Source organism: Peribacillus sp. SIMBA_075, from assembly GCF_046534585.1.
In genome coordinates this window covers 1-54,287 of record NZ_JAWRYN010000037.1, presented here as the reverse complement: position 1 = coordinate 54,287, position 54,287 = coordinate 1, and the positions used below count along the sequence as shown (strand labels likewise).

Sequence of the window (54,287 nt, the reverse complement as noted above, 5' to 3'; positions counted from 1 at the left end):
TAGTTGGGGGTTTCCCCCTGTGAGAGTAGGACGCCGCCAAGCCATTTAAAAGATCAGCCATCCGGCTGGTCTTTTTTGTTGAATGAAAAGAAAGATCATTAGATATAAAGGGTTTATCAATTATGGAAACTTTTATAAAGACATACACGTATTGAAAAACTTCATCATACATTGTTAAAAGCATCCCCGGTTCTCTTAAACTATTTAAATTAATGTATGTGAACAATGGTTTTTGGGGAGAATGCAGGTATGGAGGTGGAGATGTTGGGGACAACAACAACCAAAACAACGGCAGGGGAATCGTGCGTGGTTTGTGAACAAATAAAAGGGATGGGAATACATCTATATACGACTTTTATTTGTGAGGAATGTGAAAGGGATATGATCGGGACGGATACGAACGATCCAAAGTACAAATATTACTTAAAGCAATTAAGAAAAATCAATAATCCTGAAATATTTTCATGAATAAGCAGTTTGTGAAAAGTTAAAGAGTCAGAGAATGAAGAAATGGATTGTTTCTTTATTCTCTGACTCTTTTTTTGGTACTTTAGAAGAATGCTTGGTAACAAGCTGCGTTTCTGTATCTAAACAGAGTGTTCGAAGATACATAATTGCCTTTCTGTCGAGCAATAAGAGATAAATATGAACTTATTTGATAAAATGAAAAAATACTATGATTTGAGGGAAGAGAAAAATGAATCAATCACAGACACCATTGTTCGATGCAATGAGTGCCCTTTATAAAAAAAGACCAATATCCCTGCATGTGCCAGGACATAAAAATGGATGGGTCTTTAGTAAAAAGGGCGAAGCAATATATAACCCCCTGCTTGGCATAGATGCCACGGAGATAAGCGGTTTAGATGACCTTCATGCTCCAGAGGGCGCCATTTTAAAGTCCCAGCAACTGCTCGCTGATTTATATGGGATAAAGAAAAGTTACTTTCTGGTTAATGGGTCAACCGTAGGCAACATTGCGATGATTCTTGCTACCTGCCGTGAAGGTGATAAAGTGCTTGTCCAAAGAAATTGCCATAAATCAATTTTGCATGGGTTGATGTTAGCGAATGTACAGCCGATTTTTTTACAGCCGGATTTTTATGAGGAATGGGGCATTGCTGGTGGTGTAGGATCAAAATTAATTGAAGAAGCTTTGAGTGCCAATCCAGATGTTAAAGCCATCGTTGTAACCTACCCGAATTATTATGGTCTTGGTGAAGACTTGACGGAATTGGTGAGACTTGCACATCAAAAGGGAATCCCGGTGCTGGTGGACGAAGCACATGGCGCTCACTTTCAGTTAGGAAGTCCGTTTCCTAAATCAGCTATTTTCGCAGGGGCAGATGCCGTTGTCCATTCAGCACATAAAACACTGCCGGCTATGACGATGGGGTCATATCTTCATGTCAATTCATCCTTAGTTGATGTGGGGCAAGTATCATTCTATTTACAAATGCTTCAGTCTAGCAGCCCGTCTTACCCAATTATGGGATCGCTCGACTTAGCCAGAGCATACTTAGCCGCTTTTACATCAGAAGATAAAAAATCCCTTATTAAAAAGATATCAGATTTCAGACGGGAATTGGGCGCCCTACAAACAGTAAGGGTGTTAGAGGCGCCACCAGGTACTTCAGCAGACCCGTTGAAAGTAGTCATTCAATCAACAAATGGCTTAAGCGGGTTTGAGTTACAGCAGCTATGTGAAGCCGAAGGCATTTTTACAGAATTAGCTGATCCTAATAATTTATTAATGATTTTACCTTTATTAAAAACGAGTATCGATTTTCCCTTTCAAGAAATCGTTCAAAATATAAAAAGTGCGACTAAAGACAGAACTGGAAGCGCCGAAGCGAATCAAGTGGGTAGCTGGTTTGCTGGAAGTTCGATTACGGCTCTGGAAATTACTTACTCCGTCATGAAGCATAGTAAATCGAGACCGGTTGTATTGAGAGAAGCCGTAGGAGAGGTATCTGCCGAGATGGTCATCCCTTATCCGCCAGGAATTCCATTAATTATGTCCGGGGAAATGATTACGGCAGATCATATTACCAATTTGAAGAGACTGCTTGAACTGGGATCAAGGTTTCATGGAGGTTCCTCCCTTTCAAACGGAGAGTTGATCGTTTATGAAAGCGGGCATGCTGGTTAAAATGATATACTACAAACAAAGAACCTTGGAGGTACATCGATGAAACGTGGTATTTTTATTACAATGGAAGGGCCCGAGGGTGCCGGGAAAACAACAATTACCCAAATGCTTGGCAAGGCTCTGCAACAAGAAGGCTACAAAGTCCTATTAACGCGTGAGCCAGGGGGAGTCCCCATTTCGGAGCAGATTAGGGAAGTGATCCTTAATAAGGATAATACAGCTATGGACTCGAGAACAGAGGCCTTATTATATGCAGCGGCTAGACGTCAGCATTTAGTGGAAGTGGTCATGCCGGAGTTGGAACGAGGGGGAATTGTTCTCTGTGACCGATTTATAGATAGCTCGTTAGCCTACCAAGGCCATGCAAGGGGTTTGGATATTGAAGAGGTTTACAGTATCAATAAATTCGCAATTGGAGATATGATGCCCGATGCCACTTTCTTTTTTGATATAGATCCAGAAGAAGGATTGAGACGTATCCAGGCCAATGGGGAACGGGAAGTGAACCGGCTGGATCTTGAAGCCCTGGACTTTCATAAAAAAGTTTGTGAGGGGTATCAGTCCATTATAAATAGATGGGAAGACCGTTTTATTATCATTGATGCAGGACGGACAGTTGATGAAGTTTTTGAAGAAGCGAAAGCCAGTTTGTTTAATTATCTGGAGAAAAAAGGGAATTAAATATTAGGTTTCCATATTATTCAACCCGAATACTATTCCAAGCAAAGACTAGTTGCTATAATGGAGTTAGGAAAAATTCAGAGTAACCGGAGGATGATGAGAATGAAAATGATCATTGCTGTCGTTCAAGACAAGGATAGTCATCGCCTGCTAAATGAATTAGTTGAAAATAATTTCGGAACAACCAAGCTAGCCAGCACTGGCGGGTTTTTAAAATCAGGTAATACGACTTTTATGATTGGCACAGAGGATGAACGTGTTGACCAAGCCATCCAGATCATCAAACAGAATTGCCAGTCACGATCCCAGTTAGTATCACCGGTTTCTCCGATGGGCGGGAATGCCGAGTCCTATGTACCTTACCCAGTGGAGATTCAAGTAGGCGGTGCGACCATTTTTGTTCTGCCGGTTGAAAACTTTTTACAATTCTAACGGTTAGCCGCAGGGAGGTTCATTATGAAAATCAACCATGATACTCCTATTAAGCTGGATAAATCGCGCCAGGATGCCAAACAGTTTCAAATCGGGAATGGAAGATTTCGACAAATGGTCCAGACACAGGATCAAAAAATGCAAATCCAAACATTAAACCGTTTGATAGGCGATATAGAAGGGGCGGGACAGCGTTTAGTAAGGTCACGTACTTTTAGGGAACTGGCAAAATATAAAGCATTAGTGAAACGGTTTGTTAAAGAAGCGGTTGAATATGGACTGGAACTGAAGCAATCCACTAGCTGGAACCAATATGGACAGAGCCGGCCGTTGAAAACCGTGGAAACGATAGATGCAAGATTAGTGGAGTTAAGCGAGGAAATTCTTAATAAAGAGAAAAGCTCGCTTGAAATATTGGAAATGATAGGTGAAATTAAAGGTCTTCTGATTAATTTATATACTTAAGTGAGTTGATGGTTTTGGATAAAACATGGCAGGACATGAATCAAATTCAGCCGCAGGTAATGATGATGCTGCAAAATAGCATAATGAAGAACAGGGTGGCTCATGCGTATTTATTTGAAGGGGAAAAAGGGACGGGTAAGCAAGATATAAGCAAAAACTTTGCCAAAAGCTTATTATGTGAAGCACCAAAAGCGGGTTATAAGCCATGCGAACTTTGCCGAAATTGCAAACGGATTTCCAGTGGGAACCATCCTGATGTCCATTTAATAGAAAGAGATGGTCTTTCAATAAAGAAAGAACAAATTAAGGGGCTCCAAGAAGAATTTTCGAAAAAAAGCGTAGAGGCGGATCGAAAGGTTTATATGATTGCCGATGCGGACAAAATGTCAGTGGGGGCAGCCAACAGTCTATTGAAATTTTTAGAAGAACCTTCGGCCGATACCGTAGCAATATTGATGACCGAACAGCTTCAAAGGATTCTGCCGACAATTTTATCAAGATGCCAAGTGATTTCGTTCAAGCCATTATCCCCGGAGAATGTGAAACGGAAGCTGATAGAACAGGATTTAGAACCGCAGCTCGCCTCGGTTATCGCACATATAACACAGAATGTGGAAGCTGGAATCGAGCTTAGCAATGATGAATGGTTTGTACAAGCTCAAAAAATAGTGGTAAAATTATATGAAGTGTTAAAACTTAATTCCTTGAAGGCATTGTTGTACCTGCAGACGGATTGGTTTTCACACTTTAAAGAAAGAGAACAGGTTGACAGAGGTCTTGATTTGTTACTTCTTATATATAAGGATTTATTATACATTCAGTTGGACAAAAAGGACTTCGTTGTATTCCAAAATAAACTGAAGGAATTTGAAACTCACGCTCTTCATCTTTCCCCAAGACGCCTTGCTGAAAATATGGGTTGTATTTTGGAAGCAAAACGGAAGCTGATGTCCAACACGAATCCACAGCTGTTGATGGAACAGCTTGTGCTGAATTTGCAGGAGGGATCATGATTTGTATGATGTTGTAGGTGTCCGTTTTAAAAAGGCGGGCAAAATATACTACTTTGATCCGGGTGAATTCGCTATTCCTAAGGACGATTTTGTAATAGTGGAGACTGTCCGCGGTGTTGAATTCGGTAAAGTTGTTACAGCCCGTAAACAAGTAGATGAAAACGATGTTGTCCTGCCGTTAAAAAAAGTACTTCGGGTCGCTGATGCAAAAGATAAGCTGATTGTTGATGAGAACAAGGCGGCTGCAGAAGAGGCCTACTCTATATGTTGCCAAAAGGTTGTTGAGCATAAGCTGGATATGAAGCTGGTTGATGTGTCATATACTTTCGACAGAAATAAGGTCGTGTTTTATTTTACAGCGGATGGTCGCGTGGATTTCCGTGATTTAGTCAAAGATTTAGCTGCCATATTCAGAACTCGGATAGAACTGCGCCAAATTGGGGTAAGGGATGAGGCCAAGATGCTTGGTGGCATTGGACCTTGTGGCAGAATGCTTTGTTGCTCCACATTTCTTGGAGATTTTGAACCGGTTTCCATCAAAATGGCGAAGGATCAGAATTTATCATTGAACCCTACAAAAATCTCAGGATTATGCGGTCGATTGATGTGCTGTCTGAAATATGAAAATGACGAGTATGAAAGTGCGAAGGAAATGCTTCCTGATTTAGGTGAAATGATTAATACGCCTGGTGGCAAAGGCAAGGTAGTGGGGCTTAATATTCTAGAACGCGTACTTCAGATTGAACTAATCGAGCAGGAAAGAGTATTAGAGTATACTCTTGATGAGATTCTAAAAGAGGGAGCCGTTTCTATTCAAGCCACAGATTATTAAGGTGGTGGGAGAGCGTGGATAAGAAAGATATTTTTGAGTCGGTGACCAATATGGAAACCCAGATAGGCCAATTATATAAGCAGCTTGGAGAATTGAAGCAGAACTTAGCTGAAATCCTTGAGGAAAATCAGTCGCTCAAGCTGGAGAACGAACACTTGCGTCATCGGTTAGGCCTTGTGGAAGTCGAAAGTGCGCCTGCTGCAGTGAAGGTTAAACAAAAAGTGAAAAACCGTACTGCTAGTACGGACAAGGTTATGGATATCGGGGAAGGCTATGATAATCTAGCCCGTATCTATCAAGAAGGCTTCCATATTTGCAATCTGCATTTTGGCAGTTTACGAAAAGAAGGAGATTGCCTGTTCTGTTTATCTTTTTTAAACAAAAAGTGATAATGGAATAATATAAAAGATGTTCCATCTCTTTTACGTGATAGATAGACCGTTTACAATATATAGTGATTCGGGGTCTGACGCATACTATGAGTCAGATCCCTTTTTTTACGATACGAATGTCGAAGCATGGACCCTAAACATGCGTTTTCCATACATAATTAGGAGGGTAACAGCAATGGTAGAACTTAAAGGAGATGAACGCCTGGATTATCTATTGGCTGAGAATTTAAGGATCATCCAGAGCCCATCAGTATTCTCTTTTTCATTAGATGCCGTTTTATTATCAAGGTTCGTAAATGTCCCGATCCAAAAAGGGAAAATCGTAGATCTTTGCTCAGGGAATGGGGTCATCCCCTTGCTGCTGAGTACAAGAACGAAAGGGACCATTACGGGTGTTGAGATTCAAGAGCGGTTATATGACATGGCCAAGAGGAGCATGGACTATAATGGCGTATCCTCCCGGATTGAAATGATTCATGGGGATATAAAAGAGATTCCGAAGCAGATAGGATACAGCAAGTATGACGTGGTTACTTGCAATCCACCCTATTTCCCGACGCCATCAATTGAGGAAATGAATAAAAATGAGCATTTTGCAATTGCCCGTCATGAAATAATGTGTAATCTTGAGGACGTCATGCGTATTTCAAGCCAGTTGCTGCGTCAAGGTGGAAAAGCGGCATTCGTTCATAGGCCGGGCCGTCTGATGGATATCCTGCGATTAATGAGGATGTACAGGATTGAACCGAAGCGATTGCAATTCGTTTATCCAAAAAGTTCGAAAGAAGCAAATACGATTCTAATTGAAGGGATAAAGGACGGCAACCCTGATTTGAAGATTTTACCTCCTCTTGTTGTGTATAACGACCAAAATGATTATAATCCGGAAATAAAAAGGATTTTATATGGAGAGGAATAAGCACTATTTTTATGTTTTAAAATGCAAGGACGGCAGCTATTATGCTGGGTATACAAATGACTTGGATCGTAGGATTGATGCTCATAATCAAGGCAGGGGGGCAAAGTATACCCGAGGACGGACCCCGGTTGAACTGATTCATCATGAAATATTTGAAACACAGACATTGGCCATGCGGGCTGAATATAAGTTTAAGCAATTAACAAGAAAACAAAAGCAAAAGTGGATGGCAAAGGAGGATGCATGATATGTGGCAACAAAAGAGTTTTGAAAAAGAAGGATTGGAGCCAGCTCTATATCTCGTTCCTACACCGATAGGAAACCTTGAAGATATGAGCTTTCGGGCTTTAAGAATCTTAAAGGAAGCGGATGTCATTGCAGCTGAGGACACACGAAATACGAAGAAATTATGCAACTACTTTGAAATTTCGACACCTATCGTCAGTTACCATGAACATAATAAAGAATATAGCGGGAAACAGATGCTCGAGCGGCTTCGATCAGGAGAGGTCATCGCATTGGTAAGTGATGCGGGCTTGCCAACGATATCCGATCCGGGATATGAACTGGTCAAAGATGCCATTGCTGAACAGTTTAAAGTCATTCCGTTGCCAGGTGCCAATGCTGCATTAACTGCATTGATTGCATCTGGGCTCATTCCACAGCCTTTTTACTTTTATGGCTTTTTACAACGGGGAGCAAAAGAAAAAAAGCAGGAGCTGGAAAAGTTAAAAAAAATGGAATCCACATGGATCGTTTATGAATCGCCACATCGATTAAAAGAAACATTGAAACATATGCATGAAATTTTAGGTGACCGTCGAATAGTATTATGTCGCGAATTAACTAAGAAATTTGAAGAGTTCATTCGAGGGACGGTAAGTGAAGCATTGACGTGGGCGATGGAATCCGAGATTCGCGGTGAGTTCTGTTTAATAATAGAAGGTGGACAATTGACTGAGGATGAATCTGAGGAAGCTTGGTGGGCGGCACTTGATTTAGTCGGTCATGTTAATCATTATATAGAAAACAAGCAGCTCAATTCAAAGGACGCAATCAAGCAGGTCGCAAAAGATCGCAATATACAAAAACGCGATGTATATCAAGCGTATCACATTGATATACAATAATAATTATAACGATAAATAAGCATAAAAAAACTTCCGGAGATCGGAAGTTTTTTTATTTATATCATTTATTTAGAAGCAGTGAAGTTTTGTTGAATTTCTTGGATAAGTAATTCAGCACCTTCACGACTAAGAATCAATTTACCATTAGCAAGTGTAAGGTTATTATCGGAAACTTCACCTGTAACTTGGCAAGTCATGTTTGGTTTGTATTTTTTCAAGATGATGCGTTCGTCATCAACATAGATCTCAAGAGCGTCTTTCTCAGCGATACCCAATGTACGACGAAGTTCGATTGGAATAACCACCCGGCCTAACTCATCAACTTTACGAACAATACCTGTAGATTTCATTTTAAAATTCTCCTCTCAGTTACAATCTAGTACCCTATTTCTATTTTTTTCGCCAATATTCGACAAATTTTTTTATAAATTTATAATACCAGCCATTCCCAAATCCGTCAATGATTTATTTTCATTTTTTTGTAAAAAAGAAAGCGGCTGCATTCCGATGAAAAAAAGACTTTTAAAGAGAAAAGAATGTTTATGTCTTTATAATTCAAGAAATAAATAGGCTGCAAATAATTACTCAATTCACCACAATTCGACAAAGTGTGCATGTATCTCTCCATCTTTATTATATGATTAAATGCAATTTAGTTTCAAAACAAAAGTTCTGAATTAAGGATAATTTTCCAGGAATATTTTCAAATTTGTGAGTTGTTGCACAAAAAAAGAATTTTAGGTATATTTTGTTGAGGTAAGAGGTAATGCTGACATAAGGGAAGCTCACATCGTGAACCCTTATTTTTAAAATGACATTTACTTATATTATTTTTTATTCTATTAACATGTTGATTAGTGATTATTGTCGCGTAGAATCGTATATAGCGTTAAAATAGAGATAATAGCTTAAATATATAGTCTTATGGCTTTGGGCAGTCCTAAAGCGGTTTTGCAAAAGATGAGGAGGGAACGAAGTGCAAGAAAAATTAAAAACATTCTATATCACGACACCCATATATTATCCGAGTGGTAATTTACATATAGGGCACGCATATACGACAGTGGCAGGTGATGCCATGGCTCGTTATAAAAGGATGCGTGGTTTTGATGTCATGTATTTAACAGGCACTGATGAACATGGTCAAAAAATCCAGCGTAAAGCAGCTGAAGAAGGAATCACTCCACAGCAATATGTAGATAATATCGTATCAGGGATTAAAGAGCTCTGGGAAAAACTTGATATTTCTTATGATGATTTCATTAGGACGACAGAAGATCGCCATAAAGAGGTTGTAGCCAAGATCTTTAAAAGGCTATTGGACCAGGGTGATATATACTTGGATCAATATGAAGGATGGTATTGTACACCTTGTGAATCTTTCTTCACGGATCGTCAGGTGGAAGAAAGCAATGGAAACTGTCCAGATTGCGGCAGACCTGTTGAAAAGGTGAAAGAAGAGTCTTATTTCTTTAAGATGAGTAAATATGCGGATCGATTACTGAAGTTTTATGAGGAAAATCCGGATTTCATTCAACCGGAATCCCGCAAAAACGAAATGATCAATAACTTCATCAAACCTGGATTGGAAGATTTGGCCGTTTCACGTACTACTTTCGATTGGGGCATCAAGGTGCCAGGAGATTCAAAGCACGTTATTTATGTATGGATTGATGCATTGACTAATTATATAACGGCATTAGGGTATGGAACGGATAATGACTCTAAATACCTGAATTATTGGCCTGCGGATGTACATCTTGTCGGAAAGGAAATTGTCCGTTTCCATACAATTTATTGGCCGATTATGTTAATGGCTCTTGACGTACCGCTTCCTAAGAAAGTCTTTGCACATGGCTGGCTTCTCATGAAAGATGGTAAAATGTCCAAATCAAAAGGGAATGTAGTGGATCCCGTTACATTGATTGATCGTTATGGTTTGGATTCTTTACGGTATTACTTATTGCGTGAAGTCCCATTTGGTTCTGATGGAGTATTTACACCGGAAGGGTTTGTAGAACGGATCAATTTTGACCTTGCAAATGATTTAGGGAATTTATTAAATAGAACAGTGGCAATGGTCAATAAGTACTTTGATGGTGTTATTCCAAGTTACGAAGGATCAAATGGCGAATTCGAAAAAGCTTTGGTTGAAATGAACCAAAGCACGGTAGGCAAGTATGAGGAAGCCATGGAAAACATGGAATTTTCAGTTGCACTCACATCCATTTGGCAACTCGTGAGCAGAACTAATAAATTCATTGATGAAACCCAACCATGGACTCTTGCTAAAGATGAATCAAGGAAAGAAGACCTTGCCAGTGTCATGGTTCATTTGGCGGAGTCATTACGCAGGACGGCCATTCTCTTAAAGCCTTTCTTGACGCAAACACCGGAAAAAATCTTTGCTCAGCTTAGCATCAAAGATAATGCTTTAAAATCATGGGATAGCTTAGCTGAGTTCGGTCAAATTCCTGCTGAAACAAAAGTTTTGAAGGGTGAGCCGATCTTCCCCCGTTTGGATATGGAAGAGGAAGTTTTATATATTAAAGAACAAATGCAGGGTGGAGCCCCTGAGGCCGAGGAAAAAGTGGAAGAGACGATTCCAGAGGTTGATGAAATCACTATTGATGACTTTACAAAAGTAGAGCTTCGTGTTGCTCAGGTCATGGAAGTGGAGCCGGTAAAGAAAGCGGATAAGCTTCTTAAACTGCAGCTTGATTTAGGTTATGAGAAACGGCAAGTCGTATCAGGCATTGCTCAGCACTATAAACCTGAAGATTTAGTAGGCAAAAAAGTGATATGCGTAACGAATTTGAAACCTGTTAAACTTCGTGGAGAGCTCTCTCAAGGGATGATATTGGCGGGCAGCAAGGATGGTGTGCTCTCAGTCGCTACAATAGATTCATCGATTCCAAATGGTTCAAAGGTGAAATAAACCCACGAAAACATAAAGGTGTTTCATATGAAACATTTTTATGTTTTTTTCTTTATGTTTTTGGAGAAAGTAAATTATACAGGTTTTGATTATTAGGTCTATTTTTACTTGTTGGGCATATAGGCTCCTTTGTAATCTTTTTGTTACCTAAATGTGAAACATAAAACTTTTATTTTTTTATAAAATAGTGCTAGAAAGGAAGAAAAATAATGTTATTTGACACACATGTACATGTTAATGCAGAACAATTCAACGAGGATCTCGATGATGTCATAGAACGAGCTAAGGAAGCAGGAGTGAATAATATGGTAGTCGTTGGTTTTGACCAGCCTACCATTATAAGGGCAATGGAATTAATAGAAACTTATGATTTCATGTATGCCGCAATCGGATGGCATCCAGTGGACGCTATAGATATGACCGAGAAGGACTTACAATGGATCGAGGAGTTATCCAATCATCCAAAGGTTGTAGCTATTGGTGAAATGGGTCTTGATTATCATTGGGATAAATCACCTAAAGATGTTCAAATGGAGGTATTCAGGAAGCAAATCCGATTGGCGAAAAAAGTGGGGCTGCCCATCATCATCCATAATCGGGAAGCGACCGCGGATATCGTGAACATATTAAAGGAGGAAGCGGCATCAGAGGTGGGAGGCATCATGCATTGCTTTAGCGGAAGTGCAGAAACAGCTTTGGAATGCATCAATATGAATTTTTATATTTCATTGGGTGGCCCTGTGACCTTCAAGAATGCAAAAAAGCCAAAGGAGGTAGCGGCGGCCGTACCTTTAGAGCGTTTACTGATTGAAACCGATTGTCCATACTTGGCTCCACATCCATATAGAGGAAAGCGAAATGAACCTTCCTATGTGAAGCTTGTTGCTGAACAAATCGCAGAAATAAAACAACTCACGATAGAGGAAGTTTCCCAGGCAACAACCGAAAATGCCAAGAAATTATTCGGCATTAACTGACAGCTTTTTTTACAATATCCCCCGGGATTCGCTAGCCAAAATCGCATTTTTTTAGATTTCTACAAATCTTACACCTATTTTAGGCTTATTATGTCGAGAATTTGCCCTTTCCTTTTCACCATAAGATATGCATAATAGGTAGTAATTTCCTAAATGAGAAGTGAATGGGTTGACAGCTTGATAACTATGTCTATATAATCACCGGGAGGAAGGAGGAGTTTTTCATTCTATTAAAAACTATGAAAAACCTTATTCCCAAACCTTTTGGGAAGAAGAGAATGGCAATTGCCATATGCAGTGCGATTCTTGTTTCTACAGCATTGGGAATACTTATCTATCAAGGAACAAAGCATACAGTCACAATAATGCTAGACGGAAAAAAAGAGGTAGTGCGGACACACGCTGCTACTGTAAATGATATGTTGAAAGATTTAGAGATTACCGTTAAAGCGGCAGACTATGTCCACCCATCAAGAGACACGGCGGTTGATGATGATTTAGAGGTGGTTTGGAAGCCTGCACAAAAAATTGTCTTGGTACAAGATGGTAAGGCGGAGAAAGTTTGGTCCACTGCCGATACGGTAGACGAACTTTTAAAAGAACAAGATCTGAGTGTGAAGGAACAGGATAAGATTACGCCTTCAAAAAATACGAAGCTGAATGCCAATATGGAAGTTTCCATAGACAAAGCCTTTTCACTGAAATTAGTGGTAGCTGGAGACGAAAAGAAGGTATGGTCAACTTCGACTACTGTCGCTGACTTTTTAAAGCAACAAGGAGTAAAACTCAATGATTTGGATAGGGTTGAGCCAGAATTAGCCAAAAAAGTTGAAGCTGAGAATACGGTAAACGTAATTCGAATTGAAAAAGTCACCGATGTAGTGGAAGAACCAGTTGACTTTGCTGTCATAACTAAAAAAGATGACTCCTTATCAAAAGGGAAAGAGAAAATTGTTAAAGAAGGAAAAGACGGACTCATTTCTAAGGAATATAAAGTTATTAAAGAGAATGGCAAAGAGGTCAAAAGAGAATTACTTTCAGAAAAAGTTGTTAATAAAAAGCAGGATAAAGTTGTAACGGTCGGAACTAAAACAACGGTTGCCCAGGCTTCCCGCGGAGTAACTAACGTTAGTTCTACTAGTGGAAAAGAAATATACGTATCATCAACGGCTTATACTGCCAGTTGTAAGGGCTGTTCCGGTGTCACGTCAACAGGCGTAGATCTAAAGAGTAGTCCGGGTGCGAAAATCATTGCTGTCGATCCAAGCGTAATCCCTATGGGGTCGAAAGTATATGTAGAGGGCTATGGCTATGCAGTAGCTGCTGACAAAGGCGGGGCAATAAAGGGAAATAGAATTGACGTCTTCTTTTCCTCAAAAAGTGATGCCTATCGCTGGGGTGCAAAGAAAGTTAAGATTCGGGTATTGGATTAATAAGGTTTCTCTCGCAGGAGATGAATTCGTCTCCTGCTTTTTGACGTTTTATTTTTCCACTTCTTGAAAAAGCCCATGTAAAACTGTTTTAATAAGATAGACGACTTAATATTCCATAAGATTTCATTATAAGCGTTTAAACTTTCATAAAGATGTTGACCTGGATTCACTCCTATCCTGGAAATTAAAAAGAAAAGGGTGGGTGTCCAACGCGTTTATCAAGAGCTAAGCAAAGCGCTTGCGCTTTTCTGTATGGAGGAAAACATGAAAAAGATTAAAGAAATTATTGTTGTAGAGGGTAAAGACGATACGGTAGCGATTAAAAGGGCAGTAAATGCTGATACAATCGAAACGAACGGTTCCGCTGTGAATGATTCCTGTATTGAGCAGGTGAGGCTGGCACAAAAGACACGTGGAGCCATCATTTTCACAGACCCTGATTTTCCTGGTCAAAAAATCAGGAATATAATTTCAGAACAAGTAAAAGGCTGTAAACACGCCTTTTTAACGAAGAAGGAAGCCCTTCCTAAGTCAGGGAAAGGGATAGGTGTGGAACATGCTTCTCCTGAGGCAATTCGTAATGCTTTAAAGGAAGCTCAATTAATGGATGAAGAGGCTTCGGAAGAGATTTCACAGCAGGATTTAATAGATGCAGGTTTAATTGGAGGATCCGGTGCCAAGGAGCGAAGGGAAAAACTTGGATTTATTTTGAAAATCGGGTTTACCAATGGTAAACAGTTATATAAAAGGCTAAAAATGTTCCAAATATCAACTGAGGCTTTTGCTGAAGCGATGGTACAGATAAACCAGGAGGAAAAAAATGAATAAGGATATTGCAACCCCTGTCAGAACGAAAGATATATTGAAGAAGTACGGATTCTCCTTTAAAAAGAGCTTAGGTCAGAACTTTTTAATCGATACGAATATCCTGAAACGTATTGTCGAACATGCAAATTTAACAGAGGAAAGCGGCGCCATCGAAATTGGGCCGGGGATCGGCGCCTTGACTGAACAACTAGCAAAAAGCAGTAAAAAGGTTACGGCCTTTGAGATTGATCAGCGTTTATTGCCTATCCTATCGGATACACTGTCTCCTTATAACAATGTTAACATCATTCACGGGGATGTACTAAAAGCTGATGTTAAGAAGGTCATCGAAGAAGAATTTGCTGGCTTCTCGGACCTAATGGTGGTTGCAAATCTGCCTTACTATGTCACGACGCCCATCATTTTAAAGCTATTGTCTGAGGACCTGCCCATTAGAGGCATCGTATGCATGCTGCAAAAAGAAGTGGCCGATCGAATTGCCGCTAAACCTGGGACAAAGGAATACGGTTCATTATCCATCGCCATTCAATATTATACTGAAGCGGAAACAGTGATGATTGTACCCAAAACGGTATTCATGCCTCAACCTAATGTTGATTCAGCTGTAATACGCCTTACTAGGCGGGTTAAGCCGATCGTCGAGGTCCTTGATGAGGATTTCTTCTTCATTGTGACCCGGGCGAGCTTTGCACAGCGTCGGAAAACGATTTTAAACAACTTAACCAGTCAGCTTCCAGATGGTAAATCGAAAAAAGAACTAATACTTGCCGCTCTCGAAGCCTCGGAAGTGGATCCGTCAAGACGGGGAGAAACACTGAGCATCAAAGAGTTTGGACGCTTGAGTGATGCGTTATTGCCAAATTTCAAATAAATCAAATGTAAAAATTCAAGTCGGAAATGGGATCACTCCCAGCTTCCGGCTTTTTTCTTTTGAAATTGGCCTAACATGAATGGAACGTACCCAAAAATGTAGTCAATCCCCATCTTTCACCATTCAAGAATGGTTCGCATAACTTAAGAATGAAAATAAACTAGGGCGGGCTGAAAATAAGTCTTCTCATGGGGTGGGGCCATGAATATTCAAATAAACGATATTGTTGGTCGGGTTTCTTATAAATGCGACGTGTTGTTCCGGGTAATCGATATCCGCGATATTAATGGAAGACGTGAAGCAATTCTTTATGGGGAAGATATCCGGCTGATTGCAGATGCACCTTTTCAAGATTTAATGATCATAAATGATAATGAAAGAAATGATAGGCAAAGGTCGAATGAGGTACTTCAAGAACAATCAGACCGCTTATTAACACAAGATCTGGAGCTGCAACAACAAAAAAACGGCTATCAATCCAGTAATGGCTATCGTTATAGCGGTGAATATTTTCAGATACCAGGTAGGGTCCTCCATGTTGATGGGGATGCATCTTACTTAAGGAAATGCATGGATCTATATCAGAAATTCGGTATTCCGGTCAACGGCATCTATTGCAATGAAAAGGAAATGCCCCAAAGAATCGGGGGTTTACTGGACCATTATCGGCCGGATATCCTTGTTGTCACCGGTCATGATGCTTATTCAAAATCAAAAGGACCAATGTCCGATATCAATGCCTACCGTCACTCTAAGGACTTTGTACTGACAGTTAGAGAAGCGAGAAGGAAGGTTTCACATTTAGATCAACTTATTATCTTTGCCGGGGCATGTCAATCTCACTTTGAATCGCTGATCCAAGCTGGGGCAAATTTTGCAAGTTCCCCTTCCCGTGTAAATATTCATGCTCTCGATCCAGTATATATAGTCGGAAAGATAAGCTTTACGCCTTTTTCTGAGCATCTTCATGTATGGGATGTCCTTCGGAATACATTAACGGGAGAGAAGGGCTTAGGGGGAGTTGAGACAAAAGGGGTGTTGCGGACAGGGTTGCCTTTCAAGCCATTTCAGGAAGAATGAACGGGCTGCATTTTGAAAGAATGCAGCTTGCTTTTATCGTGTCAGAATTCGGATATTTTCAACAAAAACCAGGGTTTTTGTTGAGTGATGCAACTAGGTGAGGATTAAATTACGAAAATTCGGCTTAATAAATAATGAAATAGTTCGTTTACATAATTTTTCATTTCCCAGGATATAATAAAATTGTTCGCGATTTTGCCGGATTTCAGATAAAAATATATTGACTACATTTTTAAGTGCTGATATAATTTATTATTTTGTTTGCGTATATTTGTAATTTGTGATATACTTAACTTAGTGAGGTGGACCGAAAATGCCAAAAACTCTAGCTGATATTAAAACTGCACTTGATTCAAACCTAGGTAAAAGATTGCTCTTAAAAGCAAACGGTGGAAGAAGAAAGACTGTAGAACGTTTTGGAACTTTGGCGGAAACTTATCCGGCTGTTTTTGTAATTGAGCTCGACCAAGACGAAAATGCGTTTGAAAGAGTATCTTACAGCTATGCGGATGTTTTAACGGAAACCGTAGAACTAACATTTTTAAACAAACAACAAGAGATTTAACTTAGACGAGGCAGCGAACAATTTTTGTTTGCTGCTTTTTGTTTTTTTAAAATATCCTGTGAGCTCCAATAAAGGCTTAAAAAGGATGTAATGAAATAGCGTATGATGCAAACACTAGGCATGTGACAGCATGTGAAAGGGGTTGTTTCGCTTGGGCAGGAAAAAAGGGATTATGTCAAACGATCTTAAAGAGGAATTGGCAAAAGAACTTGGATTTTACGATGTTGTCCAGAAAGAAGGCTGGGGAGGAATCCGGGCCAAGGACGCAGGAAACATGGTGAAACTTGCAATCGAAAAAGCGCAACGTCAATTGGTGAACAAAGAGTAAGATAAACACTTAATTGTATCATGCTGTCATACTGAAAGAAGCCAGACTCTTTATACAATGTATAGCCCTATTCATTTTTGCTTACATTGTAGATAAGGAGTCTGGTTTTTTTATGTATCGGTAAATGCTATATATGGATATGTAGCAAGTCTTTTGGGAAGCAGGAATGAGTTGATCTCCCATGTACCTACATGTGTCTATTCTCCTCTAAAGGTCATCTTAGCCTCATTACATTGAAATTACGGTGAAAAAACCTTTAGAATATAAACAAATATGATAGAATAGGACAAGAACTTTTAAGAACGTTAAAGTAGGTGGACATATTGAAGCTTATGGAAAAAGCCCCGGCTAAAATCAATTTGGCTTTGGATGTGCTTTTCAAACGGCCTGATGGGTATCATGAGGTGGAAATGATCATGACGACAGTCGACCTTGCCGATAGAATTGAACTAAAGGAAATTAAGGGAAATCATATTCAAATTCTATCCCATAATCGATTTGTTCCGGATGATCACCGGAATTTAGCTTATCAAGCCGCATTTATTCTAAAGGAACGTTTTGGTATCAATAAAGGTGTTTCTATAACCATAGAGAAAAATATACCTGTAGCTGCTGGACTTGCTGGTGGAAGCAGTGATGCTGCAGCTACCTTGAGAGGCTTAAATAGACTGTGGAAGCTTGGTCTTTCCATGGATGAACTTGCGGAAATAGGAGCTGAAATTGGCTCTGATGTTTCATTTTGTGTGTATGGAGGAACGGCATTGGCAAGAGGGCGCGGCGAAAAAATCACGCATCTCCCTGCACCGCCAAAATGCTGGGTCATCTTGGCCAAACCGACAATCGGCGTTTCGACTGCTGATATATACAAAAGGCTCCAAATTTCTAAAATGGATCACCCAGATGTACCTGGAATGATTTCGGCTATTAAGGAAAATAATTATCACGATGTATGTCAGGGTTTGGGCAATGTTCTAGAACAAGTGACATTGCAGTTATACCCAGAGGTTGCGAATATTAAAGATCAAATGAAAACATTTGGAGCAGATTCGGTCTTGATGAGCGGAAGTGGTCCGACCGTTTTTGGTTTGGTGGAGCATGATTCGCGGATGCAAAGAATTTATAATGGACTTCGGGGATTTTGTGATCAAGTCTATGCGGTCCGCTTATTAGGTGATCGAAACAATCTTGAATAGAAACGTACATTAGTGGTATAGTTGCTATATAATATTCGGAATTCACAAAGGGGGTGTCTCAATGAAATTTCGTCGCAGCGAGAGGCTAGTCGATATGACCAATTATTTATTAGAACATCCAGGGGAACTTGTTTCGCTGACTTATTTTGCTGAAAGGTATAGTTCGGCAAAATCCTCGATCAGTGAAGATTTGACAATCATCAAAGATACCTTTGAACAACGCGGGATAGGTTCTTTAACAACTGTTCCAGGTGCAGCAGGTGGAGTGAAGTATATTGTTTCCATCAAGGAAGCTGAAGTCAATACCTTCATTGACGGATTATGCGATACGATCGCTAGTCCCGAAAGGTTACTTCCTGGCGGCTATCTATATATGACAGACATATTAGGTCATCCACAAACCGTGAATAAGGTTGGAAGGATAATCGCTTCAATGTATGCCAAGAAAAATGTCTCTGTCATTATGACAATGGCAACTAAAGGGATATCATTAGCATACGCCGTGGCAAATTATTTGAATGTTCCAGTTGTCATTGTAAGTAGGAATAATAAAGTAACGGAAGGTTCTACAGTGAGCATCAATTATGTTTCAGGCTCTTCAAAGAGGATTCAGACGATGGTACTCTCTAAAAGAAGCTTGGTTGAGGGTTCGAATGTATTAATTGTAGATGATTTCATGAAGGCTGGGGGTACCATTAATGGTATGGTCAGTTTATTGGATGAATTTAAGGCAACAGTTGCCGGAATTGCGGTGCTGGTCGAATCCGAACATACTGAAGAATGTCTTGTCGAGGACTATGTTTCACTGATCAAGTTGACCCAGGTGGTCGAAAGAGACAAAAAAATCAATGTCAGTCGTGGGAATTATTTTTCGCAAAAGGAATAGGGGGAATCATTTCATGAAAACGATACATACGGATGAAGCACCGGCAGCGATCGGCCCATATTCACAAGGCGTGATCGTGGATAAGTTATTTTTCAGTTCAGGACAAATCCCTCTTACTGCTTCTGGTGAGATGGTAACAGGGAATGTTAAGGAACAGACACACCAGGTCTTTAAAAATCTCCAAGCTGTATTGAAAGAAGCGGGAGCCTCATTGGAAACTGTCATTAAAGCTACGGTATTCATTAAAAGCATGGACGATTTCGGTTCGATTAATGAAATATACGGAGAATATTTTTCAAGTCACAAACCTGCTCGCTCTTGTGTAGAGGTTGCCAGGCTTCCTAAAGATGCACTAGTGGAAATAGAAGTGGTTGCGCTCGTTAAATAAACGGGCGTTTTTTTGTGAATTTTTTTAAAGGGAATTTTCAATGGGCAATTTCCCTGTAATATAAGGGTGATTTTTAGTATTTTTGAAAACTAGGCTGAATTTTCTAAAAAACTTACAGATAATAGAAGGAGTTCACGTTTTTTTGTTGAATATGTACTTTAAGTTTTAACAACAACAAAAAGGGATGGTGAGCTTAAATGGAAGTAACTGACGTAAGATTACGCCGTGTGAATACGGATGGTCGTATGAGAGCTATCGCATCAATTACACTGGATAATGAATTTGTGGTTCATGATATTCGTGTAATCGACGGAAACAATGGTTTATTTGTAGCTATGCCAAGTAAACGAACTCCAGATGGAGAATTCCGGGATATCGCTCATCCAATCAATTCCTCGACACGCGGGAAAATTCAAGAAGCTGTCTTGACAGAATATCATCGATTGGGAGAACTTGAAACTGAATTAGAGGAAGCTGGAGCAGGAGCTTCTTAATTAACCTTGCCTTAAAACTTTAAATTTATAATTCGTGCACCTAGAGCCTACTTCATAAGTAGTGCTCTTTTTTATTTTATTCGGAAATGATAAGTTTAGAACTTATCCCCTTTTCAGACAGGAATCTGTTTAATTTGGCAGATAGTGTAATGATCACGGTGCTATCTTCAAAGGTTTAAGTACCCGACTTTTTTATTTTTTAAACCTTTTTTATTTATCCTTATATTGCCTCCCCAAAAAAGCGGGATGGACAGAATTGCATTAACGGAGTTTACTATACCTCTAATAACCTGAATATGAAATGGATCTGTAACTGAGTTTCGGAATGGGCGTTAACAAAGGATGCAGTGGTTCCTAAAGGCATGTACATAGGGCATAATGCGATCAGGGTAGTGTTTTGGGATAATGAGGGTAGCTTGTGTTATAAAGGGGAGAAGACATGGTTTCTGTATTATGCCAATAATGAATTTAACATGGATCAGGCATATTATTCTTACTTGAATGATTTAAAAGAAGACTAAAAGGACCAATAAAAACGTTTTTAAGGCTGCGAAAATTTACCTTTGCGGTTGACAATTATATGTACTTTTAATTGTTACCTTGAAAAGAATCACTATTTGAGATAATATTTTCAGTGGATAAAAAGGTGAAAATGGAGGCCTGTTATGAGTAATCGCTATGCAATAATATTGGCCGCTGGGCAAGGTACTAGGATGAAATCTAAGCTTTATAAGGTTTTACACCCTGTTTGCGGAAAACCAATGGTACAACATGTCATCGATCAAGTCAATCAACTTCAAATAGAAGATATTGTAACAGTTATCGGCCATGGAGCTGAAAAAGTTCAAGAACAACTTGGTGATTCATGCGAGTATGCCTTACAAGATCAGCAATTAGGTACGGCACATGCTGTAATGCAAGCGGAAAGCGTTTTATCCGATAAAAGTGGAACGACCCTTGTTATTTGCGGTGATACGCCTTTGATCAAAGCAGAAACGATGAAAGAGCTTATAGCATTGCATGAGCAGAGTCGGGCGAAAGCAACAATCTTAACAGCATATGCAGATAACCCTGCTGGCTATGGAAGGGTCCTTCGCGGTGGAGGCGGACTTGTAGAAAAAATCGTCGAGCATAAGGATGCCACTGATGAAGAAAAATATGTTAAGGAAATAAATACCGGAACATATTGCTTCGATAACCAAGCATTATTTAGCGCGCTGAAAAAAGTTTCAAATGAAAATGTCCAGGGAGAATATTACTTACCGGATGTTATTGAAATTTTAAAACAAGAAGGCGAAGTGGTGACGGCCTTCCAATCAAGTGACTTCGAGGAGACATTAGGTGTAAATGACCGAGTGGCTTTATCGCAGGCTGAGCAAATTTTACGGAAACGCATCAATGAATCGCATATGAGGAATGGCGTAACAATCATCGATCCTCTTACTACGTTCATTGAAGCGGATGTGCAGATCGGACAGGATACGGTCATTAATCCTGGGTCATGCATAAAAGGAAATAGTATTATCGGGCAGGATTGTTTGATTGGCCCGAATACGGAAATCAAAAATTGTGAAATTGGTGATGGAACGGAAATCCTCCAATCGGTTGTACACGAAAGCAGTATTGGAATTTCTGTTAAAATCGGTCCTTTTGCACATGTTAGACCTCAATCAGATATTCAGGATTTCGTTAAAATCGGTAATTTTGTAGAAATTAAAAAGACCGTTTTTGGCAAAGGAAGCAAGGCCTCCCATTTGAGTTATATTGGCGATGCAGAGGTTGGGGAGAATGTTAATATAGGCTGCGGATCTATTACCGTGAATTATGACGGGGAAAATAAACATTTGACGAAGATTGAAGACAATGTCTTCATAGGCTGCAATTCTAATCTTGTTGCACCTGTGACGATAGGAGAAGGAGCATATGTAGCTGCAGGGTCAACCATCACTCAAGATGTACCGCAGGAAGCTCTATCCGTTGCTCGGGCTCGTCAAGTTAATAAAGAAGATTATGTCAAGAAATTGAAATTTAATAAATAACCGACGGAGGTCAACATGTCAAATCAGTATTTAGATCCTAATTTAAAAGTATTCTCTTTAAATTCAAACTTCGATTTAGCTCAAGAAATTGCTGCTGCAATCGGTGTTGAGCTTGGAAAATGTAGCGTAACAAGTTTCAGTGACGGTGAAGTTCAGATTAATATTGAAGAAAGTATTCGTGGCTGTGACGTTTACGTAATCCAATCAACAAGTCAGCCAGTCAATGAAAATTTAATGGAACTTTTAATTATGATCGATGCTCTTAAACGTGCTTCAGCTAAAACGATCAATATCGTAATGCCATATTACGGTTATGCCCGACAAGATCGTAAAGCACGTGCGCGTGAACCAATTACAGCTAAACTAGTTGCTAATCTTTTAGAGACAGCTGGTGCCCACCGTGTAATTACATTAGATCTTCACGCGCCACAAATTCAAGGTTTCTTCGATATTCTGATTGATCACCTTGTAGCTGTTCCGATCTTAGCGGATTTCTTCAAAGAAAAAGATTTAAGTGATATCGTCATCGTTTCTCCTGATCATGGTGGTGTAACACGTGCACGTAAAATGGCAGATCGCCTAAAAGCACCGATTGCCATTATCGATAAGCGCCGCCCAAGACCGAACGTGGCTGAAGTCATGAATATCATAGGTAATATTGAAGGGAAGACAGCTATCCTGATTGATGACATCATCGATACTGCAGGTACTATTACACTAGCGGCCAATGCACTTGTAGAGAATGGTGCTAAAGCAGTTTATGCTTGTTGTACACACCCGGTCCTTTCAGGTCCTGCCATCGAAAGGATTCAAAATTCAACAATCAAGGAATTGGTCGTAACTAACTCGATTGCCCTATCCGAAGATAAGAAAATCGATAAAATTGTGGGACTTTCTGTAGCACCGTTGATTGCAGAGGCAATTATTCGTGTCCATGAGGAACAATCAGTCAGCACATTATTCGATTGATAACAATAAAGTAACCAAAACACGGCGGGCCTTTGGGCTCGTCGTGTTTTGGTTCAAACCATTCTTTCGGGAAAATAATTAATTCATAGTTAAGTAGGTCATACAACTGAACGCCGACCGGACTACCGAAGGCTCCTTTTCAATTCCCATGGAACATTAGGCGTTTTTTGCCCTACTGTCATATTGGTGAAGAAAAGGAGCCTTTTATTTTAGATAAATAGTTCAAGAAGGGTGTGAATGAAATGTTTGGCGAGCATCCTCATGCTGATATTAAGTGCATATGCGGGGAGGAAAAAACAGTTCCAAAAAACGAAAGGGTCGGATAATGCCATTCGAATCGGTTATCAAAAATTCGGGTCGTTAATCTTTAAAAATCAACAGGGGAACTGGAAACGCATTTAAAACATATGGGATATACCGTCGATTGGACTCCAGCAGAACCCCGGCTACTTGAAACCTTGAATGTCCAGCCTGATTTTGGGCTTACAGGGGAGGCGCCACCGATATTTGGACAGGCAGCCAAAGCTTCACTTGTCTATATGGCTAAACAGCCAGCAAACCCTTCAGGAGAGGCTATCGTCGTGCAAAAGAATCACCCATTAAAAAATGTGAAAGATTAAGGGGAAGAAGGTTGGTTTGAATAAAGGCTTTGATGTTCGTCAAAAGCTTTGGAGGAAACTGCTCTCACCTCTTGGTATGCTTTGACGAGGATTGGCATCTAAAGCTGATTGAAGAACGATAGAGGAAAAAGGACTACTTGACTGCCTCGCTTGTTACAAATACTGCAGAAGCCGTACTGCTTTTAAGACCTAGTCCTATTAATCGGAAAAGGGGTCATGAATAAGGAAATCAATCTGCCGAGACCACGGCAAACGACAATATTCAAGAGTAGCTGTCCAAATACTTAACAGAGTCATGCAAGTTAGGGGCAAAATGGAAAACAAAGCGATTCACGCTTAAACCAAAAAAAAAGAATGAAAAATTTTTTTACAGGAAATTCCTTTGTTTACCATATGTTTATACTGTTATTGTAGCCTTCAGTTTCTACCTTTCATGTTTAATGCCCCGCCATTTAGGGAAATGTTAAATATAGAGAAACTTGTAATTAATAATTAGGAAGGCGGAGGATGTATGAGTAATTTATTAGCTGCAAAGGAACGTACGGATTTAAAACAGTCCAATTTAAGGAATTTGAGGGAAAGCGGCGAAATCCCTGCGATAGTATATGGCAATCAAAATGACAGTACAGCCATTTCGGTCAATAATATTGAACTTCAAAAGACAATAAAGGAAATAGGCCGTAATGGTATCATTTCTTTGGACTTGGAAGGAACGAGTTATAAAGTCATGCTCTCTGACTATCAAAAGGATCCTATAAAGAACTTCATTTATCATGCAGACTTTTTAATTGTAGATATGTCCGCTCAATTACAGGCACAAGTTCGCATTAACCTTGTCGGTGTTTGTAAAGGCGTTAAAGACGGTGGTGTCCTTCAGCAGTCTCTTCATGAAGTGACGGTGACGGCTAAACCTAATGACATTCCTGAATCCATCGACGTTGACGTTACCGAACTACAGGTAGGGGATACAATCTACATATCTGATATCGAAACGAATCAGCAAGTTACTATCGACAATGATGGTGAAGAAGTTGTTGCATCTGTTTTGGCTCCTCGTCAGGAAGAGGAAATAGGTACAGGTGAACAGCAAGATGGAGGTATCCCTGAAAATGCAGAGGGCAGGGAGACAAAAGCGTCACCAGAGTCATGATGCCGGGATTAAACAAGTGAATCATGATATAATAGGCGTAGCTCTTAATGAGTTACGTCTTTTCAATCTCTGGATGCGTTTATTCAAACTGTGCCATTTTTAGGAATTGATTCCTTTAATTAGTGTTTATTTCTAATTAGTTCTCCGGTCGCTTGCAGTCCAGCTTGAAATTAGGGTACTATTTTTCTAAGGTCAATGATCTTGGAAAAAACTTCGTCCCAACGTAACTCCCTAAATAACCGTAATGACGGAGTGTGAATCATGAAAATTATTGTAGGGTTAGGGAACCCAGGTAAACAATACGAAAAAACCCGGCATAACGTCGGATTTGAAGTAATAGATGAGTTATCCAGAAAATGGTCGATCCCACTCGACCAAGTAAAACATAAGGGGATCTATGGTGTGGGAATGGTAAAGGGAGAGAAAGTTTTATTGCTTAAACCCTTAACCTACATGAATTTATCAGGAGAATCCATTTCGGCAGTCATGCATTTCTTTAAGGTGGATATCGCGGATGTAGTCATTATATATGATGACCTTGATTTGCCTCCAGGGAAGCTTCGCCTTCGTCAAAAAGGAAGTGCAGGCGGTCATAATGGGATAAAATCTTCAATTGCCCATTTGGGTACCCAAGAATTCAATCGAATCAGAATAGGCATTGGCCGCCCGATAGGCCGTATTCCAGTACCTGATTATGTATTAGGGCGTTTTACTCCTGAGGAATGGGATCATGTAGGGGCAACAATCGAAAAAAGCGCAGCTTCTTGTGAAGCCTGGATGGAAAAACCATTTATACAGGTCATGAACGAATATAACCAATAGGCAAAGAGTAGATATAAGTAAAGAATAATTCTTCCTGTTTCGCTGAATAAATCCCCTCTACTTTTGTACATACTAACACTATTACTTAAATAGGGGGTTACCGAAATGGCTCTCCATTATCGATGCCGACATTGCGGAACTAAACTGGGCTCAATCGAGGCACACTCACTGAGTACGGAGCAGTTAGGTTTTAATCAACTTACCGATGAAGAGCGACAAGAGATGATCGTTTATGATTCTGAAGGGGATATGCATGTAAGGGCGATATGTGAAGATTGTCATGAATCGCTGCAGAGAAACCCTGAATTATATGAAAACGATTATATTATTCATTAGCGGGAGAGGGCTTTGGACAAAATCCAAAGCATTTTTCCGTTTGTCTGGTTTACAAGGGCATATAAAATGAGAAATTACTGTTAATAAAGAGGACGCTTGGTTTTAATGGCCAAGTTTAAATACAAGAGTTTCAAATGGTTTTCGCACGTTATAGAGGGGGGGAAAGAAAATGAATGGATTGCAAAACTTGTTCTCCAAACAAGATGATGTTCATTCGTTAATAGCCGGCATTGATGAAGGGCTTAAGGAACAGATCGTCTCTGGTTTGACAGGTTCCTCGAGATCGCTTTTGCTGGCTTCCGTATATGAAAAGACGAATAGGCCGATTTTATTAGTTACACATAATTTATTGCAAGCACAAAAATTCCATGAGGACTTATCCAGTTTCATTCCCGAGGAAGAATTATATATATATCCAGCCAATGAATTGATTGCGGCTGATTTGAGTGTGGCCAGTCCGGAATTAAGGGCCCAACGTATAGAGGCATTGAACTTTTGGGCGGAGGGGAAGAAAGGGATTGTCATTGCGCCGATTCCCGGGGTACGTCGTGTGCTTCCTTCAAAGGATATTTGGAAGAGGCATCAGCTTACGTTCAATTTAGGGGAAGACATCGGGCTCGAACCAACGCTTAATAAATTCATTGCTATGGGGTATAACCGGTCTGAAATGGTTGCTTCTCCAGGTGAATTCAGTATCCGGGGCGGTATAATCGATATTTATCCGATCACGGAACCTAATCCAATACGAATTGAATTATTCGATACCGAAATAGATTCAATAAGGACCTTTTCAAGCGAAGATCAGCGATCCATCGAGAAGCTCAAGAAAGTGACGATCGGTCCCGTCAGTGAGGCTTTACTAGAGACAGAGCACATCGAAAGAATCATAACAAGGCTTGAGAGTGGATTAAGTAAAAGCTTGAAGAAGCTTAAAGATGAGAAAACCAAGGAACAACTGGTTCAAACGATCAGCTATGAACTTGAGCAGCTGAAAATGGGAAATAAACCAGACCAAATCTTTAAATACTTAAGTTTAGCTTATGAAGATCCAGCTAGTTTAATAGATTATTTACCTGTAAATGGTTTGGTTTTCTTAGATGAAATCAGTCGAATCCAGGAAATCAATGATTCTTTGGAAAAGGAAGAGGCTGGTTGGTACACTGACCTTTTAAGTCAGGGACAGATTATCCATGACATAAAGTTGGCTCATCCCATGCAGGAATTAATAATGAAATCCAGCAGGCCATTTGTATACCTTTCATTATTTTTACGGCATGTACCGCATACGAATCCTCAGAATATCCTGAATTTTGCCAGTAAACAAATGCAAAATTTCCACGGCCAGATGAATGTGTTCAAAGCTGAACTGGAACGGTGGAAAAAAGGGAAATTTACAGTCGTCATACTTGGACAGGATGATGAACGGGTAAAAAAACTGCATTCGGTTTTAGCCGATTATGATATAGAGGCCGCAGAACTGTTTGATGCGAACAGCATTCTTCCAGGTAAAGTACAGATTTTACGCGGCAGTTTAAATAGCGGCTTTGAATTACCCATGCAGAAATTCTGTATCATTACGGAAACGGAATTGTTTAATAAGAAGTCAAAGAAATCGACACGGAGACAGAAACTATCGAATGCGGAGCGAATCAAGAGTTATTCCGAACTTAAGATCGGTGACTATGTCGTTCATGTTAACCATGGTATCGGGAAATATTTGGGGATTGAAACCCTTACGATAAATGGGGTCCATAAAGATTACCTGAATATTCGTTATCAAGCGGATGACAAATTGTATGTTCCTGTTGACCAAATTGATCTTGTCCAAAAATATGTCGGTTCAGAAGGGAAAGAACCGAAGCTTTATAAGCTAGGCGGAACGGAATGGAAACGTGTCAAAAGCAAGGTTCAATCATCAGTTGAAAACATTGCTGATGATTTAATCAAGTTATATGCAGAAAGGGAAGCGGCAAAGGGCTATGCTTTTTCACCTGATGGTGATATGCAAAGAGAGTTCGAAACTTCATTCGCTTATAATGAAACGGAAGATCAATTACGTTCTATAGTCGAAATCAAAAAGGATATGGAACGGGAACGGCCGATGGATCGTTTATTATGCGGCGATGTCGGATATGGGAAGACAGAGGTGGCCATCCGTGCCGCTTTTAAAGCCATTATGGATGGCAAGCAAGTTGCCTTTCTTGTTCCGACCACAATCCTCGCCCAGCAGCATTATGAAACATTAAGGGAGCGTTTTCAGGATTATCCCATTTCGATTGGTCTTATGAGCCGTTTCCGGAGTAAAAAACAGCAAACGGAGACGATTAAGGGATTGAAGGCCGGCACGGTGGATATTGTGGTAGGCACGCATAGGATTTTATCCAAAGATATCGTGTACCGCGATTTGGGATTGCTTATCATAGATGAAGAACAGCGCTTTGGCGTTACACATAAGGAGAAGATCAAACGGTTAAAAACAAATGTGGATGTACTGACTTTGACTGCGACGCCGATTCCAAGGACCCTTCATATGTCCATGTTAGGCGTGAGGGACTTATCCGTTATCGAAACACCTCCTGAGAATCGCTTCCCGATTCAAACGTATGTGATGGAGTATAATGGCTCGTTGGTAACGGAAGCGATAGAACGGGAATTGGCCAGGGATGGCCAGGTTTATTTCCTATACAATCGGGTAGAGGATATAGCAAGAAAAGCAGAAGAAATTTCCATGTTAGTACCCGATGCCCGTGTGACATTTGCTCATGGGCAAATGTCAGAGCAAGAGCTGGAAGCCGTCATGTTTGGCTTTTTAGAGGGTGAATATGATGTTTTGGTAAGTACAACCATTATTGAGACAGGTGTCGATATCCCGAATGTAAATACACTAATAGTGAATGAAGCAGATAGAATGGGACTTTCGCAGCTTTATCAGCTACGTGGCCGTGTAGGGCGATCCAATCGGGTGGCATATGCATTCTTTACTTATAGGAAAGATAAAGTATTGACGGAAGTCGCAGAAAAACGTCTCCAATCCATTAAGGAATTTACAGAATTGGGTTCAGGGTTCAAAATTGCGATGCGTGATTTATCCATCAGGGGAGCTGGAAATATTCTAGGGGCTCAACAACACGGCTTCATCGATTCGGTTGGTTTTGATTTGTACTCACAAATGTTGAAAGAAGCGGTGGATGCAAAACGTAATGATCAACCAGTCGAAGAAAAGAACACCCTTGAAATTGACGTTGAAGTGGATGCATATATACCTGATGCCTACATAATGGATGGACATCAGAAAATAGAAATGTATAAAAGGTTCAGGGGCATTACCTCACTTGAAGAAGTGGAAGAATTACAAGATGAAATGCTCGATCGTTTCGGAGAGTATCCCGAAGAAGTCGCCTATTTATTCATGATTGCCGAGATGAAGGTATATGCTGAAAAAGCTGGAATTGAAAGCATTAAACAATTGAAGCAGGAAATCAGCATTCTTATTAGGGAAAAGGTAAGCAGCGATGTGGATGGACAAAAGGTGTTTGAGCTGGGATCGAAGTATGGCCGTATGGTTGGCTTTGGCATGGACGGCAATCGAATGAAGCTGGTCCTGCACATAAAAGGCGTAGAACAAAGCAAATGGCTTAATATCCTATTTGAGATGGCCAAGGGCTTACAGCATGTAAAAAAAGAGACTCAAGCCACAAAGAACTAAAAGTGAATGATTATCCTCTTGAAGAAATGTTTTTTGAGATACCATGGTAAAAGAGTGCAACGAAAAGAAAAATTTTTTCAAAGTGCATAGAACTTACCATTAGAAAAATACTAAGTACAATAGCTGGTGATGATTTTGCTACAAAAAGAGGATTTATCAAATCAATTAGATGAAAGTGAGGCAACATTAGATGAAAGCAACTGGTATCGTTCGCCGAATTGATGATTTAGGAAGAGTTGTCATCCCGAAAGAAATTCGAAGGACCCTCCGTATTCGTGAAGGGGATCCATTGGAAATCTTTGTAGACAGAGACGGAGAAGTCATCTTAAAGAAATATTCTCCTATTAGTGAATTAGGAGATTTTGCAAGAGAATATGCAGAAGCACTTTATGATAGCCTTGGAAACCCAGTTATGATTTGTGACAGGGATACTTACATTGCAGTGGCAGGTGGCTCCAAAAAAGAATACTTAAATAAAAGCGTTAGTGAACTAGTGGAAAAAATCATGGAAGAAAGAAATCCTGTTTTGGAATCTCCGAATGGACAAATATCCTTCGTTGATTCAAATGACGAAGAGGTCCAATCATATACTGCAGCTCCGATCATTGCGAGTGGCGACCCGATTGGTGCCGTCTTGATTTTCTCTAAAGAAGGTACAATTGGAGAAGTGGAACAGAAATCGGTTGAAACAGCAGCAAGTTTTCTAGCTAGACAAATGGAACAGTAAGTTTGGACATGCCATTATATTTTTAGATGTGGAAAGGGCAGCAATCGCTGCCCTTTTTGCTCTTTATTAAACGGATTGGGGAGGACAATAAAAAGGAGGAGTATTTTCTCGAGGTGAATATGGGAATTAATTAACAGTATGGTTACAAATGAAAATTAACCACTTGAATTATGCTATAATAACTACCACATATGAGTGAAAAGGGGAAAAAGAATGGCTGAAAAGCCTAATAAAACTTCAAATGAACTTTTTCGAGGTGCGCTGATCCTGAGCGTAGCAGCTATTATCGTTAAAGTTTTGAGCGCGGCATATCGCATACCTTATCAGAACATAGCAGGCGACATCGGGTTTTATATCTATCAGCAGGTATATCCCTTCTACGGTGTTGCTTTTACATTATCAACACTTGGCTTCCCTGTTGTCATATCCAAATTGATCGCAGAGCGGGAGTCCTCAAAAAATGATTTTGCGGTCAAGGACATTTTAGTCACCTCATTCGTCGTCTTAAGTTCGATAGGAATCATGATGTTTGCTGCACTGTTTCTTGGCGCAGATTGGATTGCCGGATGGATGAAGGATCCGAATTTAGCCAGTCTGCTAAGAATCACTGCCTATTCCTATTTATTAATGCCGATTTCATCCGTATTAAGAGGGTATTTTCAAGGAATAAACGACATGATACCTACGGCGAGTTCGCAGGTCGCTGAACAATGTATCCGTGTATTGACGATACTGGTGCTTTCCACAATATTCGTGAATCAGGGCTACTCTCATTATGTGGTCGGTAAGGGGGCGGTTTTCGGTTCGATTACTGGCGGCATAACTGGCCTGGTACTGCTTATTGTTTTCGTAATTTTAAAAGAAGAATGGAAGCTTTTTTTACGAATGAATATCAAACCGGTAAATTTCATCAAGATTTCCAAAGTCCTGGTTTTTCAAGGGTTGGCATTTTGCATAACTGGCTTGATCCTTATCTTGTTTCAGTTTGTTGATTCACTGCACCTGTATTCGCTACTAAGGGATACGGGGATGGGGGAAAAGGAAGCTAAAGAATGGAAAGGGGTATATGACCGTGGACAGCCATTGCTTCAGCTAGGGACAGTCGTGGCTAATTCTTTTGCATTGGCGCTTGTACCTGTAATATCTGGATTTGTTAAGAAGAAAAGTGAACAAGAATTACTCAATAAGATTAAATTGGCGCTGCGTGTAAGTACGACAATTGGACTTGCTGCTGCGATTGGACTGTTAGTAACGATTAAGCCGGTCAATCAAATGCTGTTCACGGATGCCAAAGGAACAATTACTTTAGCAATTTTCTCCTTATCGATTTTATTCACATCCATCATAATGGCAGAAGCGGCAGTGCTTCAAAGTTTAGGTTACTCGTTTGTGCCGGTGATCATTACGATTATAGGGGTGGGTAGCAAGTGGGCTTTGAACCTTGTTCTTGTGCCCCATTACAAAACCGCGGGAGCAGCCTCGGCAACCGTACTTGCATTTATGATCATGACTGCATTATTTTATACGGTATTGAGAGTACATATTAAAAAGACATTAATTGAAAGGAAGTACCTGTTAATAATTTTGAAGAGTACGGTTTACATGGGTACGGCCGTTCTTTTATTCAATGCCTTATTCCAATTGATGTTTTCAGGTGAGAGCCGAATGTTAGCTACGATCCAAGCGCTGATCGGTGTAGGGATCGGTGCAGCCGTTTTTGTGATGACCGCCATTCGTGCAGGTTTATTTGGTGAAGAAGAACTTTCACTTATACCTGCTGGATCAAAGCTTAAACGATTTATAATAACGAATAGGAGTATACGAGATGAATGAGATTACGATAATAGGCCTTGGTGCAGGAGATTTAGATCAGCTTCCGCTAGGGATTTATAAAAAATTGACACAAACTGAACAATGCTTCGTCAGAACGATAGATCATCCTGTAATCGGGGATTTGAAAAGGGAAGGCATCAATTTCACGGCATTTGACGAGATATATGAAAAGCACGACCAATTTGAAGCGGTATATGAAGAGATTGCTGAAACACTATTACAGGAGGCTTCAAGCCGTTCCGTTCTTTACGCGGTTCCGGGGCATCCAATGGTTGCGGAAAAAACGGTTCAGCTTTTGCTCGAAGAGGGTCCGTCTCTTGGAATAGCCATTAAGCTAGAAGGCGGTCAAAGTTTTCTTGATCCCTTGTTTCAGGCTGTTCAGATCGATCCGATTGAAGGGTTCCAGCTTTTGGATGGTACAGATCTTTCTCCGGATGATTTGCACATTACCCAGCACATGATAATCGGGCAGGTGTATGATGCTTTCAGCGCGTCCAATGTGAAGTTGACTTTAATGGAAAAGCTTCCGGATGACTACGAGGTATATATCGTCACAGCGGCAGGCAGCAGTCAGGAAAAAGTGACAAAGTGCGCACTGTTCGAACTCGACCGTCAGATGGAGTTAAGTAACTTGACGAGTGTTTATGTCCCGCCTGTTAGAGAAGAAGCGTTACGGTATCGGGAGTTTTCTAAACTGCGGCAGGTCATTGCAGAACTTAGAGGTCCTGGCGGATGCCCTTGGGATAAAAAACAGACTCATGAAAGCTTGAAGAAATATCTAATAGAAGAGGCATACGAGCTTATTGATTCCATAGATGAAGAGGACGATGAGGGCATGGTTGGTGAACTTGGGGATGTACTCCTTCAGGTGATGCTTCATTCTCAAATCGGCGAAGATGAGGGAATGTTCACGGTGGATGATGTGATTGAAGGCATTACTGCAAAAATGATTCGGCGCCACCCTCATGTATTCGGGGATGTTGAGGTGAATGGCGAGGAAGATGTATTAGTGAACTGGCAGAAAATCAAAGAAGATGAGAAAGGGAGCGAAACAAAGGCTTCAATTTCCATTCTGGATGGTATTGAGAAATCGCTGCCAAACTTAATTCGGGCAGAAGAGTACCAAAAAAGGGCTGCGAAAGTTGGATTTGATTGGGATGAGGTTTCCGAAGCGTGGAAAAAGGTTATAGAAGAAGTGCAGGAATTAGAAGAGGAAATATTAAGCCCGAATCGGGATGTCGAAAGAATTAAATCAGAGCTGGGCGACCTCTTTTTTGCGCTTGTCAACATTTCACGATATTATGACATACAAGCAGAAGAAGCCGTCTACAAAGCAAATCAGAAATTTCACCAGCGTTTTACATATATAGAAGAGAGCATTCAAAGGGCAGACAAAAAGTTTGAGGATTATACATTAGAAGAACTGGATTCATATTGGGATGAGGCAAAAGCTAAAGGACTTTAATTAAGGGAGAGATTTGAATGTCGATGAGATTGGATAAATTCCTAAAAGTTTCAAGGTTGATCAAACGCCGCACACTTGCGAAGGAAGTTGCGGATAAAGGGAGAATCACGATTAACGGACAACAGGCAAAAGCAAGTTCGAGTGTTAAAGATGGTGATGAATTAACTGTACGATTCGGTCAAAAGCTGGTTACTGTGCGAGTCGATAAAATTCAAGAAACGACGAAAAAAGAAGCGGCTGCAGATATGTATTCCATCATAAAGGAAGAGAAGCTAGCAGAGGAGTAAGGACAGGCTTGGTTCTAATTCCCTTCTTACGGACATACACTTGTACAAAATCAGTGGTACTGTGAGGGATGAAAAAATGAGCCAATATATTGATCCGAATGCTGGTTACACAAAGGGAACGATCCAAGAGCATGATGTAACGATGAAAGGCCGCCGTTTACTTGATATTACCGGTGTCAAACAAGTGGAAAGCTTTGATAATGAAGAGTTTTTGCTAGAAACATCAATGGGATTCTTATCTATCCGGGGCCAAAACTTGCAAATGAAGAATTTAGACGTTGATAAAGGCATCGTTTCCATTAAGGGAAAGATTTTCGACCTCGTTTATTTAGATGAGCAATCAGGGGAGAAGGCTAAAGGCTTCTTTGGCAAATTGTTCAAATGACCTTAACGACCCAATTTTATACGTTGCTTGCGATGATAGGCATGGGCAGTGCCTTTGGGGCTGCCCTGGATACGTATAGCCGGTTCCTGAAGCGTTCAGAAAGGAAAAGGTGGATTGTATTCATCCATGATTTCCTTTTCTGGATCATTCAGGGTCTCCTTATTTTTTATGTTTTGTTTTTAGTGAATGAGGGAGAATTTCGCCTCTATTTATTTTTGGCCTTATTATGCGGTTTTTCAGCTTATCAAGCACTTTTCAAAGGGTTCTATCAACGTTTTTTAGAGCTTTTGATAATACTGGTGATAAAGTTGGCGAGATTTATAACTGATGCGGTTCAAATGCTGATATTTCTTCCGATAAAATGGTTAATAGTATCTGTAATAGCCATTATTATCGGGATAGGTAAGTTCGTTTTAGCATTACTAAAATGGGCGGGGAAAATACTTCTCTTTATTTTAAATATTTTCTGGAGGCCATTAAAATGGATTCTGACCTATATATGGAATTTATTGCCGGTTTTTGTTACGAAAAACGTCGGGAAGTTTTATAATAAAGGAAAAGGGATTTTATTGAAAATAAAGAATTCTATAAATAGAACGCTAAATAGATGGAGAACTAAAAAGAAATGAGGAGCGATAATACATGAGTAGCCTTGGTAAAAGGAAAGTGGCAAAAATAGAAAATCCCTACGTCGCTCAACAAGAGAAAAAAGTACAAACAGTAGAAAAAAAGAAGCGTGGTCTAATGCGTAGATTGACACTTTACTCAGTTTTCGCCGCTGTCTTTTTGATTTTGGCTGTTCCCACCCTTCTAACGCAAAATGTTGCACTTGATGAGAAAATTCAACAGAAGAAAGAATTGAAGGGTAAGTTAGCTAAATTGGAAAAGGACGAGACCCTTCTTAAAGAAGAAATCGTAAAGCTTAATGACGATGACTATATAGCGAAAATAGCCAGACGGGATTATTTCTTATCTGAAAAAGGTGAAATCATTTTTACCCTTCCAAAAGGGAAGGAAGATAGTGACTAATATTGACACTGTTTTTTTACTTTCGTTATAATATAGAGTGAAGAGATTTTTTAACATTTCTAAGGAGGAACATTTTTTTTATGTCAATCGAAGTAGGCAGCAAGTTACAAGGTAAAGTAACAGGCATAACTAATTTTGGTGCATTTGTAGAGCTCCCTCAAGGTTCAACCGGTCTTGTCCATATCAGTGAAGTGGCTGATAACTATGTCAAAGATATTAATGATCATTTAAAAGTGGGCGATACAGTCGAGGTGAAAGTCATCAATGTGAAAGATGGCAAGATTGGCTTGTCCATAAAAAAAGCGATAGACCGTCCTGAAGCTGAGCAAAAACCTGCATACACACCACGTCCGCGCCAAGGAAGAGGGAATGACAGCCGTTCCAAAGACTTCCGCTCGAAAGGTAACAGTTTCCAACCCAAGGAAAACTTTGAGCAAAAAATGGCTAAATTCTTAAAAGATAGTGAAGACCGCTTAACGACCCTTAAACGTAGCACCGAAACGAAACGGGGAGGTCGAGGAGGAAGACGCGGATAAAAACTGCTGCTGAAAATAATAGTTTAGCTACTTTTCCTGTGAAATTATTCATAGTGTAGATAAAGGCAAGCTTGCTGGCTTGTCTTCTTTTAATTATATAAGGCTTTACTTATGGTAATAAAACCTTCAAACGACAATAAAAAGCGCCTCTGTACACTTATTCGGATAAGTGTACAGAGGCGCTTTCGGTGTATATGATGACCCGTACGGGATTCGAACCCGTGTTACCGCCGTGAAAGGGCGGTGTCTTAACCGCTTGACCAACGGGCCGTGATTTTAATAGAAAAAGATAGCGGCAGAGGGGATCGAACCCCCGACCTCACGGGTATGAACCGTACGCTCTAGCCAGCTGAGCTACGCCGCCATAATGGTAAGTGCTACTGAAGCACAAGTTATATCTTACATTCGTGAAGGAAAAATGTCAACAAAAAAAATAAAGTTTGTCGGTTTCCATTTCCTTATTATTTATTCGTGTTATTTTCCGCAAAAATAACCTAAAAACTTTGCTTTTCTTCAAAAAAAAAAGAACGCCTGTTTCTGTATTGAAAAAAAAGGTACAAAAACCTGTATACAAATGATTGTTCAAGAAGAATTTCGTCGAACGTTTTTCTTATCCTCTTATAAAATTCTGACAAAAAAATAAACAAGCCCTCTTTATAATTAAAATCACTAATATGAATGGGGTGTTGAAATGGAAAAAGTGGAAAGACCTATGATGGAACCTCTTGGAGATGTTCAGTTAAAAGAAGCGAAGGCAGGGGCCATCAACTGGATCCAACAACTGCAAACGAAGACGGAAGATATATTCATAAAGAAAGGTATCTCTTTAGCCATTATCGGTTTTTTATTAGGACGGGCATTAATTCTTTCTCAGTTGGCACCATTTGGACTTCCGTTTTTTGCAGCAGTTTTTCTCATGAGGCGTGACAGGGCTCCACTAGCTTTATTCGGATTGATTGCAGGCGGGCTCACCGTTCATTATTCCAATAGTTTGGTCATCTTTGCATCGGCGTTCCTGCTTCTGTTATTTCATAAGATCAAGAAGCCCGCCGTTGAAGGGCAATTCAAAACGATGTCGATGTACGTCTTTGCTTCACTATTCCTGGTCAACCTGGCCGAACAATATCTGGTATTTCGAACGATTCAGCTGTACGACTTAATGATGATAGGAGTGGAAGCGGGACTCGCCATGATTTTAACCTTAATCTTCATACAGTCCATCCCGCTGCTAACCATACGGACAAAGTCCCAATCATTAAAGACGGAGGAAATCGTAAGCCTCATCATCTTACTGGCTTCGGTAATGACTGGAACCATAGGCTGGATGATATACGATTTATCACTCGACCATATATTCTCACGATACCTGGTCCTCCTCTTTGGGCTGGCGGGAGGGGCCGCCATAGGCTCCACTGTAGGTGTAGTTACTGGATTGATATTCAGCTTGGCAAGCATTGCCAGTCTTTATCAAATGAGCCTTCTCGCTTTTTCCGGACTTCTGGGCGGGTTGTTGAAGGAGGGAAGGAAGATAGGGGTCGCCGTAGGCCTCTTAATTGCTACGTTACTGATAGGTTTATATGGTGAGGGCACCAATAATATTATGGTGACCCTTTATGAATCACTTGTAGCTGTGGCTTTATTTATATTAACACCGTCATCCATAATCAACAAAATAGCGAAACACATACCGGGAACAGTCGAGAATTCTGATGAACAGCAGCAGTATGCCCGGAAAGTGAGGGATGTTACGGCTCAAAGGGTGGAGCAATTCTCACATGTATTTGAGGCGCTTTCAAATAGCTTTTCCCAAGTGGATGAAAGGGGGAGATTGGAGGAAGATGAGAAAGAATTCGATTACTTCTTGAGTAATGTAACGGAAAAGACGTGCCAGCTCTGTTTTAAAAAGGAACAATGCTGGTCCAAGAACTTCAATACAACCTATGACGGTATGCAGGAAATTATGATTCAATTAAGTGAAAATGATGGACAGCTCCCTCAAAAGACTTCGAAAGAATGGGGGAAATATTGCAGCCGCGGACCACAGGTCATTGGGGCGATATCACAGGAGCTTACTTATTTTGAAGCAAACCAAAAGTTAAAAAGGCAGGTGAAAGAAAGCCGGAAACTAGTTGCGGATCAGCTGAGGGGCGTTTCTGCAGTAATGGATGATTTTGCGAAAGAAATTCAAAGGGAAAGGAAAAATCATCATGTACATGAAGAATCCATCATGGAGGCCATCCAGGATTTTGGCCTCCATATAGGCCATGTTGAAATATACAGTCTAGAACAAGGAAATGTTGATATAGAAATGAGTGTCCCATACTGCCAGGGCAGAGGGGAATGTGAAAAGTTGATAGCCCCTATGCTTTCGGACATTCTAGGGGAAACGATAGTCGTTCATTCAGAAGAGTGTGCAACATATCCAAACGGGCAATGTGAGGTGATATTTAGGTCAGCAAAAAAATTCACGGTCGAAACGGGTGTAGCTCATGCTGCCAAGGGGGGAGGGCTTGTTTCAGGAGATAGTTATACGACCATGGAAATTGGTTGCGGTAAATTCGCAATAGCCATTAGTGATGGTATGGGAAATGGGGAAAGGGCCCATTTTGAAAGTACAGAGACATTAAAGCTGCTTCAAAAATTTTTACAATCGGGAATAGAAGAAAAAATAGCCATTAAATCCGTAAACTCCGTATTATCTCTACGCACTACCGATGAAATATTTTCAACTCTTGATTTGGCAATGATAGATCTTCAGGACGCAAAGGCTAAGTTTCTAAAAATCTGTTCGATACCGAGTTTCATTAAAAGGGGTGATAGGATAATAAAAATTGAGTCGAGTAACCTGCCTATGGGAATCATCCAGGATTTCGATGTTGATGTTGTATCAGAAGAGCTGAAGGCAGGGGATATATTAATCATGATGAGCGATGGAGTGTTCGATGGTCCCTCCCATGTCGAAAATATCGAGTTCTGGCTTAAACGAAAGATCAAGGAAATGGAGACAGAAGATCCGCAGGAAATTTCGGATTTAATATTGGAAGAGGTCATCCGAACAAAAGGGATAATAGATGATGATATGACAGTGGTAACGTCCAAAATTAAACATAATACACCGAAATGGGCATCCATTCCCGTTTCTCCAAAACGTAAAAAGGCCCAGTAGGGGCCGTTCATATATATAAAATAAATAAAACTAAAAACGAGGTGGTGTGTTGGTAGACGGGTAAAAGGTAAAAAGATGGACTTTAGAAAAATTTAATGAATCCACTCCATGAATGTGAATTGATTGCGTAAGCCTTTGGCGTATAATTTCCCCCTTTTTAGTCAATTATGGTAACAGATTGAAAGGAAGGGAGAGCAAAACATGAAAGCAGGAACATTAAGGCAGATTTTGCTTATAACCGACGGATGTTCAAATCATGGTGAGGAGCCCTCTGCCATGGCTGAATTAGCAAGGGAGCAAGGCATAACCATCAATGTAATAGGTGTAATGGAGAATGATGTGATAGATGAAAAGGGACTTAAGGAAATCGAGAAAATTGCTGGTTCAGGAGGTGGCGTAAGTCAAATAGTCTATGCCCAGCAGTTGTCCCAAACCGTCCAAATGGTGACCCAAAAGGCGATGACCCAAACTATACAGGGAGTTATCAATCGTGAACTTCAACAAATACTGGGAGATTCAAGAACGATGGAGGATCTTCCGCCGGAAAAACGTGGAGAGGTAATGGAGGTGGTCGATGAGCTTGGGGAAACAAGCAAGCTCGAAGTACTGATACTTGTTGATACCAGTGCAAGCATGAAACATAAATTGCCTACTGTAAAAGATTCCTTATTAGATCTTTCCCTTAGTATGAATGCAAGAATGGGTGACAGCCGTTTTTCAGTATTCGTATTTCCTGGGAAAAGAAATGATGTGGAAAAGTTGCTGGATTGGACGCCGAACCTTGAAGCCTTGACGGCAACTTTTCCTAAGCTTAGTACAGGGGGACTTACTCCGACAGGTCCAGCCATTCGTGAAGCTCTAACATATTTCAATAAAAAACGTTCATTGAGGGGATTGTTATCACATGATGATGAACAATACTTTGAGGAATCAATGTAACCTCCTCCCTGGCGGTTTGGTCACTGGAAAATGGAATAAAAACGAGTACAAAATAATTAAGGAATTGGGGTGTGGAGCGAACGGGATCGTCTACTTGGTTGAAAGTGAAAATCGTCATTATGCTTTAAAGCTCAGTGATAATGGGACGTCCATTATTTCGGAGATGAATATCCTAAAATCCTTCTCAAAGGTCCAGGGGTCTACCCTTGGACCTTCCTTTTTGGAAGCGGACGATTTCATCAAAGCAGGAAAGCAGCTCCCGTTTTATGTCATGGAATATATCCATGGACACGATTTTTTGCGTTTCATTGATAAGAAAGGGCCATCGTGGATCGGGGTCTTAATGCTTCAGCTTTTAACCAGTTTATCTGCCCTGCATACAAATGGCTGGGTGTTTGGGGATTTAAAACCTGAGAATTTGATAGTGACTTCACCAGCCTACAAAGTGCGGTGCGTCGATGTAGGCGGAACCACCTTAATTGGCCGATCCGTTAAAGAATTCACCGAGTTCTTCGACAGAGGTTACTGGGGACTTGGATCAAGAAAGGCTGATCCGCAATATGACTTGTTCGCAGTGGCGATGATTATCATCAATTCTTCCTACCCTAAACGTTTCCACAAGAACGGGGAGGGGTATAAACAGCTTAACGACTTGATTAAACAGAAAAAGGAATTGCACCCATATAGAAAGATGCTGGATAAAGCACTCCGTGGGCAGTATGATTCAGCCCTTCAAATGCGAGAGGATTTAGTCACTGTGTTAAGTAAGCAAAATCATTTGAACAAAAAGGGACCGGGCCAGGCAGCGACGGGGCAGCCTTCAACAAAGCAACCTGCAACAAGGCAAGCCAGAAGGTCCCAAAACCATTCCAACAATAAGAGGGGAGGCTTTTTTGAAACCTTTTTACTGGTAGCCATAATATCGATGCTCTATGTTCTTTACATATATGAACAGTTGTTATGATATAGTTAATGGATGAATGCATGGAATAATTGAAACCATTTCATGTTTGAATCGTATAAACTAATACCTGTCCATAAAGAAGGAAGATTGTATGTTAAAGGAAAAAGTTCTGAATACCATTTATAGAAACGAATTGATTCAGGAAAACTCGAAGTTGCTCATAGGGGTTTCAGGGGGACCGGACTCGTTGGTGCTTCTCCATATCCTTAAGGAAATTCAATCACTTTTTCATTACGAGATGATTGTTGCAAGTGTTGACCATATGTTTCGTGGTGAGGAATCATATGAAGATTATAAATATGTCGAGCATATATGTGAACAGTGGGGCATCGCATTTGAAGGAAGAAGGATTGATGTTCCTGCCCGGATGGAACAGACGGGGGAAAGCTCACAAATAACGTCAAGAAAGGCACGCTTTGCTTTCTATGAAGAAATGATGGATAAGCATCAAGCCTCCACTCTTGTCCTGGGACATCATGGAGATGATCAAATCGAAACGATGCTCATGCGTTTAACAAGAGGGGCGACAGGTAAAGCAAGAGCAGGCATTCCTATAAAAAGACGTTTTCACACGGGTCATTTGATCAGGCCATTTCTTGAAATCACGAAAGGCCAAATTATTGAATATGCGGGCCATCATAATATTGAACCAAGGTTTGATCCGAGCAATGAAAAAGATGACTATGTAAGAAATCGCTTTAGACATGAAGTTCTTCCATTTTTAAAGAAAGAAAATAGAAAGGTTCATGAGCATTTTCAACGATTCAGTGAAGAACTTTATGAAGATGAAGAGTTTTTTCAGAACCTTGTTTCAAGCAAAATGACCGAGGTTTGGATCCATCAGGATAAGGATCAAGCGGTTATTCAGATTGATAAGGTTCTCGCGATGCCTAAACCTTTACAAAGAAGAGCGATTCAACTAATATTAAACTATCTTTATTTGGAGAGACCTTCATCGCTTTCGGCATTACATATTGATCAACTTTTAGTTTTGTTTTTAAATCCTCAACCATCTGCAGAATTGCATCTTCCGGAGGGCCTTATTGCTGAAAAATCATATCAAACTTGCACTTTTAGATTTTTTCGGCAAAAAAGCCATAAATATTCCCTTAAATTACAAATTCCCGGTGAGACTATTCTTCCGAATGGATACAAGATTAAAGCGCACTATATAAAAGAAGAAATTCCAGTCCTTAAAGGAAATCATTCTTTTATACTTCCCGAATCAGCTGTGAAGTTTCCGCTTACAGTCCGAACCAGGAATGAAGGCGAACGGATGGCAGTCAAGGGATTAGGTGGAACTAAAAAGTTGAAGGATATTTTTATTAATGAGAAAATCCCGATGCTAGAAAGAAATGTGTGGCCGGTCATCATCGATCAAGCTGGAACGGCCATTTGGCTTCCTGGTTTAAAGAAATCGAATGTTGAGCCGGATATAATTTCTGATGAAAAATCTTTAATCTACTTAGAATATAAAAAAGCTTAATTCTTCATGGGGGGCAATTAATTACTATGACCATGCAAAACGACATTGAAAAAGTGTTAATAACTGAGGAAGAACTACAAAAAAAAATCAGGGAATTGGGTGCGCAGCTTGAAGCTGATTACCAAGGTAAGTTCCCGCTGGCTATCGGAGTGCTGAAAGGCGCCATGCCATTTATGTCAGATTTACTGAAACGCGTGGATACACATCTTGAAATGGACTTTATGGATGTTTCAAGCTATGGTAGCTCTACTGTATCTTCCGGTGAAGTGAAAATCATCAAAGATCTTGATACATCCGTTGAAGGCCGGGATATTTTAATCATCGAAGATATTATCGATAGCGGCTTAACCCTTAGCTATCTTGCGGAACTTTTCCGTTATAGAAAAGCAAAATCAATTAAAATCGTTACCCTATTGGATAAACCAACAGGCAGGAAAGCCGATATCACTCCTGACTATGCTGGATTTATCGTTCCTGATGCATTTGTTGTCGGATATGGTCTTGATTTTGCAGAAAAGTATCGTAATCTCCCGTATATTGGCATATTGAAGCCTGAAATTTACTCGAATTAATCGTTCCTGTTCGAAAGAGAAGACCAGATAAAAACAGCGGTGTTAAATTATTGTAATTCATTAATTTTGTATGATAGTATTTACTATAGTTTGTTTACCCGTGGGAGGAGGTAAGGGATGAATCGGATCTTCCGTAATACCATATTTTATTTACTGATCTTTTTGGTCATCATTGGGATTGTAAGCATCTTTAATAATAACAATGAACCAACAGAGAAAATGACCCAAGATGAATTCTATAAACATTTGGAGAGTGGGGACGTTACAGCACTAACGATGCAGCCCGAAAGCAGTGTGTTTGAAATCACAGGGAAGCTCAAAGGTTATGAGGAAAACAAATACTTTGTGACGTACGTACCTTTCAGTGAATATTCGCAGAGTCGAATTAATGATGCCGTAACTAAGTTGGGTAAAGACATCATCACTGTTGAACCTCCAGAAAAGACAAGTGGCTGGGTGACATTTTTCACTTCAATCATTCCATTTGTAATCATTTTTATCCTCTTCTTCTTTTTACTTAACCAAGCTCAAGGTGGCGGTGGTGGCCGTGTCATGAACTTCGGGAAAAGTAAGGCGAAATTGTATAATGATGATAAGAAAAAAGTACGCTTCAATGATGTTGCCGGAGCGGACGAAGAAAAGCAGGAACTTGTCGAGGTCGTTGAATTCTTAAAAGATCCTCGCAAATATGCCGAGCTTGGAGCCCGTATTCCTAAAGGGGTACTTTTAGTCGGGCCTCCTGGTACAGGTAAAACTTTACTTGCACGGGCAGTAGCTGGTGAAGCCGGTACTCCTTTCTTCTCGATCAGTGGTTCTGATTTTGTTGAAATGTTTGTAGGTGTCGGTGCATCCCGTGTTCGTGATTTGTTTGAAAATGCTAAGAAGAATGCACCATGTATCATCTTTATCGATGAAATTGATGCAGTCGGTCGTCAACGTGGCGCAGGTCTAGGTGGCGGTCACGATGAACGTGAACAAACACTGAACCAACTACTTGTAGAAATGGATGGTTTCGGTGGGAATGAAGGAATCATTATCATCGCTGCGACTAACCGTGCTGATGTATTGGATCCGGCATTATTGCGTCCAGGACGTTTTGACCGTCAAATTACGGTTGGCCGCCCAGATGTTAAAGGCCGTGAAGAAGTATTGAAAGTGCATGCACGTAATAAACCTTTAGCTGAAACGGTTGATTTGAAAGCGATCGCTCAGCGTACACCAGGATTTTCTGGTGCAGATCTTGAAAACTTACTGAATGAAGCGGCGCTTGTCGCTGCCCGTCAAGATAAGAAGAAGATCGACATGTCCGATTTGGATGAAGCTTCGGATCGCGTTATTGCGGGACCTGCTAAGAAAAATCGTGTCATTTCCAAAAAGGAACGGAATATTGTAGCATGGCATGAAGCTGGCCATACCATTATTGGATTGGTTCTCGATGATGCCGAAGTCGTTCATAAAGTTACGATTGTCCCTCGTGGTCAAGCTGGCGGATATGCAGTTATGCTGCCGAAAGAAGATCGTTTCTTCATGACGGAGCCTGAACTGAAAGATAAAATCGTAGGACTTTTGGGTGGCCGAGTATCCGAAGAAGTTACATTCGGAGAAGTGAGTACCGGAGCGCATAATGACTTCCAGCGTGCAACTGGCATAGCTCGAAGCATGGTTATGGAGTATGGTATGAGTAAGCTCGGACCTCTTCAATTCGGTAATTCTCAAGGTCAGGTCTTCCTAGGCCGCGATTTTAACAATGATCAAAATTACTCAGATGCAATAGCATATGAAATTGATCTTGAAATTCAACGCATCATCAGGGAAGCTTACGAAAGATGTAAGACGATTCTTACTGAAAATCGTGAAAAACTTGATTTGGTTGCAAAAACCTTGCTTGAAGTGGAAACACTTGATGCTGAACAAATCAAAAGTTTATTCCATAACGGTAAGTTGCCAGAACGGGATTATACCGCTTTGAATGGGAATTTAACTACTGATGAGAATGTCAAGGTGAACATCAATACGAAGAAGGAAGAAAAAGAGGCCCTATTAGATCCATTGGATAAGAGAGGACCTGAGGACCTTGAAATAACGGAGGAAGGATTGAATACTCCTCCAATCAAAGAAGGCACACCTCAAGATCAGCCGCTTTCCTTCCCGAACGAAGATGACAATAAAAAGTCTTAAGTTGACTATAAGAAAAGGGTATTTCCGCCTCGGAAATACCCTTTTCTAACTCTTAAAATGACTTTGGGGACGTAAGAAAAAGATGCTGGGATTTTTTTACCTTACGAAAAGCGCGACTAATAGCGTGGGAAATAACAGTGTGGTATGATGTTGGAGAATAATTTACCGGAGTGATGAAACGATGATTTTTGTATTGGATGTTGGGAATACGAATACTGTATTAGGCGTATACGATGAAGATATTTTAAAATATCATTGGCGAATTGAGACTAGCCGTCATAAAACAGAAGATGAGTATGGAATGGTCATAAAGTCTTTACTGCAACATGAGGGTCTTTCGTTTGATCAGTTTGATGGAATCATTATTTCTTCGGTAGTTCCGCCGATTATGTTTGCGCTTGAACGTATGTGTAAAAAATACTTTGGCATTAAGCCGCTTATAGTGGGGCCTGGAATAAAAACTGGATTGAATATTAAATACGAAAATCCCCGTGAGGTGGGAGCGGACCGGATCGTTAATGCTGTTGCAGGCATTCAGGAATATGGAAGCCCTCTCATTATCGTGGATTTTGGCACGGCAACGACATATTGCTACATAAATGAGGATAAACAATACATGGGCGGAGCCATTGCTCCGGGCATAAATATTTCTACAGAAGCACTTTATTCAAAAGCGGCCAAACTTCCAAGGATAGAAATCAGCCGACCTGAAGGAATCATTGGCAAAAATACGGTATCCGCCATGCAGGCTGGTATTTTGTTTGGGTATGTTGGACAGGTTGAAGGAATCGTTAATCGAATAAAGGCGCAAAGTAATCTAGAGCCAACGGTAATAGCGACAGGCGGACTGGCTACCTTAATTGCTAATGAGTCTACTGTGATTGACGTTGTTGAGCCATTTTTAACTTTAAAGGGATTGCAGCTGATTTATAAACGAAATCGTGAACAAGTGAAGAAGTGAAGAAGTAATTATACAGCATGGAAGGAGCATAACAAATGAAGGATTATCTAATAAAGGCGTTAGGCTATGAAGGACAGGTACGGGCATATGCTGTTTCAACAACTGATACCGTAGGAGAAGCTCAACGACGTCATTATACATGGCCTACTGCTTCCGCTGCCCTTGGGCGTGCAATGACGGCAGGTGTGATGATGGGCGGAATGTTAAAAGGTGAAGAAAAACTGACGATTAAAATCGAGGGCGGTGGCCCGATTGGATCCATCCTGGTCGACAGCAATGCGAAGGGAGAAGTCCGCGGATATGTGACCCACCCGCAAACCCATTTTGATTTGAATGAACAAGGAAAGCTGGATGTCAGGAAAGCGGTGGGGACAGACGGAGTGTTGACTGTAGTGAAAGATATTGGTCTCCGTGATCATTTTTCAGGTCAAGTACCGCTTGTATCGGGGGAATTAGGTGAAGATTTCACTTATTACTTCGCTACTTCCGAACAGGTGCCTTCTTCTGTAGGAGTGGGGGTCCTGGTGAATCCGGATAATTCGATACTTGCAGCAGGTGGATTTATCATTCAATTGATGCCAGGCACATCCGATGATACGATTTCCAAAATCGAGAGTCGTCTAAGCACAATAGCTCCTGTTTCTAAGATGATCCAGAAAGGTCTGACTCCTGAAGAAATCCTAACCGAGATTTTGGGTGAGGGCAATGTGAATATTTTAGAGAAAATGGATGTTGCATTTTCCTGTCAATGTTCAAGGGAAAGAATTGCCAATGCATTGATTAGCCTTGGACAAGATGAGATCCGGGATATTATTGAGACAGAGGGACAAGCGGAGGCACAATGCCATTTTTGTAATCAGACCTACCAATTCTCGAAGGAAGATCTCGAGGAACTAGAAGCAGAAACCAAAAAATAATTTACGGGGGATAAGGGTTTTGCCTAAACAAAAGCTTCGGGCGATTATTGCCGGCCTTGCATTGTTGAACCTGTTGACCATCATAATCTTTGTCATAAAACCGTTGATCATTTCAAAATCCGTCATTGGGCAGGAAACAGTCGCAAAGGTTGGTTCCAAGGATATTTCCCGGGAAGCATGGATTAATGAACTCGAAAAAAGGTATGGGGAAGATGTACTTGAGGAAATGGTCGATAAAGAGGTAGTGAAACAGGCAGCGGAAAAATACAAAGTGAAAACTTCGGATGAAGAGATCGATCGGGAACTTAAAATGATGAAAACAATGTATGGAACTGCCGGTCAGACTCTTGATAAAAGTACGGATCAATTGAGGCAGGAAATTCAGTCTAGTCTACTCCTTGAAAAGCTCCTCACAAAGGATGTTTCGGTTTCCGAAACGGCAATGCAGAATTACTATGATAATAATAAGGATATTTACCGAATTCCTACTACTTTCCATATTTCCCATATTACCTTGTCTACAAAAAAGCAGGCGGACCAAATCATACGTGAACTGGAGAAAGGTGTCTCCTTTAATGTCTTAGCGATGGAAAAATCCCTTGATGAATTCACTGCCAATCAGGGAGGCGACATGGGTTATATATCGCAGGATAATGAGCAAGTCTCCAAGGAATACATTACCGCTGCCGAGAAATTGAAGGCTAAAAAGTGGAGTGATCCAATACAAACGGAAGATGGTTGGGCCATTATCTATCTGCATGAAAAAATAGAGGGCAAGCAGTATAAATATGAAGAAGTTAAAGATAAGATTCACCGCCAAATAGCTCTTGAACAGATTCAGGCACCGGTCTCCGGGAAGATTTTCTGGGATGAATTTAATGTAGAATGGTTTTATGGATTGAAAGAACAAAAGTAGGTCAATGGATTGTGTGAAAATTTAGAATATAGTATATAATCATTGACAATGAACTATTAAAACTGGTAACTTTAATTAATAAAACCAATAAACATACTCGGTATTGAAATGATAAGGAGTGGAGAAAATGGCACGTATAGCTAATTCTGTAATCGATTTAATTGGACAAACACCTATTGTGAAGTTAAACAAGCTTCAAAATGAAAACAGTGCAGATATTTATTTGAAACTTGAGTATTTTAACCCAGGCAGTAGTGTAAAAGACCGTATCGCCCTTGCGATGATCGAAGCAGCAGAAAAAAACGGTAACCTTAAGCCAGGTGATACGATCATTGAACCTACAAGCGGAAATACCGGAATAGGACTAGCGATGGTAGCGGCAGCCAAAGGCTATAAATCAATCCTGGTCATGCCGGAGACAATGAGCCTGGAACGCCGTAACTTGCTTCGCGCTTATGGGGCAGAGTTAGTTCTTACACCTGGTCCAGAAGGAATGAAGGGAGCAATCGCTAAGGCAACTGAGCTGTCTAAAGAAAAAGGTTACTTTATTCCGCAGCAATTCGAGAATGAAGCCAACCCTGAAGTTCATCGTAACACTACTGGCCCTGAAATCGTTGAAGCCTTTGGTGATGAAGGTCTGGATGCATTCGTTGCCGGAATCGGTACTGGCGGAACCATTACTGGTGCTGGTGAAGTCCTGCGTGAAAAGTATCCTGACATTAAAATTTACGCTGTTGAGCCTGCGGATTCTCCTGTATTATCCGGTGGGACCCCGGGGCCCCATAAAATCCAAGGAATCGGTGCAGGCTTCGTTCCAAGTATTTTAAATACAGATCTCTATGACGAAATCATTCAAGTCAATACAGAAGAATCGTTCGATTACGCCCGTAGAGCAGCGAAAGAGGAAGGGATTCTTGGCGGAATTTCTTCTGGAGGCGCAATTGCTGCGGCTATTAAAGTGGCTGAAAAACTGGGAAAAGGCAAAAAAGTCCTTGCTATCATACCAAGTAATGGTGAACGTTACTTGAGTACACCATTATATAACTTTGAGTGAGACCAGATACTAAATGAGAAGCAAAGTTCCTTATGGGCTTTGCTTTTCTTTTTGTAGAAAAGTCTGCGAAGTATTTCTAATCTTCACGGAGGGTTGCACTATACCTATGTAAATGGGTAAACTCGTATATATAGATTTTTTTAGGCGAAGGAGAACGTTGGATGTCATTAGCTGAGGTATCAAAAATAACATGCGGTTCATTTGATTTGGATTATAGCAAGAAAACCTTAATTATGGGGATTTTGAATGTTACGCCGGACTCCTTTTCGGATGGCGGGAAATATAATCGGGTAGATGCTGCTTTGAAGCATGCCGAACAGATGGTCAACGACGGAGCGGATATTTTGGACGTAGGCGGAGAGTCCACCCGTCCTAACTATGAGAGGATATCGGATGAGGAGGAGATTGAGAGAGTAGCCCCGATTATTGAGGCCATTTCCCGTAATATTGAGATACCAATATCGGTCGATACGTATAAATCAAGAGTTGCGGAAGAGGCAGTAAAAGCAGGAGCCCATATATTAAATGATATTTGGGGAGGAAAAGCCGATTCCTTGATGGCGAAGGTTGCGGCGGAATATAAGGTGCCGATTATCTTGATGCATAACAGGGATAATATGGGTTATGGACATTTTGTTCGGGATGTACTTCAAGATTTATTCGAAAGCATCATGTTGGTAAAGGATGCGGGAGTCAAGGACGAAAACATCATTCTCGATCCAGGCATTGGATTTGCGAAAGATTTAAAGTTAAATTTGGAAATGATGAGGAATCTTGATAAGCTGGTATCATTAGGTTATCCTGTGCTGCTTGCGACATCAAGAAAGTCCATGATTGGACATGTTCTGGACCTGCCGCCTAGTGAGCGGATGGAAGGCACCGCCGCTACAATCTGCCACGGCATTCAGCAAGGCTGTCAAATGGTTCGCGTACATGATGTGAAGGAAATGGCACGGACTGCAAAGATGATGGATGTTCTTTTAGGAAAAGGTGAATGAAATGGATAAGATATATGTGAATAAAATGGAGTTTTACGGTTATCATGGAGTTTTTCCGGAAGAAACGAAGCTTGGTCAGCGGTTTAAAGTGGATTTAATCGTCCAGACTGATTTAGCCAATGCTGGGAAGAGTGACAACCTTGAAGACTCAATCAACTATGGCGAGTTATATGAAGTGTGTAAAAGTGTTGTTGAAGGAGAACCTTTTAAGTTAGTGGAAGCTGTTGCTGAAAAAATTGCTTCTGAACTACTTACTAAATATTCTTCCATCGAGACATGCACCGTGAAGGTATATAAACCAGATCCCCCTATAGCGGGGCACTATGACTCGGTAGCTATAGAAATTGTAAGGGGACGCTGATTGTGGTAAATATTGCTTACCTTTCTATAGGATCGAACTTAGGGGATCGCCTTGATACTTTCCGAACGGCTTTCCAATTATTGTCTGAGGACCCGCATATCCAGTTGGCGGCCTGCTCTTCTTTATATGAAACAGACCCGATAGGATATGCCGACCAGGACTGTTTTTTAAATGCTGTCCTTAAAGTGAAAACTGATTTAGAACCAGAGGAATTACTTCGCGCCTGTATGAAAATCGAAACCGATTTAGGGAGAAAAAGGGAAATCAGGTGGGGTCCCCGTACTTTAGACCTTGACATTTTGTTATATAATCATGAAAATATTGAGACAGAGATTCTTTCAGTCCCGCACCCTCGTATGCACGAGAGGGCTTTTGTTATCGTGCCTTTAATGGAAGTGGACCCTGATATTAGGCTTCCGCACATGCATGCACCTTTGAGCGACTTGCTTGAACAGATTCCGGATAAAGAAGGAGTTCGATTATGGAAGGTGAAAAATGGGGAAGGCGTATTCGCGCTTTTCGAAAGTTAAAGGGTTATACCCAGGAAGGGTTTGCGAGGGAAATAGGTGTTTCCGTTTCCTTGCTGGGAGAAATAGAACGAGGGAACCGCAACCCTTCAGAGGCATTTTTACTGGAAGTGGCGGAAATTCTTCATGTTTCCATTGAGGAGCTTCAGCCACCTGACGATAAATGAAAGCATGTTATAGGAGGTCAACGTGTTAAAAATTGGCGATATAGAAATGAAGAATCCGGTAGTTCTGGCACCGATGGCGGGAGTCTGTAACTCGGCGTTCCGCTTGACCGTCAAGGAATTTGGTGCTGGTCTTGTTTGTGCGGAGATGGTCAGTGATAAGGGAATCGTTTTACAAAATGCTAGAACGATGAATATGCTTTATATAGATGAAAGAGAAAAGCCGTTAAGCTTGCAAATCTTTGGCGGTGAAAAGAAATCCTTGGTCAAAGCTGCTCAATTCGTAGATAAAAATACAAATGCTGATATCATTGATATCAACATGGGGTGCCCTGTTCCGAAAATCACGAAGTGTGATGCTGGTGCGAAGTGGCTTCTCGATCCAAACAAAATTTATGAGATGGTTTCAGCGGTGGTTGATGCAGTTGAAAAGCCGGTAACGGTTAAAATGCGCATTGGCTGGGATGAAGAGCATGTGTTTGCGATTGAAAATGCTCAGGCTGTTGAACGCGCAGGCGGTAAAGCTGTTTCCATGCATGGGAGAACCCGGGTTCAAATGTATGAAGGGAAAGCTAACTGGGATATCATTCGTGAAGTGAAGAAATCGATTAATATCCCTCTTATAGGTAACGGTGATGTGGAAACTCCGCAGGATGCGGAAAGAATGCTTAAAGAAACGGGTGTTGACGGGGTCATGATTGGCCGTGCAGCTCTAGGTAACCCGTGGATGATTTACCGGACTGTAAAATATTTAGAAACGGGTCAACTGATGGATGAACCTACAGTTCGTGAAAAGATGGATGTTTGTGTACTTCATATGGATCGTCTGATTGCACTGAAAAACGAAAACGTCGCTGTCCGTGAAATGCGTAAGCATGCTTCTTGGTACCTAAAAGGTGTTAAAGGGAATGCCAAGGCACGTAAAGGGATTAACGATTGTGAAACAAGGGAAGATGTCGTGAGCCTTCTTTATGGAATGGTCGATGAGATTGAAGCGAAGGAAATGAACATTCAAATGGTCTGATGTTGACTTCGCCTTCCTGTTTTCCTATAATACGCATATCTTAAACTGCCATTAAACCTGGCAGTTTTTATATATACATAAAGAAGTTTTTAAGATAAAAAGCTGTTGAATTCTCGTACTTTATGTAAGAATAAATACGTATGCAAAAGAATTTCTGATAAATTATATAAAGCTTTTATTAATAAAGATGGAGATGATTTTCGTGAGTCATGAAGAATTGAATGACCAACTGCAAGTGAGACGCGATAAAATGCAGGCCATGATTGATAATGGACAAGACCCATTCGGGAGCAGATTCGAGCGCACACATAACACTCAAGAGATAGTTAGTGCTTATGGGGAATTAGAAAAAGAAGATCTTGAAGAAAAAGAAATTGAAGTTACGATCGCTGGCCGGGTAATGACTAAGCGTGGAAAAGGGAAAGCGGGATTTGCCCATATTCAGGATATTAGCGGCCAAATCCAAATCTACGTCCGTTTAGATAATATAGGTGAAGATGCTTACCAAATTTTCAACCAAACGGATCTGGGCGATATCGTAGGGGTCACTGGTGTAATTTTCAAAACGAAAGTCGGGGAACTTTCCATTAAAGCTAAAGAATATGTGTTCCTTGCTAAAGCGCTTCGCCCATTACCTGATAAATTTCATGGTCTAAAGGATGTTGAAGAGCGTTATCGGAAACGTTATGTTGATTTAATTACAAATGAGGAAAGTAAAAACACGTTGATCATGCGCAGTCGTATTGTACAAGCCATGAGACGATATCTTGATGATCATGGATACCTTGAAGTAGAGACGCCTCTATTGCACTCTGTTGCTGGTGGAGCTGCTGCACGCCCTTTCCTTACTCATCATAATGCATTGGATATGTCTTTGAATTTAAGGATTGCCATCGAGCTTCATCTAAAACGCTTAATCGTTGGCGGATTAGAGAAAGTTTATGAAATAGGACGGGTTTTCAGGAATGAAGGAGTATCTACAAGACACAATCCGGAATTCACCTTGATTGAATTATACGAGGCATATGCTGATTACCAAGATATCATGAGTTTAACCGAAAACCTGATTGCCCATATAGCACAAGAAGTTCTGGGGACGACTACCATTCAGTATGGGGAGTATGAAATAGAGTTAAAACCGGAATGGAAAAGACTTCACATGGTTGATGCTGTAAAAGAATATACAGGTGTGGACTTCTGGACTCAAATGAGTAAAGAAGAAGCCCAACAGCTTGCTAAAGATAACGGAATTGAAGTTAAGGAATCCATGGAATTTGGTCATATTGTAAATGAGTTCTTTGAACAGAAGGTTGAAGATAAGTTAATTCAACCTACATTCATTTATGGACATCCAGTGGAAATCTCTCCGTTAGCAAAGAAAAACCCGGAAGATTCCCGTTTTACCGATCGTTTTGAGTTATTCATTGTGGGTAGGGAGCATGCAAATGCCTTCACGGAACTTAATGACCCTATTGATCAACGTCAACGCTTTGAAGCACAATTAAAAGAACGAGAGCAAGGTAATGATGAGGCTCATGAAATGGATGAAGATTTCTTGGAGGCTTTAGAATACGGAATGCCGCCAACTGGCGGATTGGGAATTGGTGTTGACCGTTTGGTTATGCTATTGACCAATTCTCCTTCTATACGTGACGTGCTGTTATTCCCGTTAATGAGACACCGTTAATAATATAAGGTAATTATGATTGCAGGGCCGAATTCGGACGGCTGGGATTCAGGAGTGTAGCTCATGATCCCGGTAAGTTCAATTCGGTTTTTGTTTTTTAATTATAATTTCATGTCATTTAATTGATTGGATTCTAGGGTTGGAAAGAAAAACAACATTATCTCAAAAAAACTTTATAAAAGGTATTGCGCAGTTACCGTAATGGTGTTATATTTATATCTGTCGTTACGAACGAGTTGCAAACGGATTACAAACTTTTAAAAAAAGTTTTAAAAAGTTGTTGACTCAGAGTGATGAAAATGTTATTATTAATAAGCTGTTCCGAAAGAAATTGCTCTTTGAAAACTGAACAAAACAAAGCGCCAACGTTAAATTTTAAGTGAGCACACACTATTAAAAAAGCAAAATGAGCAAGTCAAACATTTCTTCGGAGAGTTTGATCCTGGCTCAGGACGAACGCTGGCGGCGTGCC

55 protein-coding genes and 2 tRNA genes are annotated in these 54,287 nt (G+C 40.5%); 54 read left to right on the top strand and 3 right to left on the bottom strand.

Annotation, left to right across the window (positions count from 1 at the left end):
• Positions 1 to 249: 249 nt before the first annotated feature.
• From SB775_RS21035 to rsmI, 11 genes are all read left to right on the top strand, one after another.
• On the top strand, positions 250 to 468 hold the full coding sequence (locus tag SB775_RS21035; RefSeq protein WP_081108652.1) for a sigma factor G inhibitor Gin: 219 nt from the start codon (positions 250 to 252) through the stop codon (positions 466 to 468).
• Between the two features lie 229 nt (positions 469 to 697).
• Positions 698 to 2,152 (top strand): aminotransferase class I/II-fold pyridoxal phosphate-dependent enzyme, encoded by a 1,455-nt coding sequence (locus SB775_RS21030; RefSeq protein WP_410863144.1) that lies wholly within the window; start codon positions 698 to 700, stop codon positions 2,150 to 2,152.
• 39 nt (positions 2,153 to 2,191) lie between these two features.
• The gene (tmk, locus tag SB775_RS21025) at positions 2,192 to 2,833 is read left to right on the top strand and encodes a dTMP kinase (RefSeq protein ID WP_410863143.1); all 642 of its coding nucleotides are present in this window, start codon (positions 2,192 to 2,194) and stop codon (positions 2,831 to 2,833) included.
• Positions 2,834 to 2,935: 102 nt separating this feature from the next.
• A complete protein-coding gene (locus SB775_RS21020) occupies positions 2,936 to 3,265 on the top strand; it encodes a cyclic-di-AMP receptor (RefSeq protein ID WP_061440312.1) in 330 nt (109 codons plus the stop codon).
• Positions 3,266 to 3,289: 24 nt separating this feature from the next.
• A complete protein-coding gene (locus tag SB775_RS21015; protein ID WP_089364269.1) occupies positions 3,290 to 3,730 on the top strand; it encodes a YaaR family protein in 441 nt (146 codons plus the stop codon).
• 8 nt (positions 3,731 to 3,738) lie between these two features.
• Positions 3,739 to 4,743 (top strand): DNA polymerase III subunit delta', encoded by a 1,005-nt coding sequence (gene holB, locus SB775_RS21010; protein WP_410863140.1) that lies wholly within the window; start codon positions 3,739 to 3,741, stop codon positions 4,741 to 4,743.
• 1 nt (position 4,744) lies between these two features.
• On the top strand, positions 4,745 to 5,575 hold the full coding sequence (locus SB775_RS21005) for a PSP1 domain-containing protein (RefSeq protein WP_061440314.1): 831 nt from the start codon (positions 4,745 to 4,747) through the stop codon (positions 5,573 to 5,575).
• 50 nt (positions 5,576 to 5,625) lie between these two features.
• The gene (gene yabA / locus SB775_RS21000) at positions 5,626 to 5,964 is read left to right on the top strand and encodes a DNA replication initiation control protein YabA (RefSeq protein ID WP_375166265.1); all 339 of its coding nucleotides are present in this window, start codon (positions 5,626 to 5,628) and stop codon (positions 5,962 to 5,964) included.
• Positions 5,965 to 6,142: 178 nt separating this feature from the next.
• Positions 6,143 to 6,886: a tRNA1(Val) (adenine(37)-N6)-methyltransferase gene (locus SB775_RS20995; RefSeq protein WP_317778945.1), complete on the top strand. Its 744-nt coding sequence runs from the start codon at positions 6,143 to 6,145 to the stop codon at positions 6,884 to 6,886.
• Complete coding sequence (locus SB775_RS20990; RefSeq protein ID WP_061440317.1) at positions 6,873 to 7,133, top strand: GIY-YIG nuclease family protein; 261 nt, start codon at positions 6,873 to 6,875, stop codon at positions 7,131 to 7,133. The genes SB775_RS20995 and SB775_RS20990 overlap by 14 nt, the downstream gene beginning before the upstream one ends.
• 1 nt (position 7,134) lies before the next feature.
• Positions 7,135 to 8,016 carry a 16S rRNA (cytidine(1402)-2'-O)-methyltransferase gene (gene rsmI, locus SB775_RS20985; RefSeq protein ID WP_125162830.1) on the top strand — a complete coding sequence of 294 codons (882 nt, stop codon included), beginning with the start codon at positions 7,135 to 7,137 and terminating at the stop codon, positions 8,014 to 8,016.
• A 65-nt stretch (positions 8,017 to 8,081) separates the two neighbouring features.
• Here the strand turns inward: rsmI and abrB are convergent, their stop codons facing one another.
• Positions 8,082 to 8,366, bottom strand: coding sequence for a transition state genes transcriptional regulator AbrB (gene abrB / locus SB775_RS20980; RefSeq protein ID WP_048689982.1), 285 nt, complete (start codon positions 8,364 to 8,366; stop codon positions 8,082 to 8,084).
• A gap of 626 nt (positions 8,367 to 8,992) precedes the next feature.
• Here abrB and metG point away from each other — a divergent pair.
• The 27 genes from metG to SB775_RS20845 all read left to right on the top strand — a co-directional run bounded on the left by metG (position 8,993) and on the right by SB775_RS20845 (position 35,901).
• On the top strand, positions 8,993 to 10,954 hold the full coding sequence (gene metG, locus SB775_RS20975) for a methionine--tRNA ligase (protein ID WP_410863138.1): 1,962 nt from the start codon (positions 8,993 to 8,995) through the stop codon (positions 10,952 to 10,954).
• 209 nt (positions 10,955 to 11,163) lie between these two features.
• Complete coding sequence (locus tag SB775_RS20970) at positions 11,164 to 11,931, top strand: TatD family hydrolase (RefSeq protein WP_089364273.1); 768 nt, start codon at positions 11,164 to 11,166, stop codon at positions 11,929 to 11,931.
• A gap of 278 nt (positions 11,932 to 12,209) precedes the next feature.
• Positions 12,210 to 13,364 carry a resuscitation-promoting factor gene (locus SB775_RS20965; RefSeq protein ID WP_410863136.1) on the top strand — a complete coding sequence of 385 codons (1,155 nt, stop codon included), beginning with the start codon at positions 12,210 to 12,212 and terminating at the stop codon, positions 13,362 to 13,364.
• A 264-nt stretch (positions 13,365 to 13,628) separates the two neighbouring features.
• Positions 13,629 to 14,192, top strand: coding sequence for a ribonuclease M5 (gene rnmV / locus SB775_RS20960; protein ID WP_089364275.1), 564 nt, complete (start codon positions 13,629 to 13,631; stop codon positions 14,190 to 14,192).
• The gene (gene rsmA, locus SB775_RS20955) at positions 14,185 to 15,063 is read left to right on the top strand and encodes a 16S rRNA (adenine(1518)-N(6)/adenine(1519)-N(6))-dimethyltransferase RsmA (RefSeq protein WP_061440323.1); all 879 of its coding nucleotides are present in this window, start codon (positions 14,185 to 14,187) and stop codon (positions 15,061 to 15,063) included. The genes rnmV and rsmA overlap by 8 nt, the downstream gene beginning before the upstream one ends.
• Positions 15,064 to 15,264: 201 nt before the next feature.
• Complete coding sequence (yabG, locus tag SB775_RS20950; RefSeq protein WP_410863135.1) at positions 15,265 to 16,143, top strand: sporulation peptidase YabG; 879 nt, start codon at positions 15,265 to 15,267, stop codon at positions 16,141 to 16,143.
• A 313-nt stretch (positions 16,144 to 16,456) separates the two neighbouring features.
• Positions 16,457 to 16,708 carry a biofilm formation stimulator Veg gene (gene veg / locus SB775_RS20945; RefSeq protein WP_061440325.1) on the top strand — a complete coding sequence of 84 codons (252 nt, stop codon included), beginning with the start codon at positions 16,457 to 16,459 and terminating at the stop codon, positions 16,706 to 16,708.
• Between the two features lie 151 nt (positions 16,709 to 16,859).
• Positions 16,860 to 17,036, top strand: a complete 177-nt coding sequence (locus tag SB775_RS20940) for a small, acid-soluble spore protein, alpha/beta type (protein WP_089364277.1) — start codon at positions 16,860 to 16,862, stop codon at positions 17,034 to 17,036.
• Positions 17,037 to 17,359: 323 nt separating this feature from the next.
• Positions 17,360 to 18,229, top strand: coding sequence for a 4-(cytidine 5'-diphospho)-2-C-methyl-D-erythritol kinase (ispE, locus tag SB775_RS20935; RefSeq protein WP_061440327.1), 870 nt, complete (start codon positions 17,360 to 17,362; stop codon positions 18,227 to 18,229).
• Between the two features lie 61 nt (positions 18,230 to 18,290).
• Entirely contained in the window at positions 18,291 to 19,115 is an 825-nt protein-coding gene (gene purR, locus SB775_RS20930) for a pur operon repressor (RefSeq protein ID WP_061440328.1), read from the top strand.
• A 13-nt stretch (positions 19,116 to 19,128) separates the two neighbouring features.
• Entirely contained in the window at positions 19,129 to 19,503 is a 375-nt protein-coding gene (locus tag SB775_RS20925; RefSeq protein WP_061440329.1) for a RidA family protein, read from the top strand.
• A gap of 197 nt (positions 19,504 to 19,700) precedes the next feature.
• Positions 19,701 to 19,997: a septation regulator SpoVG gene (gene spoVG / locus SB775_RS20920; protein WP_034316332.1), complete on the top strand. Its 297-nt coding sequence runs from the start codon at positions 19,701 to 19,703 to the stop codon at positions 19,995 to 19,997.
• A gap of 665 nt (positions 19,998 to 20,662) precedes the next feature.
• Positions 20,663 to 22,036, top strand: a complete 1,374-nt coding sequence (glmU, locus tag SB775_RS20915; protein ID WP_410863132.1) for a bifunctional UDP-N-acetylglucosamine diphosphorylase/glucosamine-1-phosphate N-acetyltransferase GlmU — start codon at positions 20,663 to 20,665, stop codon at positions 22,034 to 22,036.
• A 15-nt stretch (positions 22,037 to 22,051) separates the two neighbouring features.
• Positions 22,052 to 23,005 carry a ribose-phosphate diphosphokinase gene (locus SB775_RS20910; protein ID WP_061440331.1) on the top strand — a complete coding sequence of 318 codons (954 nt, stop codon included), beginning with the start codon at positions 22,052 to 22,054 and terminating at the stop codon, positions 23,003 to 23,005.
• 407 nt (positions 23,006 to 23,412) lie between these two features.
• A complete protein-coding gene (locus SB775_RS20905; protein ID WP_410863130.1) occupies positions 23,413 to 23,625 on the top strand; it encodes a type 2 periplasmic-binding domain-containing protein in 213 nt (70 codons plus the stop codon).
• A gap of 511 nt (positions 23,626 to 24,136) precedes the next feature.
• A complete protein-coding gene (locus SB775_RS20900; protein ID WP_061440333.1) occupies positions 24,137 to 24,775 on the top strand; it encodes a 50S ribosomal protein L25/general stress protein Ctc in 639 nt (212 codons plus the stop codon).
• 261 nt (positions 24,776 to 25,036) lie between these two features.
• On the top strand, positions 25,037 to 25,597 hold the full coding sequence (pth, locus tag SB775_RS20895) for an aminoacyl-tRNA hydrolase (protein WP_410863128.1): 561 nt from the start codon (positions 25,037 to 25,039) through the stop codon (positions 25,595 to 25,597).
• Between the two features lie 105 nt (positions 25,598 to 25,702).
• Positions 25,703 to 25,933: an anti-sigma-F factor Fin gene (gene fin, locus SB775_RS20890; protein WP_061440335.1), complete on the top strand. Its 231-nt coding sequence runs from the start codon at positions 25,703 to 25,705 to the stop codon at positions 25,931 to 25,933.
• A 169-nt stretch (positions 25,934 to 26,102) separates the two neighbouring features.
• The gene (gene mfd / locus SB775_RS20885) at positions 26,103 to 29,639 is read left to right on the top strand and encodes a transcription-repair coupling factor (RefSeq protein ID WP_061440336.1); all 3,537 of its coding nucleotides are present in this window, start codon (positions 26,103 to 26,105) and stop codon (positions 29,637 to 29,639) included.
• Between the two features lie 190 nt (positions 29,640 to 29,829).
• On the top strand, positions 29,830 to 30,366 hold the full coding sequence (spoVT, locus tag SB775_RS20880) for a stage V sporulation protein T (protein WP_061144055.1): 537 nt from the start codon (positions 29,830 to 29,832) through the stop codon (positions 30,364 to 30,366).
• Between the two features lie 213 nt (positions 30,367 to 30,579).
• Positions 30,580 to 32,199 carry a putative polysaccharide biosynthesis protein gene (locus SB775_RS20875; protein ID WP_410863125.1) on the top strand — a complete coding sequence of 540 codons (1,620 nt, stop codon included), beginning with the start codon at positions 30,580 to 30,582 and terminating at the stop codon, positions 32,197 to 32,199.
• Entirely contained in the window at positions 32,192 to 33,664 is a 1,473-nt protein-coding gene (yabN, locus tag SB775_RS20870) for a bifunctional methyltransferase/pyrophosphohydrolase YabN (RefSeq protein ID WP_410863124.1), read from the top strand. The genes SB775_RS20875 and yabN overlap by 8 nt, the downstream gene beginning before the upstream one ends.
• A 23-nt stretch (positions 33,665 to 33,687) precedes the next feature.
• The gene (locus SB775_RS20865) at positions 33,688 to 33,951 is read left to right on the top strand and encodes an RNA-binding S4 domain-containing protein (protein ID WP_061465928.1); all 264 of its coding nucleotides are present in this window, start codon (positions 33,688 to 33,690) and stop codon (positions 33,949 to 33,951) included.
• A gap of 76 nt (positions 33,952 to 34,027) precedes the next feature.
• On the top strand, positions 34,028 to 34,336 hold the full coding sequence (gene yabP, locus SB775_RS20860; RefSeq protein WP_053348985.1) for a sporulation protein YabP: 309 nt from the start codon (positions 34,028 to 34,030) through the stop codon (positions 34,334 to 34,336).
• On the top strand, positions 34,333 to 34,965 hold the full coding sequence (yabQ, locus tag SB775_RS20855; RefSeq protein WP_284469088.1) for a spore cortex biosynthesis protein YabQ: 633 nt from the start codon (positions 34,333 to 34,335) through the stop codon (positions 34,963 to 34,965). The genes yabP and yabQ overlap by 4 nt, the downstream gene beginning before the upstream one ends.
• Before the next feature lie 13 nt (positions 34,966 to 34,978).
• A complete protein-coding gene (locus SB775_RS20850; protein ID WP_061440340.1) occupies positions 34,979 to 35,365 on the top strand; it encodes an FtsB family cell division protein in 387 nt (128 codons plus the stop codon).
• Positions 35,366 to 35,445: 80 nt separating this feature from the next.
• Positions 35,446 to 35,901, top strand: coding sequence for a S1 domain-containing RNA-binding protein (locus tag SB775_RS20845; protein ID WP_061440341.1), 456 nt, complete (start codon positions 35,446 to 35,448; stop codon positions 35,899 to 35,901).
• A gap of 198 nt (positions 35,902 to 36,099) precedes the next feature.
• On the opposite strand, the gene SB775_RS20840 is transcribed toward SB775_RS20845, so the two are convergent.
• Together SB775_RS20840 and SB775_RS20835 are read right to left on the bottom strand one after the other, a co-directional pair.
• A tRNA-Glu gene (locus SB775_RS20840) sits at positions 36,100 to 36,171 on the bottom strand.
• A gap of 20 nt (positions 36,172 to 36,191) precedes the next feature.
• A tRNA-Met gene (locus tag SB775_RS20835) sits at positions 36,192 to 36,265 on the bottom strand.
• Positions 36,266 to 36,592: 327 nt separating this feature from the next.
• Between SB775_RS20835 and spoIIE the strand changes: the two genes are divergently transcribed.
• The 16 genes from spoIIE to lysS all read left to right on the top strand — a co-directional run bounded on the left by spoIIE (position 36,593) and on the right by lysS (position 53,815).
• On the top strand, positions 36,593 to 39,067 hold the full coding sequence (gene spoIIE, locus SB775_RS20830) for a stage II sporulation protein E (RefSeq protein ID WP_061440342.1): 2,475 nt from the start codon (positions 36,593 to 36,595) through the stop codon (positions 39,065 to 39,067).
• Positions 39,068 to 39,268: 201 nt separating this feature from the next.
• Positions 39,269 to 40,006 (top strand): VWA domain-containing protein, encoded by a 738-nt coding sequence (locus SB775_RS20825; RefSeq protein ID WP_089364284.1) that lies wholly within the window; start codon positions 39,269 to 39,271, stop codon positions 40,004 to 40,006.
• Positions 39,972 to 40,970: a protein kinase domain-containing protein gene (locus SB775_RS20820; protein WP_410863121.1), complete on the top strand. Its 999-nt coding sequence runs from the start codon at positions 39,972 to 39,974 to the stop codon at positions 40,968 to 40,970. Before SB775_RS20825 ends, SB775_RS20820 begins: the two co-directional genes overlap by 35 nt.
• A 91-nt stretch (positions 40,971 to 41,061) precedes the next feature.
• Positions 41,062 to 42,456 (top strand): tRNA lysidine(34) synthetase TilS, encoded by a 1,395-nt coding sequence (gene tilS / locus SB775_RS20815; RefSeq protein WP_410863120.1) that lies wholly within the window; start codon positions 41,062 to 41,064, stop codon positions 42,454 to 42,456.
• Positions 42,457 to 42,488: 32 nt separating this feature from the next.
• Positions 42,489 to 43,028 (top strand): hypoxanthine phosphoribosyltransferase, encoded by a 540-nt coding sequence (gene hpt / locus SB775_RS20810; protein ID WP_089364294.1) that lies wholly within the window; start codon positions 42,489 to 42,491, stop codon positions 43,026 to 43,028.
• A 117-nt stretch (positions 43,029 to 43,145) separates the two neighbouring features.
• Positions 43,146 to 45,206 carry an ATP-dependent zinc metalloprotease FtsH gene (gene ftsH / locus SB775_RS20805; RefSeq protein WP_081108653.1) on the top strand — a complete coding sequence of 687 codons (2,061 nt, stop codon included), beginning with the start codon at positions 43,146 to 43,148 and terminating at the stop codon, positions 45,204 to 45,206.
• A gap of 181 nt (positions 45,207 to 45,387) precedes the next feature.
• Positions 45,388 to 46,167, top strand: coding sequence for a type III pantothenate kinase (locus tag SB775_RS20800; RefSeq protein WP_061440345.1), 780 nt, complete (start codon positions 45,388 to 45,390; stop codon positions 46,165 to 46,167).
• 35 nt (positions 46,168 to 46,202) lie between these two features.
• On the top strand, positions 46,203 to 47,084 hold the full coding sequence (gene hslO / locus SB775_RS20795; protein WP_061440346.1) for an Hsp33 family molecular chaperone HslO: 882 nt from the start codon (positions 46,203 to 46,205) through the stop codon (positions 47,082 to 47,084).
• Between the two features lie 19 nt (positions 47,085 to 47,103).
• Positions 47,104 to 48,000 carry a peptidyl-prolyl cis-trans isomerase gene (locus SB775_RS20790; RefSeq protein ID WP_410863118.1) on the top strand — a complete coding sequence of 299 codons (897 nt, stop codon included), beginning with the start codon at positions 47,104 to 47,106 and terminating at the stop codon, positions 47,998 to 48,000.
• Positions 48,001 to 48,127: 127 nt separating this feature from the next.
• Positions 48,128 to 49,054, top strand: a complete 927-nt coding sequence (gene cysK, locus SB775_RS20785) for a cysteine synthase A (RefSeq protein ID WP_061440348.1) — start codon at positions 48,128 to 48,130, stop codon at positions 49,052 to 49,054.
• Positions 49,055 to 49,215: 161 nt separating this feature from the next.
• Positions 49,216 to 50,052 carry a dihydropteroate synthase gene (folP, locus tag SB775_RS20780; protein WP_089364288.1) on the top strand — a complete coding sequence of 279 codons (837 nt, stop codon included), beginning with the start codon at positions 49,216 to 49,218 and terminating at the stop codon, positions 50,050 to 50,052.
• Between the two features lies 1 nt (position 50,053).
• Positions 50,054 to 50,413, top strand: coding sequence for a dihydroneopterin aldolase (gene folB / locus SB775_RS20775; RefSeq protein ID WP_410863116.1), 360 nt, complete (start codon positions 50,054 to 50,056; stop codon positions 50,411 to 50,413).
• Between the two features lie 2 nt (positions 50,414 to 50,415).
• Positions 50,416 to 50,943 carry a 2-amino-4-hydroxy-6-hydroxymethyldihydropteridine diphosphokinase gene (gene folK / locus SB775_RS20770; protein ID WP_410863114.1) on the top strand — a complete coding sequence of 176 codons (528 nt, stop codon included), beginning with the start codon at positions 50,416 to 50,418 and terminating at the stop codon, positions 50,941 to 50,943.
• Entirely contained in the window at positions 50,895 to 51,107 is a 213-nt protein-coding gene (locus SB775_RS20765) for a helix-turn-helix domain-containing protein (RefSeq protein ID WP_410863112.1), read from the top strand. The genes folK and SB775_RS20765 overlap by 49 nt, the downstream gene beginning before the upstream one ends.
• Before the next feature lie 22 nt (positions 51,108 to 51,129).
• Positions 51,130 to 52,128, top strand: a complete 999-nt coding sequence (gene dusB, locus SB775_RS20760) for a tRNA dihydrouridine synthase DusB (RefSeq protein WP_410863111.1) — start codon at positions 51,130 to 51,132, stop codon at positions 52,126 to 52,128.
• 187 nt (positions 52,129 to 52,315) lie between these two features.
• Complete coding sequence (gene lysS, locus SB775_RS20755; protein ID WP_284469083.1) at positions 52,316 to 53,815, top strand: lysine--tRNA ligase; 1,500 nt, start codon at positions 52,316 to 52,318, stop codon at positions 53,813 to 53,815.
• Positions 53,816 to 54,287: the final 472 nt, after the last annotated feature.

Excerpts from the sequence above, each read along its gene's own strand:
- SB775_RS21035 (WP_081108652.1), top strand. The coding sequence starts at position 250 with ATGGAGGTGGAGATGTTGGGGACAACAACAACCAAAACAACGGCAGGG.
- SB775_RS21030 (WP_410863144.1), top strand. The coding sequence starts at position 698 with ATGAATCAATCACAGACACCATTGTTCGATGCAATGAGTGCCCTTTAT.
- tmk (WP_410863143.1), top strand. The coding sequence starts at position 2,192 with ATGAAACGTGGTATTTTTATTACAATGGAAGGGCCCGAGGGTGCCGGG.
- SB775_RS21020 (WP_061440312.1), top strand. The coding sequence starts at position 2,936 with ATGAAAATGATCATTGCTGTCGTTCAAGACAAGGATAGTCATCGCCTG.
- SB775_RS21015 (WP_089364269.1), top strand. The coding sequence starts at position 3,290 with ATGAAAATCAACCATGATACTCCTATTAAGCTGGATAAATCGCGCCAG.
- holB (WP_410863140.1), top strand. The coding sequence starts at position 3,739 with ATGGTTTTGGATAAAACATGGCAGGACATGAATCAAATTCAGCCGCAG.
- yabA (WP_375166265.1), top strand. The coding sequence starts at position 5,626 with ATGGAAACCCAGATAGGCCAATTATATAAGCAGCTTGGAGAATTGAAG.
- SB775_RS20995 (WP_317778945.1), top strand. The coding sequence starts at position 6,143 with ATGGTAGAACTTAAAGGAGATGAACGCCTGGATTATCTATTGGCTGAG.
- SB775_RS20990 (WP_061440317.1), top strand. The coding sequence starts at position 6,873 with ATGGAGAGGAATAAGCACTATTTTTATGTTTTAAAATGCAAGGACGGC.
- rsmI (WP_125162830.1), top strand. The coding sequence starts at position 7,135 with ATGTGGCAACAAAAGAGTTTTGAAAAAGAAGGATTGGAGCCAGCTCTA.
- abrB (WP_048689982.1), bottom strand. The coding sequence starts at position 8,366 with ATGAAATCTACAGGTATTGTTCGTAAAGTTGATGAGTTAGGCCGGGTG.
- SB775_RS20970 (WP_089364273.1), top strand. The coding sequence starts at position 11,164 with ATGTTATTTGACACACATGTACATGTTAATGCAGAACAATTCAACGAG.
- SB775_RS20965 (WP_410863136.1), top strand. The coding sequence starts at position 12,210 with ATGGCAATTGCCATATGCAGTGCGATTCTTGTTTCTACAGCATTGGGA.
- rnmV (WP_089364275.1), top strand. The coding sequence starts at position 13,629 with ATGAAAAAGATTAAAGAAATTATTGTTGTAGAGGGTAAAGACGATACG.
- rsmA (WP_061440323.1), top strand. The coding sequence starts at position 14,185 with ATGAATAAGGATATTGCAACCCCTGTCAGAACGAAAGATATATTGAAG.
- yabG (WP_410863135.1), top strand. The coding sequence starts at position 15,265 with ATGAATATTCAAATAAACGATATTGTTGGTCGGGTTTCTTATAAATGC.
- veg (WP_061440325.1), top strand. The coding sequence starts at position 16,457 with ATGCCAAAAACTCTAGCTGATATTAAAACTGCACTTGATTCAAACCTA.
- purR (WP_061440328.1), top strand. The coding sequence starts at position 18,291 with ATGAAATTTCGTCGCAGCGAGAGGCTAGTCGATATGACCAATTATTTA.
- SB775_RS20925 (WP_061440329.1), top strand. The coding sequence starts at position 19,129 with ATGAAAACGATACATACGGATGAAGCACCGGCAGCGATCGGCCCATAT.
- spoVG (WP_034316332.1), top strand. The coding sequence starts at position 19,701 with ATGGAAGTAACTGACGTAAGATTACGCCGTGTGAATACGGATGGTCGT.
- glmU (WP_410863132.1), top strand. The coding sequence starts at position 20,663 with ATGAGTAATCGCTATGCAATAATATTGGCCGCTGGGCAAGGTACTAGG.
- SB775_RS20910 (WP_061440331.1), top strand. The coding sequence starts at position 22,052 with ATGTCAAATCAGTATTTAGATCCTAATTTAAAAGTATTCTCTTTAAAT.
- SB775_RS20905 (WP_410863130.1), top strand. The coding sequence starts at position 23,413 with ATGGGATATACCGTCGATTGGACTCCAGCAGAACCCCGGCTACTTGAA.
- SB775_RS20900 (WP_061440333.1), top strand. The coding sequence starts at position 24,137 with ATGAGTAATTTATTAGCTGCAAAGGAACGTACGGATTTAAAACAGTCC.
- pth (WP_410863128.1), top strand. The coding sequence starts at position 25,037 with ATGAAAATTATTGTAGGGTTAGGGAACCCAGGTAAACAATACGAAAAA.
- fin (WP_061440335.1), top strand. The coding sequence starts at position 25,703 with ATGGCTCTCCATTATCGATGCCGACATTGCGGAACTAAACTGGGCTCA.
- mfd (WP_061440336.1), top strand. The coding sequence starts at position 26,103 with ATGAATGGATTGCAAAACTTGTTCTCCAAACAAGATGATGTTCATTCG.
- spoVT (WP_061144055.1), top strand. The coding sequence starts at position 29,830 with ATGAAAGCAACTGGTATCGTTCGCCGAATTGATGATTTAGGAAGAGTT.
- SB775_RS20875 (WP_410863125.1), top strand. The coding sequence starts at position 30,580 with ATGGCTGAAAAGCCTAATAAAACTTCAAATGAACTTTTTCGAGGTGCG.
- yabN (WP_410863124.1), top strand. The coding sequence starts at position 32,192 with ATGAATGAGATTACGATAATAGGCCTTGGTGCAGGAGATTTAGATCAG.
- SB775_RS20865 (WP_061465928.1), top strand. The coding sequence starts at position 33,688 with ATGAGATTGGATAAATTCCTAAAAGTTTCAAGGTTGATCAAACGCCGC.
- yabP (WP_053348985.1), top strand. The coding sequence starts at position 34,028 with ATGAGCCAATATATTGATCCGAATGCTGGTTACACAAAGGGAACGATC.
- yabQ (WP_284469088.1), top strand. The coding sequence starts at position 34,333 with ATGACCTTAACGACCCAATTTTATACGTTGCTTGCGATGATAGGCATG.
- SB775_RS20850 (WP_061440340.1), top strand. The coding sequence starts at position 34,979 with ATGAGTAGCCTTGGTAAAAGGAAAGTGGCAAAAATAGAAAATCCCTAC.
- SB775_RS20845 (WP_061440341.1), top strand. The coding sequence starts at position 35,446 with ATGTCAATCGAAGTAGGCAGCAAGTTACAAGGTAAAGTAACAGGCATA.
- spoIIE (WP_061440342.1), top strand. The coding sequence starts at position 36,593 with ATGGAAAAAGTGGAAAGACCTATGATGGAACCTCTTGGAGATGTTCAG.
- SB775_RS20825 (WP_089364284.1), top strand. The coding sequence starts at position 39,269 with ATGAAAGCAGGAACATTAAGGCAGATTTTGCTTATAACCGACGGATGT.
- SB775_RS20820 (WP_410863121.1), top strand. The coding sequence starts at position 39,972 with ATGATGATGAACAATACTTTGAGGAATCAATGTAACCTCCTCCCTGGC.
- tilS (WP_410863120.1), top strand. The coding sequence starts at position 41,062 with ATGTTAAAGGAAAAAGTTCTGAATACCATTTATAGAAACGAATTGATT.
- hpt (WP_089364294.1), top strand. The coding sequence starts at position 42,489 with ATGCAAAACGACATTGAAAAAGTGTTAATAACTGAGGAAGAACTACAA.
- ftsH (WP_081108653.1), top strand. The coding sequence starts at position 43,146 with ATGAATCGGATCTTCCGTAATACCATATTTTATTTACTGATCTTTTTG.
- SB775_RS20800 (WP_061440345.1), top strand. The coding sequence starts at position 45,388 with ATGATTTTTGTATTGGATGTTGGGAATACGAATACTGTATTAGGCGTA.
- hslO (WP_061440346.1), top strand. The coding sequence starts at position 46,203 with ATGAAGGATTATCTAATAAAGGCGTTAGGCTATGAAGGACAGGTACGG.
- cysK (WP_061440348.1), top strand. The coding sequence starts at position 48,128 with ATGGCACGTATAGCTAATTCTGTAATCGATTTAATTGGACAAACACCT.
- folP (WP_089364288.1), top strand. The coding sequence starts at position 49,216 with ATGTCATTAGCTGAGGTATCAAAAATAACATGCGGTTCATTTGATTTG.
- folB (WP_410863116.1), top strand. The coding sequence starts at position 50,054 with ATGGATAAGATATATGTGAATAAAATGGAGTTTTACGGTTATCATGGA.
- SB775_RS20765 (WP_410863112.1), top strand. The coding sequence starts at position 50,895 with ATGGAAGGTGAAAAATGGGGAAGGCGTATTCGCGCTTTTCGAAAGTTA.
- lysS (WP_284469083.1), top strand. The coding sequence starts at position 52,316 with ATGGAGATGATTTTCGTGAGTCATGAAGAATTGAATGACCAACTGCAA.